We start from the raw sequence: 57,463 nt of genomic DNA, 5'->3' as shown, positions 1-57,463 counted from the left end.
TCATCCTGCCGGCGATCCTGCAGGGCTCGAACCCGCTGGTGGTGGCGGTGGTCGGATCGAGTGCGATCATGCTGATCGCCCTCTACATGTGCCACGGCCTCTCGGCCCGTACCTCGGTCGCGGTGCTCGGGACCCTGATCTCGCTGCTGCTGATCGGGCTGCTCGGCTCGCTCTTCATCGGCTGGGCCTCTCTGAGCGGCAACACGGACGACAACACCGGTCTGATCCACGGGCTGTACCCCGGCATCGACATGTCCGGTCTGCTGCTCGCGGGCGTCATCATCGGTTCGCTCGGTGTCCTCGACGATGTGACGGTGACCCAGACCTCGGCGGTGTGGGAGCTGCACCAGGCCGATCCGAGGATGGGGCCGCGGGCGCTGTACCGGGCCGGGATCCGGATCGGACGCGACCACATCGCGTCCGTGGTGAACACGCTGGTGCTCGCCTACGCGGGCGCGGCCCTCCCCCTGCTGCTGCTCTTCTCCATCGCGCAGAGCAGCGTGGGCACCGTGGCCAACAGCGAACTGGTCGCCGAGGAGATCGTGCGGACGCTGGTGGGCTCGATCGGTCTGGTGGCCTCGGTGCCGGTCACCACCGCGCTGGCCGCGCTGGTGGTCTCCGCCGACCGGCCGGCGTCCGGCTCCGCCGGAGCCCCGGGGTCCCCGGGGTCCGCGGGGTCAGCGGGTCCTCTGGGCTCCCCGGAGAAGCGTTCGTCCAAGGGCGGGCGGCGGCGCCGGGCGAAGTGACCGGCCCGGCGGGGGCGTTCAGCCCGCGTTCTCCTCCGCGAGAATCCGGCCGAGCGCCGCCTCCAGGTTGTCCTCGAAGTCACCCCACGTCCGTTCCTGACCGAGTGGGACCAGCTTGTCCGTTCGGTCGAGGAAGGCGACCAGCGGCGGGGCGCTGACCCGGAACAGGGCCCGGTCGCTGCCGACCTGGAGCCGGATGGCGACGTCCGCAAGATCCTCGGGCGCGGTCGGCGCGATGTGGACGTCGCCGTCCCCGCTCGGCCGGTTGATCCCGTCGATCAGCAGCTCCCGGCCGAACGCCCAGGTCACGGGCGTGTCGCCGGGAAGGTGGAAGGTCATCCGCACCGCGTAGGGATCCCGGCTGTCGTATCGCAGTTCCACCGGGATTCTGAAGGAGAGCTCCTCGGAGACCAGGAAGCTCATCAGGACCTCGGCCTGAACCGACTCTCGCATCGTGTACCCCGCAGTAGATGAAGCAGATGTGTGAGCACAGCCGCTGAAAGCTGTGGTCGAAACGGCCAGGAATGATCCCCCATGGCCCTCTTGACGCAATCGTGCTGTACGCGCTAGCAGATCACAAGGAGTGATTTTTCAGATACTGATAGAGAAAGCGAACGAGCTGAAGAGCCTTCCGATCTCGTTCTGTAGTCGATCGACTGCGGGGAGCAACCGTTCTTCCTGGTGAAGGGGGAGGGAAATAGCCATGGCGGCCGCCGTCGACCCGGCCGTGATGGGGATGGCGGCGCAGACCGTGCCGAGCGCATATTCCTGACGCTCCACCAGCGGTTCCATTCGCCCCATACCGCCCAAACGATCCAAAAGCATCCGCCGGTTACGCACCGTATACGGAGTGATGGATTCGACCGGATGCCGGTCGAGGTGGTCTTGACGGCTCTTCAGATCGAGTTGGCTCAGCAGGCACTGGCCGATCGCATGGGCGTGACCCGTCTCGCGGAAGTCGGCCCACTCGTCCACCGCGGGGGCGGAGGCGGTGTCGGCGACGGCGACGAGCTCGATCTCACCCTCGCGGTAGATGGCGAAGTAGACGGGGACGCCGATCTCGTCGCGCCAGTGCGCGAGCGAGTCTTCGATCTTGGTGCGACGATTCTGCAGAACTCCGCCGCCGGCCAGCCGACCGGCGGCGTCGCCGAACACGAACACGCCCTTCTCCCGGCGCAGATACCCCTCATGCGTCAGGGTGCGCAGCAGGTGGTACGCGGTGGGGAGCGGGAGTCCCGCTTCGCGCGCGAGCTGCTTGGCGGGGGCTCCGTCCTCGTGGGAGCCCACGGCCTCCAGAAGTCTCAGCGCCCGCTGCACCGAGCCGATCAGGGTAGGGACAGCGGATTGCGTAGCCGTGGCCAAAGGTCACCCCCAGGCGAGACGACGGGTGCCGTGCACCCGCCCGCGGGGGCCGCCCCCGCGCGCCCGCCGCGACCCGGGAACCGGTGGGGTCCGGTGGCGGACCCGCCCGGGAGAGGTGAAGACCCGCTGGTCGGAGCAGAGATCTACGCCGGCGTTTCCCCGGAGCGGCAGAGGATTTCCACTGTAAGCGCAGCCTCGGGAGGTGCGCCCGGTTTCAATCAGCGGGTTCCCTCGGCCGGGCTAACGTGGGCCGGCTGCCTGATACCGACGGGTAGCTTGTGCTACCAATCCCCTCTCGAGGTGGAGGAGGACATGAACTTCCGGACCACGTAGACCACTCCGCCGACGAGGGCCACGAAGAGCAGCACCTTGAAGAGCAGACCGATCACGAAGCTCGCGATGCTGGTGATCAGGCCGCCGAAGACGAACAGGGCGATGAGGGGTATGGCCACCCACTTCACCCACCAGGGCATCCCCGCGAGAATCTCTCGTACCGCCATCGCGCCTACCTCGTCTCCCGAAGTGTCCGTTCCGCGCGCTCTGCGCCGAACACCCTCGATGCTAGGGCCCCCACCGTGCCCCATGGGGGCCACGTGGCCCTTGGAATCCCCTGATCCGCCCCCTAGGGAATCGACGCCGCGGCCCCCGGGAAAGTCAGCTCTCCGGAGGAGAGAAGACCACCAGGACCCGCAGATCCTCGGTGATGTGGTGGAACTTGTGGGCCACCCCCGCGGGGACGTAGACCACACTGCCGCGCGCCACCTGGGTGGTCTCCATCCCGACCGTGATGGAGGCGCGGCCGCTGACGACGAAGTACACCTCGTCCTGGCCGTGGGGCTGCTGCGGGTCGAGCGCACCGGCGTCGAGCGCGTACAGACCGACCGACATGTTCCGCTCGCGCAGGAACTGGAGGTACCTGCCGTCGTTGGCGGCGCGCTCCGCCTCCAACTCGTCCAGTCGGAATGCCTTCATCGTTCTGTCCACCCCTGCCTTGTCCCGATCATGTCTGCCACGATCAGACACATGAAGAATTTCGTAGTCAAGACGCTCGCCAACGCGGGCGCGCTGGGAGTGGCCATCTGGCTGCTCCAGGACATCACGCTGACCGGTGAGAGCACCGGCAAGAAGGCCTGGACGCTCATCCTCGTCGCCCTGGTTTTCGGGCTGGTGAACTTCTTGGTCAAGCCGGTCGTGAAGCTGCTGACGCTTCCCCTGTTCATCCTCACCCTCGGCCTGATCACGCTGGTGGTCAACGCCCTGATGCTGCTGCTGACCTCCTGGCTGGCCGACCAGCTCGACCTCAGCTTCCATGTCGAGGGCTTCTGGACCGCCGTCCTCGGCGGCCTGATCATCTCCGTCGTGTCCTGGGCGCTCAACGTCGTGCTGCCCGACGGGGACTGAGTGCCCATGGAGCCGACAGAGTCGACGCGGTCGTGGAACGCCGGACTCGGCGACGGGACGCGCGCGGTACGGGCCGGGCTGCCCGAGCCGGTGAAGTACGAACCGACCCTCCCGGGGCCGGTCTTCGCGGCCCACTTCCACCTGCCGGGCGACCCCACCGGCCCCTACACGTACGGGCGGGACGAGAACCCCACCTGGACGCATCTGGAACGCGCCATCGGCGAACTGGAGGCACCGGGGGAGCGGGACGTCGAGACACTCGTCTTCGCCTCCGGCATGGCGGCCGTCTCCGCCGTCCTCTTCTCCCAGCTCAGGGCCGGCGACGCGGTCGTCATGCCGGACGACGGCTACCAGGCGCTGCCCCTGGTCCACGAGCAGCTGCGGGCGTACGGGATCGAGGTCCGCACCGCGCCGACCGGCGGCGACGGCCAGCTGTCCGTCCTGGACGGAGCGCGGCTGCTGTGGATCGAGACTCCGTCCAACCCCGGGCTCGACGTCTGCGACATCCGTCGCCTGGCGCGCGCGGCGCACGAGGCTGGGGCGCTCGTCGCCGTCGACAACACCCTGGCCACCCCGCTCGGCCAGCGGCCCCTGGAGCTCGGCGCGGACTTCTCCGTCGCCAGCGACACCAAGGGCATGACCGGGCACGGCGACATCCTGCTCGGCCATGTGAGCTGCCGTGATCCACGGCTGGCGGCGGACGTACGGCGCTGGCGCAAGATCGTCGGAGCGATCCCCGGCCCCATGGAGGCCTGGCTCGCCCACCGCTCGCTCGCCACGCTCCAGCTCCGCGTCGACCGGCAGTGTGCCTCGGCCCTCGCTCTCGCGCGGGCTCTCGGCGAGCGCGGTGAGGTGACCGGGCTGCGCTACCCCGGGCTGCCCGACGACCCCTCTCACCAGGTGGCGTCCACGCAGATGCGGCGCTTCGGGCCCGTGGTGTCCTTCGTCCTGCCCGACAAGGCCTGGGCCGAGCGGTTCCTGGAGGGCTTGCGTCTCGTCGACGACGCCACCAGCTTCGGCGGCGTGCGCTCCACGGCCGAGCGGCGCGGACGGTGGGGAGGCGACGCCGTCCCGGAGGGCTTCATCCGCTTCTCGGTCGGGGCGGAGGATCCGGACGACCTGATCACGGACGTCCTGCGGGCGCTCGACCAGGCCGACGGCGACGTCGGCCGGGCGACGGCGGGCTGACGCGGGCACAGCGGCCGGACCACGCCGACGTACGGAACGAGGGCGCTCCGAGCCTCCCCCCTCATGGCTCGGAACGCCCCGGTTCCACGCGCGGAGAACCCGCCTGCACAAGGCTAGTTGACTCTGCGTCAGTGTCCAATCACGGTAGCGACAGAGGCCTATCGACTTATTTATAGTTGGACGGTCCTGAGGCGGCGTCAGCCGGCCGCCCGAGTCGAACGGCCGCACGGCCGGGAGGGGGCGGACATGGACCTCGCCCTGCTGCGCACGTTCGTCACGGTGCACCGGGCCGGTTCCTTCACCCGTGCCGCCGCACTGCTCGGACTCTCACAACCCGCGGTCACCAGCCAGATCCGCACCCTGGAACGGCAACTGGGTCGCCCTCTCTTCCTCAGACAGGCCCGTGGGGTCACCCCCACCACCATCGGCGACGAGCTCGCCCACCGCGCCGCCCCTCATCTGGACGCCCTCGTCGAGATCGCCGAGACCGGTCTGGACGAGGAGAGCGGCGTACGGACCCTCCATCTCGCCGGCCCTCCGGAGTTCACCTCGGCCCGAGCTCTGCCGGCCCTCACCCCGCTGGTCGCCCAGGGTCTGGCGGTCCGGGCGTCCTTCCTCGGCAACTCGGAGGACATCCTCGACGGGCTCGCCGCGGGGCATCACGACCTGGCCATCGCCACCGCCCGCCCGCGCGGCGGGCTCCTCACCTCCACCCCCCTCTGCGACGAGGAGCACGTCCTCGTCGCCGCCCCTCGGTGGGCCGCCCGGCTCGTACCCGAGGTGCTGCTGCGCAGAGGCGCGGTCGTCCTGGAACAGCTCCCCGTCGTGGAGGTGCACGAGTCGCTGCCGTTCGTCTCCCGCTACTGGGCGGCGGTCTTCGAGACCAAGCCGGCCGCGGCGCGACGGTCATAGCTCCGGATCTACGGGCCGTCCTGGAGTCGGCGGCCTCCGGTTCCGGGCTCGCCGTGCTGCCCCGGTATCTGTGCGAGGAGGCCTTGGAGCAGGGCCGTCTCGTCGCGCTGCTGGATCCGCCGGTGCCTCCGCTGCGGACGTACTTCCTGATCGTTCGCGCGGGCACCCTCGCGCTACCGCACATCGCGCGGGCACACGAGTGGCTGTTGCGGGCCTCCGAGGACTGGTGAGTTTCAGGACACCTCTTGTGGGCCATTTTCTTTCCATGACCGAACGTCCCGTGGTCAAGCGCACCGCACGCGCCATCCTGCTCGACGGAAACGACCTCATCCTGATCAAGCGCACCAAGCCGGGGATGGATCCCTACTGGCTGACGCCCGGCGGCGGGGTCGAACCCTCCGACTCCACCGTCGTCCAGGCCCTCCACCGCGAGGTGTACGAGGAGCTCGGCGCCAAGATCACCGATGTGGTCCCTTGCTTCGTGGACACCGTCGAACACATCGTCGATGGCGGCGTCTCCGGAGTGAAGGTCCAGCATTTCTTCGTCTGTCGGCTCGAATCGATGGACCCCGCACTGCGGCACGGCCCCGAGGTCGAGGAGCCGTGCGGCGAGTACGAGATCGTCCGGGTGCCGTTCAGCCGGGTCGGCATCGCCGCCGTCCATCTCGTACCGCTCTCCCTGCGTCACTACCTGGACGGCAACATCGAGGGGGTCCGTGCGATGCACGCCCCCGACCTGGGCTGACACCCGGCCGAACTCCAAAAGCAGCGTTCTGGGCAATCCTCCCCCGGGGCGCGGCTACGGTACGTCGTTTCGCACCAGTTCATAGGCCTCCCGCAGATCGCCGCCGACGTACTCTCGGCGCGCCAGACCGGCCAGGTGGTGATCGGCGTTCACCGCCACCGTCATCGGTACGACGGAGAAGAGTTCCGCGTCGGACATCGAGTCCCCGTAGGCCACGCAGTCGTCGAATCCCACCCCGTACTCCTCGCAGAGGCCGCGCGCGATCCGTACCTTCGCGCGCGCGTCGAGGATCCCCGGCCGGTGGATCGGCCGGGTGAAGGGAACGGCCGGCCAGCGAGACCCATGAGTGGCGTCCGCCCCCCAGTCGAGAAGGCGCTCGACGAAGAAGTCCGGGGAGAGCGAGATGACGGCGCAGCGACCGCCCTGTGCGCGGATGTCCGCCCAGACCTCGCGGATCCCGGCCAGCCAGGGAGCCCCCTCGAAGGCGGCCGTCACATGCTCCGGTGTCAGAGCGGACCAGAGCTCTCGCGCCTGAACGGCGAACTCGTCCGGTGTCATGCCCTGGAGCAGGAACGCCTGCTCCAGGGCCGTGATCTCCTCGCGGAGGCCGAGCTGCCGGGAGATCTCCACGGCAGCGGCCGATCCACGGATCAGGGTGCCGTCGAGATCGAAGAGATGGAGCCTGCGCCTGTCTGTGGCACTCGTCATGGACGCCGAGGCTAGTAGGTGCGGTGTTTCACGTGAAACATCCGCTCTGGGGACCGGCCGGCAGAGGTCGCCGCCTGCGGGTATCGGCCAGTTCCGGTAAAGCGGTGGACGGACGATCACCGTGTCGGACAGCCTGAACGGCATGCCGACCTCGATCGCCCCGCTCGACCAGCTCCCCATCCGCTGTCTCACCTCGGGCGACCTCACCGCCTGCGCCGATCTCTCGGAGGACCGCGGCTGGCCGCGTGAGGAGCACAAGTGGGGCCTCCTGCTCGCCGCAGGAACGGGGTACGGCATCGACGACCCGGCGGGCAAGGGGCTCGTCGCCGCGTGCGTGGTCACCTCCTACGGTCCTGGTCTGGCCGCGATCGGCATGGTGCTGGTGGCCGAGCGGCACGCCCGCCAGGGTGTCGGACGCCGACTGATGGACTATGTGATCTCCCAGGCCGCCGGCACCCCGCTCACCCTGCACGCCACCCCGAACGGCCGGCCGCTCTACGAGCAGCTGGGCTTCGTCCAGACGGGCCGTGCGGAGATGGTCCAGGGCCGATTCACCCTCAGGGAACCGGCCCCGGAGATCCCGACCCGGCCGGCCACCGCCGAGGACCTCCAAGCGATCGTGCGTCTGGACACCGAGGTCTTCGGCCTGGACCGCACTCCGATGATCACCCGCCTCCCCGCCTTCGCGGACCAGCTCCGGGTCGCGGAAGTGAACGGCGAGATCACCGGCTACGCGGCGGCCTGGCCGAACATGCAGACCCATGTCATCGGTCCCCTGATCGCCCGTGACGAGGCCACGGCCCGGTCCCTCGTCGCCTCACTGGCCACGAACACGGACCGCCCCCTCCGTACGGACATCGATGTACGCCACGAGTCACTGCTGAACTGGCTCAAGATGAACGGGCTCGCCCCGATCGCCTTCAACGCGGTCATGGTCCGCTCCCTGCCCGGCCTTCCGGGCGACTGGACCCGCCGCTTCGCGCCCCTCACCGTGGCGGCGGGATGACGCCCGACCCGTCTTGATTGCACACGCGGGCAATTGCGCGCATCGTCTACTCTGGGAGAAGCCGCTCGGGATCGAGGAGAGACCATGACCGCGACCGCGCCCGCACTCACCGCCCTTGCCCAGGGCTGGTGCGCCCTCTCGCTGCTGCACGGCAGGATCGAGTCGCACATCGAGCGCGCCCTGGAGGCCAAGCACGGCCTGAGCGTGCGCGAGTACTCCCTCCTCGACGTACTCAGCCGCCAGCACAGCGGCCCCGGGGGCCACCTGCAGATGAAGCAGGTCGCCGACGCCGTCGTGCTCAGCCAGAGCGCCACCACCCGGCTGGTGACCCGCCTGGAGGACCGGGGCCTGCTCACGCGGTACCTCTGCGCCACCGACCGGCGCGGCATCTACACCGACGTCACCGAAGCCGGCCTGAAGCTGCTCGAAGAGGCACGGCCCACCAACGACGGCGCACTGCGCGAGGCACTCGACGAGGCCGCCAAGAATCCGGAGCTCGCTCCCCTCGTCCGTGTCGTCGAGGGGCTGGACGTCGAAGGGCTGGACGTTCCCGCCTGACGCCACCGGCCGGAGGCGTACGCTGCGCCGCATGAGCGATCTTGAGATACGGCCCGCCACCGCGGGCGATCTGCCGGCCATCGTCACGATGCTCGCCGACGACCCCCTCGGCGCCCAGCGCGAGTCACCCGACGACCTCACTCCGTACACCGTGGCCTTCGAGCGGCTCGCCCACGACCCGAATCAGCGTCTCGTCGTGGCCGTGCGCGCCGGCACGGTCGTGGGCACCCTGCAGCTCACGATCGTTCCCGGCCTCTCCCGCCGTGGATCCACCCGCTCCATCATCGAGGGCGTCCGCATCCACGCACAGGAACGAGGCAGCGGCCTCGGGACCCAGCTCATCGAATGGGCCGTCGAGGAATCCCGCCGCCAGGACTGCCGACTGGTGCAGCTCACCTCCGACGCGACCCGCACGGACGCCCACCGCTTCTACGAACGGCTCGGCTTCGAGGCGTCCCATCTGGGATTCAAGATGAGCCTCTGAGACCCGCCGTCAGGACAGGGCGTCGAGCAGCGCGCCTCGACGCCCTGTTTCACGTGAAACAAGCGCTCAGAGGCCGCGCCAGCTCGCCTCGTGCACACCGCCGGGCACAGCGTCCCCCTGTTCGTACGGCTCGCGCGTGAAGACGAAGGACGCCAGATCCAGGTGGCTCACCGAGCCGTCCGGGCGGCGCACCACGCGGAGCGTCTCCCCCGCGTAATAACCGTTCAGGCCGATCCATCCCCCTTCCGGCAACGGCCGGAAGTCCGCGCGCCGACCGGCGCCGCGCAGAGGTTCCAGGGCCACACTCCGCCCTGGCCCGAGGCGAAGGCCGTATGCGTACGTTCCCCAGTACCAGGGCCCGGTCAGCTCCAGCAGTTCCTTGTCGACCTCGGCCTCGGGCAGCGGCCGCCACGGCTCGGGAAACCTCGGCTCGGCGTCTGCCACGATCCGTACGAGATCGGCGGCCACCACCGCGGTCAACGGCCCGGAGGTCGCGTTGGCGAGGGCGACCGCGGCCACTCCGTCCGCCACGCTCACCCACAGGCAGGCGACGAAGCCCGGCAGCGAGCCGGTATGACCGATCAGCGTCCGGCCGTCCTTGTGCACCAACTGCACGCCGAGGCCGTAACCGCCCTCCCAGTCCCCCGCCGCCGGCGGCGCCGCGGGGGTGCGCATCTCCTCGACGGTCGCCGCGCTCAGGACCCGGTCGTCCCCCTGGGCGAGGAACCCGGCGAAGCGGCAGAGGTCGTCGGCCGTCGACCAGAGCTGCCCGGCCGGTGCCATAAGGCCCAGGTCCTCGGTCGGTTCGGGAAGCATCACGTCGGCCCAGGGGTGCACGGCCCAACCGCCGGCATGCGGTGCGACCGGCTGCGTACTCGTACGGGTCAACCCCAGCGGCTCCAGGATCTCCCCGCGCAGCGCCTCTTCCCAGGAGACCCCACGCACCGCCTCGACCAGGGAACCGAGCAGGGTGTACCCAGGGTTGGAGTAGTGGTGCCGGCGCCCCACCGGCTGGACGAACGGCTCGTCGCCGAGCACATCGGCCAGCTCCGGCCGCACGGTCCCGGGCGTCCGCTCCCACCACGGCGCGGGTGTCTCGGCCCCGAGTCCGGCACTGTGCCCGAGAAGCTGGGCGATGGTCACCTCACCGACTCCCGTACCCGAAAGATGCTTCTCCAGCGGGTCGTTCAGATCGAGCAGCCCCTCGTCCCTGAGCCGCATCACCAGAACAGCGGTGAACACCTTCGTGAGAGAGCCGATCCGGTACTGCGTATCCGCCTCCGACGCGTGCCCGTCGACACAGCCGCGCGATCCGCTCCACACTCTCCGCCCGCCACGGGCCACCGCCCCGACGAAGGAGGGCGCCCGCCCCTCGGACTGGGCGACGGCGACGCGGTGCGCCAAGGCCCGCTCGGTACTGGGAAGCAGCGCTTCGAAAGATGAGGTCATACGCCGATCCAACGCTGCCGCCGCGGCGGAGTCGACCACATTCCCGATCAGGTCTGCGCCATGTCCACGAAACGTGAGTAGTGGCCCTGGAAAGCCACCGTGATCGTCGCCGTCGGGCCGTTACGGTGCTTGCCCACGATGATGTCCGCCTCGCCCGCGCGGGGCGACTCCTTCTCGTACGCGTCCTCGCGGTGCAGCAGGATCACCATGTCCGCGTCCTGCTCGATGGAACCGGACTCACGCAGGTCGGAGACCATCGGCTTCTTGTCGGTGCGCTGCTCGGGGCCACGGTTCAGCTGGGAGAGCGCGATCACCGGCAGCTCGAGCTCCTTGGCCAGCAGCTTCAGGTTTCGCGACATGTCCGAGACTTCCTGCTGCCGGCTCTCGGCCCGCTTGGAACCGCCGGACTGCATCAGCTGCAGATAGTCGATGACGACGAGCTTGAGGCCCGCGCGCTGCTTGAGGCGGCGGCACTTGGCACGGATCTCCATCATCGACAGGTTCGGGGAGTCGTCGATGTACAGCGGGGCCTGCGAGACGTCGGGCATCCGGCGCGCCAGCCGGGTCCAGTCCTCGTCGGTCATGGTGCCGGAACGCATGTGGTGCAGCGCCACCCGGGCCTCCGCCGAGAGCAGTCGCATCGCGATCTCGTTGCGGCCCATTTCGAGGGAGAAGATGACGCTGGGCAGGTTGTGCTTGATGGAGCAGGCCCGGGCGAAGTCGAGCGCCAGCGTCGACTTACCCATGGCGGGGCGGGCCGCGATGATGATCATCTGGCCCGGGTGCAGACCGTTGGTCAGCTGGTCGAGGTCGGTGAAGCCGGTCGGCACACCCGTCATCTCGCCGCTGCGGGAGCCGATCGCCTCGATCTCGTCGAGCGCGCCTTCCATGATGTCGCCGAGCGGCAGGTAGTCCTCGGTGGTGCGCTGCTCGGTGACCGCGTAGATCTCGGCCTGGGCCGAGTTCACGATCTCGTCGACGTCTCCGTCGGCCGCGTATCCCATCTGCGTGATCTTCGTGCCCGCTTCCACGAGACGGCGCAGCACGGCGCGCTCGTGGACGATCTCCGCGTAATAGGAGGCGTTGGCCGCGGTCGGTACCGACTGCACGAGGGTGTGCAGATACGAGGCACCGCCGACGCGGTTGATCTCGCCGCGCTTGGTGAGCTCGGCGCCGACCGTGATCGGGTCGGCCGGCTCGCCCTTGGCGTACAGGTCGAGAATGGCCGCGTAGACCGTCTCATGAGCGGGCTTGTAGAAGTCATGGCCCTTGATGATCTCCACGACGTCCGCGATGGCGTCCTTGGAGAGCAGCATGCCGCCCAGCACCGACTGCTCGGCGTCGAGGTCCTGTGGGGGAACCCGCTCGAAGCCGGACAGGCCGCCGTCCCAGGGGCCGCTGTCGCTCCCGCGGTCGTGCTGGTCGTCACGGCCGCGGCCACGTCCCCGGCCCTCGCTGCGCGGGCGGGCGACCGGCAGCCGGTCGCTCGGTCCGCTGTCGGCCCAGGGATCGTCCAAGGGCTCGGGAATGCTCATCAAGCCACCTCCTCCCGTCCGCTCCGGCGGACCTAGCCGTGCACTCTTTTCTTACGCCACGGCTCGGACAAACAAGAGGCTTTGACTCCGCTTCTGGCGCGTCGGGCGCCGGACCACGGTAGGCCCGCGGGCACCTTCAGCCAATCTGGTTATCCACAGGGCCTGTGGGTGAAGGACCAGATGCTGTGGAGAACCCCGCCGAACCTGTGCACGGACCGGGGGACAGTCATGTGGACAAACTCATAGCCACCCCCCTGCCACCGCTCTGACCTGGCCTTCTTCCATCCACGGGCTGTGGGGGAGAAAAACTTCTGCCGCCGGATCAAGATCAGAACAAACGGCGCACACCCGAAGCTCCGCCCCAAGGATTTGTAAGGACCCCTGCGGCATTGCATCTCTTACCTGTGGAAGATTAGATTGGGGCCCATGACCCAGGCACCCGCGACCCCCAAGGCCGTCCGTCGGCGACACGATCGAGAGATCATCTCGCTCGCCGTCCCGGCCTTCGGCGCGCTCGTCGCCGAGCCGCTCTTCCTCATGGTCGACAGCGCCATTGTCGGCCATCTCGGGACCCCGCAGCTCGCCGGTCTCGCCATCGCCGCGGCCCTCCTGGCCACCGCCGTGAGCGTCTTCGTCTTCCTCGCCTACGCCACCACGGCGGCCGTCGCCCGCCGGGTGGGGGCGGGCGACCTCCAGGCCGCCATCCGGCAGGGCATGGACGGCATCTGGCTCGCCCTCCTGCTCGGCGGAGCCGTCGTCGCCCTCACTCTTCCCGCGGCCCCGTGGCTCGTCGACGTCTTCGGCGCCTCCGACACCGCCGCTCCGTACGCGATCACCTATCTGCGCATCTCCAGCCTCGGCATCCCCGCCATGCTCGTCGTCCTGGCGGCGGCCGGAGTGCTGCGCGGCCTCCAGGACACCCGCACACCGCTGTACGTGGCCATCGCCGGCTTCGCAGCGAACGCGGGCCTCAACGTGGGACTGGTCTACGGCGCCGGGCTGGGCATCGCCGGCTCCGCCTGGGGAACCGTGATCGCCCAGTGCGGCATGGCGGCGGCCTACCTCGTCGTGGTCGTTCGTGGCGCCCGCCGCCACGGCGCCTCCCTGCGTCCGGACGCGGCCGGCATACGCGCCTGCGCGCAGGCGGGCGCCCCGCTGCTGGTCCGTACGCTCTCACTGCGGGCCGTCCTGATGATCGCCACCGCCGTCGCGGCCCGCCTCGGGGACGCCGAGGTCGCCGCCCACCAGATCATCCTGTCCCTGTGGAGCCTCATGGCGTTCGCCCTGGACGCGATCGCCATCGCGGGACAGGCCATCATCGGCCGGTATCTCGGCGCCGACGACGCCGAAGGAGCCCGTCAGGTCTGCCGCCGCATGGTGCAGTGGGGTGCCGTCTCCGGCGTGGTCCTCGGCGCGCTCATCGTTCTGGCCCGCCCGCTGTTCATCCCGCTCTTCACCGGCGACACCACGGTCCAGGACACCCTGCTCCCGGCCCTCCTGGTCGTCGCGGTGTCCCAGCCCATCGCCGGGGTGGTCTTCGTCCTCGACGGCGTCCTGATGGGAGCCGGCGACGGTCCCTACCTGGCCTGGGCGATGCTGCTCACCCTCGCCGTCTTCGCCCCGGTGGCCCTCCTGGTCCCCGCCATGGGAGGGGGCCTGACCGCCCTGTGGTGGGCGATGACGCTGATGATGACGGTCCGGATGCTGACCCTCTGGCTGCGCTCCCGCTCGGGGCGGTGGCTCGTCACAGGAGCCACGCGCTGAACGTTTCACGTGAAACGGCGGAAGGGCCGCACCCCTGAGGGGTGCGGCCCTTCCGTACTGCTGAGCGCAGCGTTACGCGGCGACGACCTCGACACCGAGCTTCGCGGCAACCTCGGGGTGCAGACGCACGGACACCTGGTGCGAGCCCAGGGTCTTGATCGGCGAGCCGAGCTCGACGCGACGCTTGTCGACGTCGGGGCCACCCGCGGACTTGATCGCCGTGGCGATGTCGGCCGGGGTCACGGAGCCGAAGAGGCGGCCGGCGTCGCCGGAGCGAACGGCCAGACGCACCTTCACGCCCTCGAGCTGGGCCTTGATCTCGTTGGCCTGCTCGATGGTCGCGATCTCGTGGATCTTGCGGGCGCGGCGGATCTGCGCCACGTCCTTCTCGCCACCCTTGGTCCAGCGGATCGCGAAACCACGCGGGACCAGGTAGTTGCGAGCGTAACCGTCCTTGACGTCGACGACATCGCCGGCGGCACCGAGGCCAGAGACCTCGTGGGTCAGGATGATCTTCATTTTTCGGTCACCCTTCCCTTATCGCGCGGTGGACGTGTAGGGCAGCAGCGCCATCTCACGGCTGTTCTTCACGGCCGTGGCGACGTCACGCTGGTGCTGCGTGCAGTTGCCGGTCACGCGGCGGGCACGGATCTTGCCACGGTCGGAAATGAACTTCCGCAGCATGTTCGTGTCCTTGTAGTCCACGTACGCGGTCTTGTCCTTGCAGAACGCGCAGACCTTCTTCTTAGGCTTGCGCACAGGCGGCTTCGCCATGGTGTTTCTCCTGTGTGATCAAGAAGTGGGGGTACGAGCTTCCTTCGAGGGGAGTGCCCTAGAAGGGGGGCTCGTCCGAGTAGCCGCCGCCGCTGGAGCTTCCGCCCCAGCCGCCACCGCCTCCGCCACCCTGCTGCGGCTGACCGCCGGCCGGCGCACTGGTCGCCCACGGGTCGTTGGCGGGAGCACCGCCACCACCCTGCTGAGGACCACCGGAGCTTCCGCCCCAGCTGTCGCCGCCCTGCTGGCCGCCGCCATAGCCACCCTGGCCACCGCGACCGGTGGTCTTGGTGACCTTGGCCGTGGCGTTCTTGAGGCTGGGGCCGACTTCGTCGACGTCCAGCTCGTAGACCGTGCGCTTGACGCCCTCGCGGTCCTCGTACGACCGCTGCTTCAGCCGGCCCTGCACGACGACGCGCATGCCTCGCTGAAGCGACTCGGCGACGTTCTCCGCCGCCTGACGCCAGACCGAGCAGGTCAGGAACAGGCTCTCGCCGTCCTTCCACTCATTGGTCTGACGGTCGAAGGTGCGGGGGGTGGACGCGATACGGAACTTCGCGACCGCCGCACCGGACGGGGTGAAGCGCAGCTCGGGGTCGTCGACAAGATTGCCGACGACCGTGATGACGGTCTCGCCTGCCATTGGGTGAACCTCTCGGCGGGATTGCTTCTGGCTGCTTACTGCTACTCGAACCCGATGACCTCTGAGCTAGGTGCTCAGTGGGTCTCGGGACGGAGGACCTTGGTCCGGAGGACCGACTCGTTCAGGTTCATCTGGCGGTCGAGCTCCTTGACGACCGCAGGCTCGGCCTGCAGGTCGATGACCGAGTAGATGCCCTCGGGCTTCTTCTTGATCTCGTAGGCGAGACGACGACGGCCCCAGGTGTCGACCTTCTCCACCTTTCCGTTGCCCTCACGGACGACGGAGAGGAAGTTCTCGATCAGCGGGGAGACAGCGCGCTCCTCGAGATCGGGGTCGAGGATGACCATCACCTCGTAGTGACGCATGTGGAACCCACCTCCTTTGGACTCAGCGGCCACGGTCGTTCCGTGGCAGGAGGGTCGTGATGCGTGAACAACGGTATCCGCCACCACTGACAGTCCCCCTCGGCGAGCGAGGGACACGGTCGGTCCGGGACGGACCTGGGCAGACACCGGTGCAGACCGTACAGAGTACCCGCACACCGGCTTCCGGTTGAAATCCGGTGATGGGGGGACGCAATCTGTACACAACGGATGTCGGCGGCGCTAGGATGCGCCGCCTTCCGGCAGCCACGCCAGGAGGTGCCCCATGGCACAGGCAATGCGACACGACCCCGGACATTCCCTTCTCGCGACCGACGGCAAGCCACACCCGCTCCAGGACACGCTGGTCGGGGTGACGCTCGTACTGGGCGCCCTCGCCTTCATCACCGCGATGTTCCACAACCTGCACCTGCTCAGCTCCTGGGCGGGCCTCGTCGGGATCATCACGGGTGCGTACGGGCAGTTCATCTCCGTCACGACCAGGGAACGCTTCGCTCTGATCGTCGGCCTCGGCGCCGCCGGGGTGGGCTTCTTCCTCGGCATGGCACACGGCGGTCTCTTCGGCGGCGTGATCGGCTAGCCGCGAGCCAAGGGCCACACAGGCCCATCGAGGCGCTCCTCGGTCGCAGTAGGCTTCGGCGCGAGAGCCGGAGCCCCTGAACCGATGGGGACACACCTGCCGAGGAGCGCCCCGCATGAGCCTGACCCTGAGGACCATTAGCCGAGAACAGCATCTGGCGTACATCCAGAGCCTGTCCTCGGCGAGCCACTGCCAGGTCCCGGCGTGGGCTGATGTGAAGACCGAGTGGCGCTCGGAGAACCTGGGTTGGTTCGACAAGTCCGGCGAACTGGTCGGCGCGGGCCTCGTGCTCTACCGCCAACTGCCGAAGATCAAGCGCTACCTGGCCTACCTCCCCGAGGGGCCGGTCATCAACTGGTACGCCCCCAACCTCGACGAATGGCTGCAGCCGATGCTCGCGCATCTCAAGCAGCAGGGCGCCTTCTCCGTGAAGATGGGGCCGCCCGTGGTCATCCGCCGCTGGGATTCCGCCGCCATCAAGTCCGGTATCCAGGACCCGGACGTGAAGCGCCTGAAGGACGTCGAGGCCACGCACATCGAGCCGCGCGCCTTCGAAGTCGCCGACCGGCTGCGGAAGATGGGCTGGCAGCAGGGCGAGGACGGCGGCGCCGGCTTCGGCGACGTCCAGCCCCGCTACGTCTTCCAGGTGCCGCTGGCGAACCGCTCGCTGGACGACGTCCTCAAGGGCTTCAACCAGCTGTGGCGACGCAACATCAAGAAGGCCGAGAAGGCCGGCGTCGAGGTCGTCCAGGGCGGCTACGAAGACCTCGCCGAGTGGCAGCGGCTGTACGAGATCACGGCCGTCCGCGACCACTTCCGGCCGCGCCCGCTCTCGTACTTCCAGCGCATGTGGACCGTCCTCAACAACGAGGACCCCAACCGCATGCGGCTGTACTTCGCCCGCCACAACGGGGTGAACCTCTCCGCGGCCACCATGCTCGTGGTCGGCGGACACGTCTGGTACTCCTACGGAGCCTCCGACAACATCGGCCGCGAGGTCCGGCCCTCGAACGCGATGCAGTGGCGGATGCTGCGCGACGCCTACGCGATGGGCGCGACGGTCTACGACCTGCGGGGCATCTCGGACTCGCTCGACGAGACCGACCACCTCTTCGGACTGATCCAGTTCAAGGTGGGCACGGGCGGCGAGGCCGTGGAGTACGTCGGAGAGTGGGACTTCCCGCTCAACAAGCTCCTGCACAAGGCGCTGGACATCTACATGTCGCGCCGCTGACGGTCCCGCCGACGGTTGCGTAGTCTCGTACGTAATCTCGTTGGTGTCGTACATACCTTTGATACACCGCAGCCACCAGAAAGGTTCCGGGCCGGCCATGGCGCTCTCCCTCTACGTCGACACCGCTCGTTGGCGAGCGCACCAGAAGACCGTGATCGACCAGTTCCCCGGTCTCATCCCGGTCTGCAAGGGCAATGGCTACGGCTTCGGCCATGAGCGCCTGGCGGACGAGGCGGCACGGTTCGGCTCGGACATGCTCGCCGTCGGCACCACGTACGAGGCCGCGAAGATCAAGGACTGGTTCGGCGGCGATCTGCTCGTCCTCACCCCGTTCCGGCGGGGCGAGGAGCCGGTGCCGCTGCCGGACCGGGTGATCCGCTCGGTCTCCTCCGTGGACGGCGTGCACGCCCTGGTGGGCGCCCGTGTGGTCATCGAGTGCATGAGCTCGATGAAGCGCCACGGCATCCTCGAGGAGGACCTGGGCCGGCTGCACGCCGCCATCGAGGACGTACGGCTCGAGGGCTTCGCCCTCCACCTGCCCCTCGACCGCACGGACGGCACGGACGCGGTCGAGGAGGTCATCGGCTGGATGGACCGGCTGCGCGCCGCCAGGCTGCCGCTGCACACCATGTTCGTGAGCCATCTGCGCGCCGAGGAGCAGGCCCGCCTCCAGCAGCAGTTCCCGCAGACCCGGTTCCGCGCCCGCATCGGAACCCGGCTGTGGCTGGGCGACCACGAGGCCACCCAGTACCGGGGCGCCGTCCTGGACGTCACCCGTGTCGCCAAGGGCGACCGCTTCGGCTACCGCCAGCAGAAGGCCGCCTCCGACGGCTGGCTGGTGGTCGTCGCGGGCGGCACGTCGCACGGCGTGGGCCTGGAGGCGCCCAAGGCGATGCACGGCGTGATGCCGCGTGCGAAGGGCGTGGCCCGCGCCGGCCTCGCGACCGTCAACCGGAACCTCTCCCCGTTCGTCTGGGCCGGCAAGCAGCGCTGGTTCGCCGAGCCGCCGCACATGCAGGTGTCGATCCTCTTCGTCCCGGCCGACGCCCAGGAGCCGAAGGTCGGCGACGAACTGGTGGCGCATCTGCGCCACACCACGACCCAGTTCGACCGGCTCGTCGAGCGCTGACCCGCCGGGCCCCTCGGGCCCGGCCAGGACGGTCAAGCCCCCCTAGTCCCGCGGAACGCCCCACTCCACCCGAGGGCCCTCCACAGCCGCTGCCGCGTGCCGGGCGGGATGCGCGGCCCTGCCCATGACGAAGACGTCCTCCGCGCCGTCCAGAACGCCCCCTGAGGGGTCGTCCGAGCCGTCCTGGCGCACCACGTCCCGCTCGGGCGCCAGGATGTCGCGTACGACCACCGCGCACAGGTACAGCGTCCCCAGCACGTGCAGGACGACGACGAAGTGGTAGCCGTCCGTCGGCAGGCCCTGCTTGTCGCCGCTGGTCGTGAAGGCCAGGTACATCCAGATGCCCAGGAAGTACGTGACCTCGCACGCCTGCCAGATCAGGAAGTCGCGCCAGCGGGGCCTGGCCAGCGCGGCGAGCGGGATCAGCCAGAGCACGTACTGCGGCGAATAGACCTTGTTGGTCAGGACGAACGCGGCCACGACAAGGAAGGCGAGCTGGACGAACCGGGGCCGGCGTGGTGCCGTCAGCGTCAGGGCCGCTATTCCGGCGCAGGCCAGCAGCATCAGCAGGATGGCGAAGGTGTTCGCCGTGCCGGGAGGGATCGACACGCCGGTGCGCTGGCTGATCAGCAGCCAGACGGAGCCGAAGTCGATGTTCCGTTCCGTGCTGAAGAGGTAGAACTGCTTCCACCCCTCGGGCGCGAGGAGCATGACCGGAAGGTTCACGGCGAGCCACGCCCCGCCGGCGCCGAGCAGCGCCACCGAGAACTCCCGCCACTTCCATGCCCGCCAGCACAGCAGCAGCAAGGGGCCCAGGAGCAGGAGCGGATAGAACTTGGCCGCGGTCGCGAGGCCGATCAGGATGCCGAAGGCGAGGAACCGGCCGCGTGACCACATCAGCACGGCGGCGGCGGTCAGTGCGACGGCCAGCAGGTCCCAGTTGACCGTGGCGGTGAGGGCGAAGGCCGGCGCCAGCGCGACGAGGAGACCGTCCCAGGGCCGACGGCGGTGGGTACGGGCCACACAGACGGCCATGACGGCGGCGCAGACCATCAGCATGCCCGCGTTGATCATCCAGTAGGTCTGCTCGCGGTGCATCATGTCCGCGCCGTCGGGCGTGAGCCAGGCCGCGAGCTGCATGAACAGGCCGGTCAGGACCGGGTACTCCAGAAACTCTATGTCGCCGCCGAGTCGGTCGAAGTACGGGACCAGGCCTTCGGCGAACCCGCGCCCGATGAAGAGATGCGGGATGTCGGAGTAGCAGGCGTGCGTGTACTGGGAGGTGGTGCCCCGGAACCAGGCCCAGTTGTAACAGGGAAGCTTCTGCACCATGCCGAGCGCAAACATCCCGATGGCCACCAGTGCGATCACCCGCACCGGGGTGAGAGCGCTGCCGCCGGTCAGCGCCCGGCGGCCGAACGGCCCGCCGATCAGTTCGCTGCCCGCCGCGGCGATCTCGTCCTGGTGCGTGGGGCACACCACCGGTGAGACCTGCGGCCGGCCCTGGGGCGGACTCGTCTTCTGGAGGCTCGGCATGGGGGACATCCTGCCGTACGTCCCGGGAAACGGTGAGGGCCGCCGCACCCAGCCACGTACCTCGATGTACGTGTCGGACACGGCGGCCCTCAGAGCCGTACCGGACGGCGTCGCCCGGCAGGCGGATCAGCCTCCGTCGAGCCAGCCGGTGGTTCCCCCGTTGGGTTTGCCACCGCTACTACTACTGCTGTCGTCCGTGCCGGTCGGTGTCGGTGCGGTCGGCGTACCGGTCACACCGCCGTCGGACGTCCCACCGTTGTCGTTGCCGGAGTTGGCCCCGCCGTCCTGCCCGCCGTTCTCCTCGCACGGCCAGTTCCACACGTCACAGGTCTTGCCCGGGTCCGGCGTCTTGCTGGGCGTCGCGGACGGGGTCTGCGACGGGGTGGCGGACGGGGTCTGCGAGGGAGTCGGCGAAGGAGTCGGCGTGGGGCTGGTGAGGCCACCGCCCCAGACCGTCTCTGCGTCGAGCTCCTCCGGCTCCGGGAAGGACTCGACCTTCATGCCCTCGAGCGCGTCGGTCATGTAGTCGTTCCAGATCCGCGAGGGGAACGACGAGCCGTGGATCTTGGGCTGGTTACCCGTGCCGAACATGGACTCGAACTTGCGCTTCGTGTTGTTCGCGTTGTCGTCGAAGCGGTACATGTCGATCGCCGTCGAGAGCTGCGGGGTGTACCCCACGAACCACGCGGAGTTGTTGCCGTCGGTCGTACCGGTCTTGCCGGCCACGTCCCGACCCGGGATGGCGGCCTTCCGGCCGGTGCCCTTCGGGTGCTCGACGACGTCCCGCAGGACGTCGGTGACGTTGCTGGCGATGGCCGAGGAGAAGGCCCGCTCGCCCTTCGCCTTGTGCTCGTAGACGACCCCGGCCTTCGAGTCGACCTTCGTCACGGAGTACGGCTCGTTCCGCTCACCGTTGTTCGCGAACGTCGCGTAGGCACCGGCCATCCGGATCGCGCTCGGGTCGGAGATACCGAGGGAGAACGACGGCACGTTCGCCTTCACCAGGGAGCTCTCGCGCAGACCGGCCTTGACGGCCGTCTCACGGACCTTGTCGATGCCGATGTCCATGCCGAGCTGGACGTAGGGCGAGTTCGCCGAGCGGATCATGGCTTCGCGCAGGCTCATGGGGCCGTAGCTGGCGTCGTCGTCGTTGACCTGCTCCCACTCGTCGCCGTTCTCGTCGTGCCAGATCGTGCCGTCGTAGTTCCTGATCTTCAGCTTGTTCTTGCCGGAGTAGCGGCTCTTGTCGGGGTCGACGATCCTGCGGTCGGAGGGATCCCGGGGATTCCGTACGCCGTACTCCATCGCCGCGGCCAGCACGAACGGCTTGAAGGTCGATCCGACCTGCGCACCGGTCTGGTCGGCGTTGTTGGTGAAGTGCTTGGTGGCGTCGGTGCCGCCGTAGATGGCGACGATGGCGCCCGTCTTGGGATCGACCGAGGCACCACCGAACTGGACGTGGGTGTCCGTCTTCGGCCGCTTCTTGGGGTCGATGTACTCGTCGTAGATCTTCTTGACCGAGTTCTCGAGCGCGGTGACCTTCTTCTTGTCGAAGGTCGTGTAGATGCGGTAACCGCCCTGGGCGAGGTCCTCCTCGCTGACGTTCGAGTTGTTGATGAAGTTGGCCTTGGCCGTGCTCACCAGATAGCCGATCTGGCCGGTCAGCTGGGCGTTCTTCTTCGGCGGCTGCACCTTGGGGAACGTCGGGTACTTCGCCCGCTCCTCGGGCTGGAGGTGGCCGTCCTTGACCATCTCGTCGAGGATCCACTTCCACCGCAGGGTGGCGCGCTCCCTGTTCGCCTCGGCCGTCGCCTTCGGGTCGATCTCGGGGGAGCCGGCCGGGTCGTAGTACGTCGCGCCCTTGAGCAGCGAGGCGAGGAAGGCGGACTCGCTGACGTTGAGCTTGTCGGAGTCCTTGCCGAAGTACGTCCGAGCCGCGGCCTGAATGCCGTAGGCACCGCGACCGTAGTACGCGGTGTTCAGGTAGCCCGCCATGATGACGGGCTTGTCCAGCTCACTGCCGACCCGTATCGAGATGAAGAGCTCCTTCACCTTTCGGGTCAGCGTCTGCGACTGGTCGGCGAGCCGGTTGTTCTTCACGTACTGCTGGGTGATCGTCGAGCCACCCTGGGTCTCCCCGCCCTTGGCCATGTTCCACACGGCCCGGCCGATGCCCATGGGGTCGATGCCGGAGTCCTCCCAGAAGGTCTTGTTCTCCGCCGACACCACAGCGTTCTGCATGTGCTTGGGGATCTTGTCGAGGCCGACGATCTGGCGGTTGACCTCACCACCGGTCGCCGCCATCTGCGTGCCGTCGGCCCAGTAGTAGACGTTGTTCTGCGCCTTGGCGGCCAGGTCCTCGTTCGGGACCTCCACCCACGCGTACGCGAGCGTCGCCGCACCCATCAGGCTGCCGAAGAACGCCAGGCACAGCCCGGTGACAAGCTTCCAGGAGGGCATCCAGCGACGCCAGCCGTACTTGTCGTACCGCGGGTAGTCGATCAGCCTCTTCCTGCCCGGCGGGCGACCACCACCACGGCCGCGCCCCGGGCCGCCCTGTCCGCCGCCCCCGCCACCACGGCGGCCACCGCCGTGACCACCGTGACCGCCCGCGCCGCCGTCGGGGGCGCGCCTGCGGCCGCCTCCCCGCTGCGCGGCACGGCGGGCCTCCGCCCGACCGCCGTAGGGCCGCTCCTCTCCGTATCCGGAGGAAGGGGACCCCGTACTGACATCCCGGGCCTCGGCCGACCTGCGGCCCATGGGCTGCTGGGCGGCGCGCCTGGCCGCCGCGCGGCCGCCACTGGGCGGCTGCGACTGCGGCATCTTGCGACGGTGCTCGCTCATCGAACGACTACTCCTCGGGCAGGCGCGTGCGCCTGGAAGCGGCAGTTGAGTTCCGGTCCCCCCGAAATGCGCACGGACGGGCCCCATGGGAGGCCCTTCCGTACCGCAGCCGGTCACCCGCAGCACTGACGCCCTGCGGCGTCGCTCGGTTCCCGGTGGTCTGCATGCCGCACAGACTACGCACGGCCAAAACCCACCTAGGGACGAAGTTCACCCCAAATCAGGCAAGTCGATCGCTGTGAATTGACGATGTGACGCCGGTCACTGCGGTCCCACTTGTCGCAGGAGGACGACCGTTCTATCGTCGAGATGTATCGAGTCGATACATCAGTACGGCATAAGGGACCCGAGGGTGGAGGAGGCGACGGATGAGCAGGCGCTCCGGAATCCTTGAGTTCGCCGTCCTCGGCCTGCTCCGCGAAGCCCCGATGCACGGGTACGAGCTGCGGAAGCGGCTCAACACCTCGCTGGGGATCTTCCGGGCCTTCAGCTACGGGACCCTCTACCCCTGCCTCAAGACGCTGGTCGCAAACGGCTGGTTGATCGAAGAGCCGGGCAGCGCCCCTGAGGACGCTCTCGCCGCTTCACTCGCAGGGCGCCGCGCCAAGATCGTCTACCGGTTGACGGCGGAAGGTAAGGAGCACTTCGAAGAGCTCCTCTCCCACACCGGCCCGGACACCTGGGAGGACGAACACTTCGCGGCCCGCTTCGCCTTCTTCGGTCAGACCGAGCGCGAGGTGCGGATGCGGGTACTGGAAGGCCGCCGCAGCCGGCTGGAGGAACGTCTGGAGAAGATGCGCGCCTCTCTGGTCCGTACGCGCGAGCGCCTCGACGACTACACGCTTGAGCTGCAGCGCCACGGAATGGAGTCCGTGGAGCGCGAAGTGCGCTGGCTGAACGAGCTCATCGAGAGCGAGCGGGCGGGGCGGGATCAACGATCCGGCCCCGACGCCCCCGAGGGCGCCGCTCAGCAGGACAACGATTCTGGAGAAACGGGCGGCCTGCCCCGGCACGGGGGCAGTACCCGGCCGGATCCGTCCGACGACACCGCCAAGTGAATCCCCGCACCTCGGGGATTCCACGATCAAACAGGGAGCAACCGGAAATGGGTTCGGTTCGCGTAGCCATCGTCGGCGTGGGCAACTGCGCCGCCTCGCTGGTGCAGGGCGTCGAGTACTACAAGGACGCCGACCCGGCGTCCAAGGTGCCCGGCCTGATGCACGTCCAGTTCGGCGACTACCACGTCGGTGACGTCGAGTTCGTCGCCGCCTTCGACGTCGATGCGAAGAAGGTCGGCCTCGACCTCTCGGACGCGATCGGCGCCAGCGAGAACAACACCATCAAGATCTGCGACGTCCCGAACAAGGGCGTCACGGTGCAGCGTGGCCACACCCTCGACGGGCTCGGCAAGTACTACCGCATGACCATCGAGGAGTCCGCCGAGGCTCCGGTCGACGTCGTCCAGGTCCTCAAGGACCAGCAGGTCGACGTGCTCGTCTGCTACCTGCCCGTGGGATCCGAGGATGCCGCGAAGTTCTACGCGCAGTGCGCCATCGACGCCAAGGTCGCGTTCGTCAACGCTCTCCCGGTCTTCATCGCAGGCACCAAGGAGTGGGCGGACAAGTTCACCGAGGCCGGTGTCCCGATCGTCGGTGACGACATCAAGTCCCAGGTCGGCGCCACCATCACGCACCGCGTGATGGCGAAGCTGTTCGAGGACCGCGGTGTCCGCCTCGAGCGCACCATGCAGCTGAACGTCGGCGGCAACATGGACTTCAAGAACATGCTCGAGCGCGACCGCCTCGAGTCGAAGAAGATCTCGAAGACCCAGGCCGTCACCTCGCAGATCCCCGACCGCGACATGGGCGAGAAGAACGTCCACATCGGTCCGTCGGACTACGTGGCCTGGCTCGACGACCGCAAGTGGGCCTACGTCCGCCTCGAGGGTCGCGCCTTCGGTGACGTTCCGCTGAACCTTGAGTACAAGCTCGAGGTGTGGGACTCCCCGAACTCCGCCGGTGTCATCATCGACGCCCTGCGCGCCGCGAAGATCGCCAAGGACCGGGGCATCGGTGGCCCGATCCTCTCCGCGTCCTCGTACTTCATGAAGTCCCCGCCGGTGCAGTACTTCGACGACGAGGCCTACGCCAACGTCGAGAAGTTCATCAAGGGTGAGGTCGAGCGCTAAGGCGCCTGATCCGGCTCGTCGATGGAGGGTCCCCGGTCTGACGCCCGGGGGCCCTCTTCGTATGTGAGTCTTGCTGCCATGCCCGTCGTACGTGATCTGCGCGTACTCCTGCGCCTGACGAACTTCCGCCGCCTGCTCGCCGTCCGCCTGCTCTCGCAGTGCGCGGATGGGGCCTATCAGGTCGCACTGGCCACGTACGTCGTCTTCTCCCCCGAGAAGGAGACCTCTCCTGCGGCCATCGCGTCCGCCATGGCGGTGCTGCTGCTCCCGTACTCCCTCGTCGGCCCCTTCGCCGGCGTTCTCCTTGACCGCTGGCAGCGGCGCCAGGTCTTCCTCTACGGAAACCTGCTGCGGGCTCTCCTCGCCTGCGGCACGGCCGCACTGATGCTGGCCTCTGTTCCGGACTGGCTGTTCTACGTGTCGGCCCTCTCCGTCACGGCCGTCAACCGCTTCGTCCTCGCCGGCCTCTCCGCCTCCCTGCCCCGGGTCGTCGACACCGAGCGGCTGGTCGTGGCCAACTCCCTCTCGCCGACCGCGGGCACCCTGGCCGCGACCCTGGGCGGCGGACTCGCCTTCGGGGTACGGCTGCTCTCCGCCGACTCCGACGCCGCGGTGGTCGTGCTGGGGGCGCTCCTCTACCTCTGCTCCGCCCTCGCCTCTTTGCGCATGTCCCGGGAGCTCCTCGGCCCGGATCCCGGCATGGTCCAGCCGCGGCTGGGCGCCGCGCTGGCCTCGACGGCTCGCGGCCTCAGGGAGGGGCTGGGCCATCTGGCCGAGCGGCGGCCCGCCGCCCGGGCGCTGGCCGCGATGACCCTGATGCGCTTCTGCTACGGAGCCCTGACGGTCACCGTGCTGATGCTCTGCCGCTACGCATGGAGCTCCACGGAGTCGGAAGGACTGGCGCTACTGGGCCTCGCTGTCGGAATCTCGGGCGCCGGCTTCTTCGCGGCCGCCGTGATCTCGCCCTGGACGATCGGCACATTCGGCCCTCTCCGCTGGATGGCCTTGTGCGCGGGAGCGGCCGCGGTTCTGGAGCTCACGCTGACGCTGTCGTTCAGGGAGGCTCCCATCCTGGTCGCCGCGTTCCTGCTCGGGCTCATCACCCAGGGCTCGAAGATCGCGACGGACACGGTGGTCCAGACGTCGGTGGACGACGCCTACCGGGGCCGGATCTTCTCGCTCTACGACGTGCTCTTCAACGTCGCTTTCGTCGGCGCGGCCGGGGTGGCGGCGTTGATGCTGCCCCCGGACGGTCGCTCCGTCCCGCTCGTCGTGATGGTCGCCGTGCTGTACGCCTCGGTGTCGCTCGCGCTGACCCGTTCACGCGACGAGGGGTGATGTTTCACGTGAAACATCACCCCTCTCCCGCTCCGGCCAGTCGATGTTTCACGTGGAACATCGACCTGTCCGGCTCACTGCTGAGCCGCCCACCACTCCTTGAGCGCCGCGACGGCGGCTTCCCGCTCCATCGGCCCGTTCTCCAGGCGCAGCTCGAGCAGGAACTTGTACGCCTGCCCGACGGCCGGACCGGGCCGGATGCCGAGGACCTCCTGGATCTCGTTGCCGTCCAGGTCGGGGCGGATCGCGTCCAGCTCTTCCTGCTCCTGGAGCTGCGCGATCCGCTCCTCCAGCCCGTCATAGGCACGGGAGAGGGCACCAGCCTTCCGCTTGTTCCGCGTGGTGCAGTCCGAGCGGGTCAGCTTGTGCAGGCGCGAGAGCAGAGGGCCGGCGTCGCGGACATAGCGCCGCACCGCGGAGTCGGTCCATTCGCCGGTCCCGTACCCGTGGAAGCGGAGGTGCAACTCCACCAGGCGCGAGACGTCCTTGATCATCTCGTTGGAGTACTTGAGCGCCGTCATGCGCTTCTTGGTCATCTTGGCGCCGACCACCTCGTGGTGGTGGAAGGAGACCCGGCCGTCCTTCTCGAAACGGCGGGTCCGCGGCTTGCCGATGTCGTGCAGGAGGGCGGCGAGCCGCAGCACGAGATCCGGCCCGTCCTCCTCCAGGTCGATCGCCTGGTCCAGCACCGTCAGGGAGTGCTCGTAGACATCCTTGTGCCGGTGATGTTCGTCGCTCTCCAGCCGCAGCCCCGGCAGCTCGGGGAGGACGTGCTCGGCCAGGCCCGTGTCCACGAGCAGACCGAGGCCCTTTCGGGGGTGGGCCGAGAGCACGAGCTTGTTGAGCTCGTCACGGATCCGTTCGGCGGAGACGATCTCCAGACGGCCGGCCATCTCCGTCATGGCAGTGACGACCTCGGGAGCGACCTCGAAGTCGAGCTGCGCGGCGAAGCGCGCCGCGCGCATCATGCGCAGCGGATCGTCGGAGAAAGACTCCTCCGGGGTGCCGGGGGTGCGCAGAACACGGGCGGCGAGATCGTCGAGACCGCCGTGCGGGTCGACGAACTCCTTCTCCGGGAGCGCCACGGCCATGGCGTTGACGGTGAAGTCGCGCCGGACGAGGTCTTGCTCGATGGAGTCGCCGTAGGAGACCTCCGGCTTGCGCGAGGTCCGGTCGTACGCCTCGGACCGGTACGTCGTCACCTCGATCTGGTAGCCGCTCTTCTGGCAGCCGACCGTGCCGAAGGCGATTCCGACCTCCCAGACGGCGTCGGCCCAGGGGCGGACGATCTTCAGTACGTCCTCGGGCCGGGCGTCGGTCGTGAAGTCGAGGTCGTTGCCGAGCCGGCCGAGCAGCGCGTCCCGTACCGAGCCGCCCACCAGCGCGAGGCTGAACCCTGCCTCCTGGAAACGGACGGCGAGGTCGTCGGCGACAGGGGACACGCGCAGCAGTTCGCTGACCGCGCGGCGTTGCACCTGGCTCAGTGCAGTCGGGGTGTCTTCGTTGGCGTTCGGCACAACAGAAAAGGGTACGTGCCCCGGCCCCCGGCGACGTCCTCGATTTCCGGCGGGTGACCGGTCCGCTCCCATCAGCTGGAGCAGTCCCCGGCACTTGGCCACGGCGTGCCTCGTTACCATGCGTGGACACAGCAACCGGGAACCACCGACACCACTGATACGACGAGGACGGCGAACGCGTGGCCGAGGCGGCAGACATCCAGGGGACCGTTCCCTCACCTGCCCGCCGATGGCTGCGGCGCACGGCGGCTCTGCTCGCCGGAGCACCGCTGCTCGCCGGACTCCTGCAGCTGCCGGTGGCCTCCACGGCTTCCGCCGCGGAGGAGCCCGCCGGATCACGAACCGTCGATGTGTCTCTCGACACGCTCTCGCCGAGCGCCCCGGTGGAGGGCGACACGCTCACCGTCTCCGGGACCCTGACCAACAAGAGCAGCCAGACCGTCACCGACGCCCGGGTGGACCTCAGGGTCGGCCCCCGCATGACCAGCCGGAGTCAGATCGAGCAGGTCTCGGGCCGGACCGGTTTCCGTCAGGGAAGCGATCCGGCGCCCCTCGGCGGCACCTACACGGTCAAGATCCCCCGACTGGCCGCCGGCCTCAGCACGGAGTTCATCCTCTCCCTGCCCGTCGCCAAGCTCGGGCTCGACGACGCGGGCGTCTACCAGCTGGGCGTCTCTCTTTCGGGCCGGACCACCGCACAGCCCGGCGACCGGGTCCTGGGCATCGAGCGGACCTTCCTGCCCTACCAGCCCGAGGCCACGGAGAAGAAGACCCAGCTCACCTACCTCTGGCCGCTGATCTCCTCCGCCCGGGTCTCCGCGCAGACCGGCACGGACGACCAACGGACGCCCGTCTTCGAGAACGACGACCTGGCCGCGGAGATCGCACCCGGCGGACGGCTCGACCACATGGTCACGCTCGGCAAGGAGCTCCCCGTCACCTGGGTGATCGATCCGGACCTGCTGGCCACGGTCGAGGCCATGACCAGGAGCTACCAGGTCAAGAGCGGCACGACCACCGTGCCGGGCACGAACCAGGCTGTCGCCAAGCGCTGGCTGGATTCGCTGGAGAAGGCGGTGGTCGACCGCAAGATCGTCGCCCTCCCGTTCGCCGACCCCGACATCGCCTCGCTCGCACACCGCGGCAAGGACGTCCCCGGATCGCTGAGCCATCTCCAGCCCGCCACGGAGCTGGCCGCGACGACCGTGGAGACCATCCTCCACGTGAAGCCGTCCACCGACTTCTCCTGGCCCGTCGAGGGAGCCGTCGACCCCTCGATCATGGATGTCGCGACCTCGGCCGGCGCCCACAAGGTGATCGCCCGCAGCGACAGCTTCCGTGACGCCCTTCCGTACACGCCCACGGCCGCGCGTCCCATCGGCGGTGGCACCACCGCCGTCGTCAGCGACGCCTACCTGTCGACGGCGTTCGAGGGAGACCTGGTCCGCACCGGGAGCGCGACCCTCGCGGTCCAGGAATTCCTCGCCCAGTCGCTCGCGGTCACCCTGGAACAGCCCGATCAGCAGCGCAGCGTCGTCGTCGCGCCCCAGCGGATGCCCACGACGGCCCAGGCGCAGACCATGGCGAGCGCCCTGCGGGGTCTGTCGGCGCAACGGTGGACCGAGCCCCTCGACCTGATCGCGGCGGCGGCGGTGAAGCCGGACCCGGACGCGTCCACCTCGGTGCCCGGCGCCGCCCGCTATCCGCAGGCGCTGCGCCGGCAGGAGCTGCCGGTCCAGGCCTTCCGGGACATGAAGGACACCCGCGAGGAACTCGACGACTTCAAGGTCATCCTGACCCAGGCCGACCGCGTGGTGACTCCCTTCGGTACCGCGATCAGCCGTGAGATGTCCACATCGTGGCGTGGCCAGGCCCCCTCCGCCTCGCTGTACCGGATCGAGGTGCTCGACTATCTGCGGGCCCTGACCGAAGAGGTCCGGCTGATCGAGAAGTCGGATCTCATGCTCTCCGGTCGCAGCGCGACCATCCCGGTCACCGTGCAGAACAAGCTGCTGCAGGGCGTGGACCACCTGGTGCTGCGGCTGACCTCGGGCAACAAGACACGCCTGAACCTCAACGGCGGTGACCCGATCGCCGAGCTGCCGGTCAGGATCAGTGCCGGGCACAGCCAGTCCGTGAAGTTCACCGCCTCGGCCAACGCCAACGGGCCGGTGCCGATGACGGCCCAGCTCTTCACCGAGGACGGCACACCGTACGGGCAGCCGATGACCTTCACCGTGAAGGTCTCGGAGATCACTCCGACCGTGATGCTCGTCCTCGCCGGTGGTGTCCTGCTGCTCGTCCTCGCGGGCGCGCGGATGTACACCCAGCGCAAGCGGGCGGCCGCCCGAAACGCCGAGGCCGAGGCCGCGGAGGACGACGGGGCAGAGGGCCCCGAGGACTCCGAGCGCGGCGAGGCCGAGGACACACAGGACGACGATCCCGAGCAGCCGAGTGACCCGACGCCGGACACCGGTCCCGAAAGCGGCGCCCCGTCGGGCCCGGGTGAGAAAGTGGACCGTTGAGCGATGTCGTGGCCGGTCGGCCGGGGACGATGAGGTGGGGTAACCATGAACGCGCCGTACGACGGTGACCGCGGCCAGGGCGTGGGCGGCGGCGAGCCGTCCGGTGGAACGCCCGCGGCGCCCCCGGGATCCGGCCAGGCGCCGGCTCCCCCGCCGCAGCAGCCCGCCTCGGACCCGTACGCCCAGAACCAGTACGCCCAGGACCCCTATGTCCAGGACGCCTACACGCACGATCCCTACCGGGCCCGGGACCTGTCCGCGCAGGACCCCGTGAGCGAGGCGCTCTACGACCGCGCCGCGCACCCCCCGCCCCCTCCGGGCACCTACCAGGAGCCGCAGCCGCTCTACCAACAGCCCCCGGCGCCTCAGCACGCCCCGGACCCGCGGGTCTGGGCGCAGACCCCGCCCCCGGAGCCGGACGGGCCCTCCCGCCACCTCCCCTACGGCGACGACGCCCGCACGGTCCAGTTCACCGGCGTGGACGACCTGGTGACCCGGGCCGGCGACGAGCAGCCCGAGCCGGACGCCTTCGCTCACCTCTACCGGGACCAGCAGACCCCCGGCCAGGTGCCCTCGCCCGCTCCGGAGCCCGATCCGATGCCCGCCCCCGCCCCGAAGAAGTCAGGCCGTGCCTCCGGGCTGCTGAAGTCCAGCGCGGTGATGGCGGCCGGCACCCTGGTCTCGCGTCTCACCGGCTTCGTCCGCAGCCTCTTCATCACCGGCGCGCTCGGCGCCGCACTGCTCGGCGACACGTTCACCGTCGCGTACACGCTGCCGACGATGATCTACATCCTCACGGTCGGCGGTGGACTCAACTCGGTCTTCGTGCCGCAGCTGGTCCGCTCGATGAAGAACGACGAGGACGGCGGCGAGGCGTACGCCAACCGTCTGCTGACTCTGGTCATGGTGGCGCTCGGTCTGATCGTGGTGGCCGCCGTCTTCGCGGCCCCGCTCCTGATCCGGCTGATGTCGAACACCATCGCCGACGACGCCGCGGCCAACAGCGTCGCCGTGACCTTCGCACGCTTCTGCCTGCCCACGATCTTCTTCATGGGCGTGCATGTGGTGATGGGTCAGATCCTCAACGCCCGGGGCAGGTTCGGCGCGATGATGTGGACGCCCGTTCTCAACAACATCGTCATGATCGTCACGTTCGGCCTGTTCATCTGGGTCTACGGCACCTCCGCCGAGTCCCACATGGGTGTGCAGACCATTCCGGACGAGGGCATCCGCCTGCTCGGCGTCGGCACCCTGCTCGGCCTGGTCGTCCAGGCCCTGGCGATGATTCCCTACCTCCGCGAGGCGGGCTTCCGCTTCCGCCCACGCTTCGACTGGAAGGGCCACGGGCTCGGCAAGACGGTCAAACTCGCCAAGTGGACCGTGCTGTTCGTCCTGGCCAACCAGGCGGGCGTGCTGGTCGTCACCCAGCTCGCCACCGCGGCCGGTGAGGAGTCCGGCAAGGACGGTGCCGGCTTCCTGGCGTACTCCAACGCCCAGCTGATCTGGGGCATGCCGCAGGCGATCATCACCGTCTCGGTCATGGCGGCGCTGCTGCCCCGCCTCTCCCGCGCGGCCCACGACGACGACCCCAGCACCGTCCGGGACGACATCTCGCAGGGGCTGCGGAACTCGGCCGTCGCGATCGTCCCTGTCGCCTTCGCGTTCCTGGCCCTCGGCGTCCCGATGTGCACCCTGCTCTACGCCTCCAGCGGCATCGAGGCCGCCCAGGGCATGGGCTTCATCCTGATGGCCTTCGGCCTCGGCCTGATTCCGTACTCGGTCCAGTACGTCGTCCTCCGCGGCTTCTACGCCTACGAGGACACCCGGACGCCCTTCTACAACACGGTCATCGTCGCCGCGGTCAACGCGGCCGCCTCGGCCGCCTGTTACTTCCTGCTTCCCGCCCAGTGGGCCGTCGTCGGCATGGCCGGATCGTACGGACTGGCGTACGCGGTCGGTGTCGGCGTCGCCTGGCGTCGCCTGCGCAACCGGCTGGGTGGCGACCTGGACGGCGCCCATGTCATGCGGACCTACGCCCGCCTCTGCCTGGCGTCGCTGCCCGCCGCGATCGTCGCCGGTGCGGTGGGATTCGGGCTCCTGAAGGCGCTCGGCGAAGGTGCTCTCGGCTCGCTCGTAGCCCTGCTCGTGGGCGGCGTCGTGCTCCTCGGAGTCTTCTTCGTGGCCGCCAAGCGGATGCGGATCGAAGAGCTGAACTCCATGGTGGGTATGGTCCGTGGACGCCTGGGACGGTAAGAAGCCGGTCCCGCACAACCATCGTCGGCAACCGCGTGTCGTGCATAGCGGCCGACTGTGGGCACAATTGGCTTGGCTGTGGGATGCGGTGCAACGGATGGGGAGGCAGGAACGACGGTGGCGGAACGTAGCACGGCTGCCGTCGACGTGGCCGACAACAGCGGTGACGACCCGCTGACCGCCAAGGCGGACAAGGCCGCGACCGACGGGGTGGCGGAAGCGCAGGACACGGCGGAGAAGTCCGCCGACGACGCAGACAACAAGGCCGGCGACCGGCAGAACGGCGAACAGCCCTCCATCGAGACTCCCGAACTGCACAGCGGGCACAAACTGGCCAGGCGCTACCGGCTCGAGGAGTGCGTCACTCGTCTGGACGGTTTCAGCAGCTGGCGTGCCGTCGACGAGAAACTGCGTCGCGCCGTCGGCGTTCACCTCCTGCCGGCCGACCACCCCCGGGCCCGTTCGGTCCTCGCCGCTGCCCGCTCCGCGGCGCTGCTCGGCGACCCCCGTTTCGTCCAGGTCCTCGACGCCGTCGAGGAGAACGACCTCGTGTACGTGGTGCACGAGTGGCTTCCCGACTCCGTCGAGTTGACCGCGCTGCTCGCTGCGGGACCGCTGGAGCCGCACGACGCCTACCAGCTGGTCAGCCAGGTCTCCCAGGCCATGGCCGCCGCCCACCGTGAAGGCCTCGCCCACCTGCGCCTCACACCGAGCGCCGTACTGCGCAGCTCCACCGGCCAGTACCGGATCCGCGGCCTCGCCGTGAACGCCGCGCTGCGGGGCATCAGCGCGGAGCGCCCGCAGCGCACCGACACCGAGGCGATCGGCGCCCTGCTGTACGCGGCGCTGACGCAGCGCTGGCCCTACGACAGCGACGCCTACGGGCTCTCCGGACTCCCCAAGGGCGTCGGGCTGCTCCCTCCCGACCAGGTGAGGGCCGGAGTCCACCGCGGCCTGTCCGAGATCGCCATGCGCGCCCTGGCCAACGACGGGGCGACCGCCTCGCGCCAGGAACCGCCGTGCACGACCCCGGACGAGCTCGCCAAGGCCGTGGCGGCGATGCCCCGCATCCGCCCGCCGGAGCCGGAGTTCCCCACCCCGCCCGAGTACCAGCGCACCACCTACCAGCAGGGCACGTACGGCCGGCCCCAGCAGCGTCCCGGGGTCACCGTCCTCCAACCGCTGGCGCCGCCCCCGGCCCCACTGGAGAGCCGTACCGGCAGGATCCTGAAGTGGGCCGTCTCGGCACTGCTCATCGCGGCACTCGGACTGGGGAGCTGGCAGGTCGCGGACCGGTTGCTCGACCAGAACAAGGGGACCGAGACTCCCAAGAACACCCAGCCGCAGGATGTCGAGGACAAGAAGGGACAGGCTACGGGCAAGCCGGTCACGATCGTCGAGGCGCACGACTTCGACCCGCTCGGCGACGGTTCCGAAACCCCCTCGGAGATAGGGAAGGCCTACGACGGCGACCCGTCCACGTCGTGGCAGACGTCCAACTACTACGGCTACCCGAACTTCGGCAGGCTGAAGGAGGGCGTGGGAATCGTCCTGGATCTCGGCACGGTCCAGCAGGTCGGCAAGGTGGAGGTCACGTTCGAGGGCACCACCTCGGTGCAACTGCGGGCAGCGGGGGAGAGCGTCTCGTCCCAGCCCTCGTCGCCCGGCGACTTCACCACCCTGGCCGCGCAATCGGGAACGCACGTGACCCTCGCCCCGGCCACGCCGGTGAAGACGCGCTACGTTCTCGTCTGGCTGACCGAGCTGCCCAGCAGCGCGGGCGGCTACCGCGGCAAGATCTCGGACATCAAGATCACCAGCTGACGGCACCTCGGGAGGGGGCTCACCGTTGGACGAATCCATAGGCGACGGCACCAGCGACCAGGAACTGCTGACGCGGCACGTCGCCGGTGATCCCCAGGCCTTCGGTGAGCTCGTACGGCGCCACCGCGATCGGCTGTGGGCGGTGGCTCTGCGGACCCTGGGGGACCGCGAGGAGGCCGCCGACGCCGTCCAGGACGCCCTCGTCTCGGCCTTCCGGGCCGCCCACACCTTCCGTGGCCAGTCGGCCGTCACGACCTGGCTCCACCGCATCACGGTCAACGCCTGTCTCGACCGGGCCCGCAAGACCGCCTCCCGCAAGACCGCCCCCGTCGACGACACCGCACGCTTCGAGCAGCTCCTCGAGCCGGCGGAGTCCGCCGAGGCCCCCGCCGAGCGGCAGGACCTCCACCGTGAGCTGCTGGCCGCCCTCGCCACCCTTCCCAAGGAACAGCGCGCGGCGCTCGTCCTCGTCGACATGCAGGGCTACCCCGTCGCCGAGGCGGCCCGCATCCTGGACGTACCCACCGGAACCGTGAAGAGCCGCTGCGCGCGCGGCCGGGCCCGACTGCTGCCGCTGCTCACTCATCTGCGCGCCGACACGGTGGGTAACGAAGGCCTCGGCGGGGGAAGGAACCGGACGCCGGGGACATCCGTCCCACCGGTGTCGGGGTCATCGAATACCGGTCCGAACGGCCCGGCTGCTGTGAAGGGCGGAGGTGGGCGCGCGTGAGTTCCACGACCGGCATGGCCGACACGACACAGCACCCGGACGTCACGGAGATCTCCGACCTCACCGAGGGGCTGCTCCCGCCGTCCCGCACCGCGGCCGTACGCAAGCACATCGAGGGCTGCTCCCTGTGCGCCGAGGTAAGGACCTCCCTGGAGGAGATCCGCGGGCTGCTGGGGACCCTCCCCGGCCCGCCGCGGATGCCCGCCGAGATCGTCGGCCGGATCGACGCCGCCCTGGCCGCCGAAGCGCTGCTCGACGCCACCACGCCGGACGTCAGCACCGATGTTTCACGTGAAACAGCGAGCACCCGGTCCGAGCCGCCTCTGTCGTCTTCCCCGTCGCCTGCCGTCGACCGCCCCTCCGGACGCCCCCGGGCCGCCACGGGCCCCGGCCGACCCGGCAGGGCGCGACGCCGCCGCATCGCGGCGCTCGGCGCGGCCTTCGGAGCCGCGGCCCTGGGCATGAGCCTCTTCTTCGTCCAGGGTGGCCTTCAGACCCTCAGTGGCGAATCCGGCAACACCAAGAGCGACACGGCCGCCAGCTCCGCCTCGCCGGGACACTTCAGCGGCACGCCGGTCGAAGCCCGGGTCCAGGAACTCCTGCACCGGGAGGACAGCGTCAGGGCCCCCAAGGCCACGACCCCTGAGTCGATGTCTGCCGAGGGCGGGGACACCCCCATGCGCGGGACGGCCGAGTCGGCGCCGAGCTGCGTCACGGCGGGCACCGGCCGCACCGAGACGGTGCTCGCCTTCCAGAAGGGGGAGTACCAGGGGACAGCGGCCTACCTCCTCGTGCTGCCCCATGCCACCGACGGCTCTCGGGTGCAGGCCTATGTGATGGACGCCTCCTGTGCGGAGACGGGCGGGAAGGGCAAGGCCGAGGTCCTGCTCACGGAGTCCTACCCTCGCTCCTGACGTGGCCGCCGTGGTGCGCGGCGGACTCGGGAATGCTCGCCCCTTAGGATCCGTTGGGTGGGGTGAGAGTCACCGACCGATCGCCCCGTAGGCAGTAGGCAGTCTGCAGAGACGAGGAAGAAACCCGTGAGCGACGTCCGTAACGTGATCATCATCGGCTCGGGGCCCGCGGGTTACACCGCTGCGCTCTACACAGCACGTGCGTCGCTGAAGCCGCTGGTCTTCGAGGGAGCCGTCACCGCTGGTGGCGCCCTGATGAACACCACCGACGTGGAGAACTTCCCCGGCTTCCGTGACGGCATCATGGGCCCGGACCTGATGGACAACATGCGCGCCCAGGCGGAGCGCTTCGGCGCCGAGCTGGTCCCGGACGACGTCGTCGCCGTGGACCTGACGGGCGACATCAAGACCGTCACGGACACCGCCGGCACCGTGCACCGTGCGAAGGCCGTCATCGTCACGACCGGCTCCCAGCACCGCAAGCTCGGCCTGCCCAACGAGGACGCGCTCTCCGGCCGCGGTGTCTCCTGGTGCGCCACCTGCGACGGGTTCTTCTTCAAGGACCAGGACATCGCCGTCGTCGGCGGCGGCGACACCGCGATGGAGGAGGCCACGTTCCTCTCCCGCTTCGCCAAGTCCGTCACCATCGTCCACCGCCGTGACACCCTGCGCGCCTCCAAGGCGATGCAGGAGCGTGCCTTCGCCGACCCGAAGATCAAGTTCGCCTGGGACAGCGAGGTCGCCGAGATCCACGGCGACCAGAAGCTCTCCGGTCTGACGCTGCGGAACACCAAGACGGGCGAGACCAGCGAACTGCCGGTGACCGGTCTCTTCATCGCCGTGGGCCACGACCCGCGCACGGAGCTCTTCAAGGGCCAGCTGGAGCTGGACGAGGAGGGTTACCTCAAGGTCGACGCCCCGTCGACGCGGACGAACATCCCCGGCGTCTTCGGAGCCGGTGACGTCGTCGACCACACCTACCGCCAGGCGATCACCGCTGCCGGAACGGGCTGCTCCTCCGCACTCGACGCGGAGCGCTTCCTGGCCGCCCTCGCCGACAGCGACAAGCTCGCCGAGCCGGAGAAGACCCCCGCGGTCTGACCCATCGGCTGTCCCCACCCCACACCCCGCGAAGTTAAGGAGGCCGCTGTGGCCCTGAAGACCGTGACCGACGCTTCTTTCGAAGAGGACGTTCTCAAGAGCGGCAAGCCCGTCCTGGTGGACTTCTGGGCCGAGTGGTGCGGCCCGTGCCGCCAGATCGCCCCGTCGCTGGAGGCCATCGCCGCCGAGCACGACGAGATCGAGATCGTGAAGCTCAACATCGACCAGAACCCGGCCACGGCCGCGAAGTACGGCGTCATGTCGATCCCGACGCTGAACGTCTACCAGAACGGCGAGGTCGTGAAGACCATCGTCGGCGCGAAGCCGAAGGCCGCGATCCTCCGCGACCTCGAGGGCTTCGTCGACGCCACCAAGGCCTGACGCCTCTGTTTCACGTGAAACACGAACGGCCCGTCCCCTTCGAGGGGCGGGCCGTTGTCGTACCGTACGTGCGAAACGCGCGTGGGCGGGCTACAGAGGCCGCAGCGCCGGTTCCTTCTGGACGGCTCCGAGAAGCCGGTCCAGGGCGAGTTCGACGTCTTCCTTCCAGGAGAGCGTCGTCCTGAGCTCCAACCTCAGCCGGGGATGCGCGGGATGCGGCCGTACGGTCTTGAAGCCCACCGCCAGAAGGTGGTCCGCCGGCAGCACACACGCCGGTTCCTTCCAGCGGGCATCACCGAAGGCTTCGATCGCCTTGAAGCCCCGCCGCAGCAGATCCTTGGCCACCGTCTGCACCATCGTCCGCCCGAGCCCCTGCCCCTGATAGCCCGGCATGATCCAGGCCGTCATGAGCTGCACCGCGTCGGCGGAGACGGGACTCGTGGGAAAGGCCATAGACCGCGGGACATACGCGGGGGGCGCGTACAGGACGAAGCCGACGGGAACCTCGTCCACGTAGACGACCCGCCCGCAGGAACCCCACTCCAACAACACGGCGGAGATCCAGGCTTCCTTCTCCAGCTCTGGTCGGCCCGCTTTCACGGCGGCCTCTCCGCTGACGGGGTCGAGCTCCCAGAAGACGCAGGAGCGACACCGCTTGGGAAGGTCCGGAAGGTTGTCCAGAGTGAGCGGCACGAGCCGACGCCCCACGGCTGTTCCTCGCTTCCCTTGACCGTCGCAGCATGGATACGCCTTCCTGGAATCGTATCCAGGGGACGATCAGGGCGATACCGCACACAGGCAAAGGGCGGACCGTGTTCCGGTCTTCACCGGTGCACGGCCCGCCCTCAGCGATACGGAGGAGCTCAGTCCTCGTCGGTTTGCTCGCTCTGCTCCGCGTTGCTCTGGTCCAGGACACGCCCCTCGCCGGGAGCCAGGGTCGAGAGAATCCGGTCCAGATCCTCTATCGAGGCGAACTCGACGACGATCTTGCCCTTCTTCTGGCCCAGGTCGACCTTCACCCGCGTCTCGAAACGGTCCGAGAGCCGTGACGCCAGGTCCGTCAGCGCCGGCGACACCCGCCCGCCGGCCCGCGGCCCCTTGGGCTTGGCCGTGGTCGTGGGCTCCGAGCCCATCAACGTCACGATCTCCTCGACCGCACGGACCGACAGCCCCTCGGCCACGATCCGGTACGCCAGTTTGTCCTGCGTCTCCGGGTCGTCCACGGAGAGCAGGGCGCGGGCGTGGCCGGCCGAGAGGACTCCGGCAGCCACCCGACGCTGAACCGGCGGGGAGAGACGCAGCAGGCGCAGCGTGTTGGAGACCTGGGGGCGCGAGCGCCCGATTCGGTCAGCCAGCTGGTCATGTGTGCAGTTGAAGTCCTTGAGCAGCTGGTCGTAGGCGGCGGCTTCTTCCAGCGGGTTCAGCTGCGCTCGGTGGAGGTTCTCCAGCAGGGCGTCCAGCAGAAGCTTGTCGTCGTCCGTGGCACGAACGATGGCGGGGATGCGCTCCAGACCGGCCTCACGGCAGGCCCTCCACCGGCGCTCGCCCATGATGAGCTCGTAGCGCTCGGTGCCCAGCTGCCTGACGACGACGGGCTGCAGCAGACCGACCTCCTTGATGGAGGTGATCAGCTCCGCCAGGGCGTCCTCGTCGAAGACCTCACGCGGCTGCCGCGGATTGGGCGTGATGAAGTCAAGCGGCAGCTCGGCGAAGTGGGCCCCGGCAGGGGACTCCTGCTCCATGGCCGACTCTGTCTCGCGCACCGGCTCCATCGGCATCGCCGCGTCCGGAGACTGCGGGCTCTGGGGGAGGGTCGCCACCTTGGCGGCGGCCACCCCTCGCTCCGCCGAGAGCCCCGGTACGGCGCCGGGGGAGGCGGAACCCGCCCCCACACCGACAGCCGGCGCCTGCCGCTCCTGGGGAGCAGCGGGGATCAGCGCACCGAGCCCACGCCCCAAACCCCTACGTCGCTCACTCACTGGATCCCCTCCGACATGTTCTGCTGGCTGTTCTGGTGGCCCACTCGGGCATGCTGCGGGTCGTAGTGGATGCCGACGCCGCGCAGCGCGATCTCACGAGCCGCTTCGAGATACGACAGCGAGCCACTGGAGCCCGGGTCGTAGGTGAGCACGGTCTGCCCGTAGCTCGGCGCCTCCGAGATGCGTACGGATCGCGGGATGCTCGTCCGCAGCACCTCCTTGCCGAAGTGGCTGCGCACTTCGTCGGCCACCTGAGAGGCGAGCCTGGTCCGACCGTCGTACATGGTGAGCAGGATCGTCGAGACGTGAAGCGTGGGGTTGAGGTGCCCACGCACCAGGTCGACGTTCCGCAGGAGCTGACCCAGTCCCTCCAGCGCGTAGTACTCGCACTGGATCGGGATCAGCACCTCGGCCCCTGCCACCATGGCATTGACCGTCAGCAGACCGAGCGACGGCGGGCAGTCGATCAGGATGTAATCCAGCGGCTGCTCGTACGCCTGGATCGCGCGCTGCAGTCGGCTCTCCCGCGCCACCAGCGACACCAGCTCGATCTCCGCACCGGCGAGATCGATGGTCGCGGGGGCGCAGAAGAGGCCTTCGACGTCCTGCACAGGCTGCACCACGTCGGAGAGCGGCTTGCTCTCCACCAGGACGTCATAGATCGAGGGGACTTCGGCGTGATGGTCGATCCCCAGCGCGGTTGAGGCGTTTCCCTGGGGGTCGAGGTCGATGACCAGGACCCTGGCGCCGTGGAGCGCCAGAGAAGCGGCAAGGTTGACCGTCGTGGTCGTCTTGCCCACTCCGCCCTTCTGGTTGGCGACCACCATGATGCGCGTCTGGGCAGGCCGAGGAAGACCCTCGCCGGCACGCCCCAGTGCCTCTACTGCCAGCTGGGCAGCACGACCAATGGGGGTGTCGTCCATCGGGGGCGGTGTTTCACGTGAAACATCCTCCCCCACCGATTCGGTTCGGGGACCGGGGACCGGATCGGTCATCGGTCCCGCGATGTTGGCGTCGGACCGCAAGGATTCACTCTCCTCGGCTTCAGGCTCGCGATGAAGAGAGCCTGCCATGCTTTCGGGGTCGTGAACCAGCGAGGCCCCTGGTTCTGTGGACGAATCCACCTCTGTGGACAACCCCCTCACCCTTGCGGGGGGCTTCACGGGGGGCTTGCGGTCCCGGGGCGTGGCAGCCGCACGGCCGCGGCTGATGATCCCCTGCAGCAGTGAGCGATGTTTCACGTGAAACACGATGCACTCGCCGCCGACCCAGGACCGCTCGACACTCCGAAATACGTACGTATGGCAGCGTGTACGGATCAATTGCGCACCGATGGCAGTTCGGCACAACTCAGGGCAACTCAGCGGCGACGGCGGGTCCTGCTGGGGCGGGCCGCCTTGGCTCGCTTCGCGGCGAACCTCACACCGCCCGGACTCTCCCCGACCTCCACCCGTACGACGGTCGACAAGGGGTCCACGATGCCTTCACCAACGTGCAGCACCGTGGTTTCCACCACACCGAGCTTGGCGAGCGCCGCGCGAGCGCCGTCGATCTCCTCCTCGGCCGTGTCGCCCTTGAGGGCCAGCATCTCTCCGTACGGACGCAGGAGCGGAACACCCCAGCCGGCCAGCCGGTCCAGCGGGGCCACGGCGCGGGCGGTCACCACATGGACGGGCTGGAGCGTGCCGAGCACCTCCTCGGCACGACCGCGGACCACGGTCACATGGTCGAGCCCGAGCAGCTCCACGACCTCCTGGAGGAAGTTCGTCCGGCGGAGCAGCGGTTCCAGGAGCGTGATCTTCAGGTCCGGTCGCACCAGGGCCAGCGGGATACCGGGCAGGCCGGCGCCCGAGCCCACATCGCACACGGTGACACCCTCGGGAACCACCTCGGAGAGCACCGCGCAGTTCAGCAGGTGCCGCTCCCACAGCCGGGGCACCTCGCGAGGGCCGATCAGGCCACGCTTGACACCCGCGTCCGCGAGGAGCTCCGCATACCGGACAGCCTCCGGGAAGAACTCACCGAATACCGTCCGAGCCTGTTCGGGCGCAGGGGGGAGCTCCGCTGCCTCCGTCACGGGAACCGTCCTTCCGCACCGCACGCATAGGTGCGAGCGCACTGTGGTGGCTGAGTATCAGGCTGACAAGATCGGCCCCGCCTGCGAGCAGACGGGGCCGACACTGCGAAAGGGCTCAGGCAGGGAGAACGACGACGAAGCGCTGCGGCTCCTCGCCCTCGGACTCGCTGCGCAGACCGGCGGCGGCGACCGCGTCGTGCACGACCTTGCGCTCGAACGGCGTCATCGGGTCCAGCTTGACCGGCTCACCGGTCGCCTTCACCTCGGCCGCGGCCTTGGCACCGATCTCGGCGAGCTCCGTACGCTTCTTGGCGCGGAACCCGGCGATGTCGAGCATCAGCCGGCTGCGGTCACCGGTCTCCCGGTTCACGGCCAGGCGGGTCAGCTCCTGGAGCGCCTCCAGGACCTCGCCGTCACGGCCCACGAGCTTCTGCAGGTCACGGCTGCTCGAGTCGCTGACGATCGAGACCGCGGCGCGGTCCGCCTCGACGTCCATGTCGATGTCGCCGTCGAGGTCGGCGATGTCGAGCAGACCCTCGAGGTAGTCGGCCGCGATCTCACCCTCCTGCTCGAGGCGGGTCAGGGTGTCGCCACCCTCGGCGGCGGCGGAGGTGGTGCCTTCCGTCACGGATCGACTCCTTCTACTTCTTGGACGACGGGTGCTTGGGGCGCTGCTGGCCCTTGCGCTGACCGGACTTGGCCTGACGGGAGGCTCCGGAGTTGGCCCGGCTCGGCCGCGCGGGCTTCTCGCCCTGCGCCGAGTCCTTGGCCGTGTCCTGAACCGCGTCCTGCGGCTTCTTCTCCAGCGAGGTGGTGGCCTCGCCGGAATCGGTGGAGTCGGCGACGTCGTCGGAGCTCTTCGCCGTGGACTGCTGGGCCGCGGCGGCCTGGCGCTTGGCCTTGGTCTGGCGCTTGGGCTGCTGGCGCCTGGCGGCGCCGCCCTCGGCCTCGGCGGTGACGGTGTCGCTCTTGATCACGGTGCCGTCGGGCTGGGCCGCGAAGCCGGCCTTGGCCAGACCCGCGAAGAAGCGGCGCTCGTTCTCGTTGCGGTCGCTGCCCTTGGCCACGATGGCCTTGACGACGTTCTTGCGACGGCGGCCGCGGACCTCACCGTGGGCCCCGACGTTCTTCAGCAGGCGCTGGAGGTAGGCGTCCTGGGCCTTGCTGCCCGGGGTCGGGTTCTGGTTGATCACGTACATCTGCTGCCCCATGGTCCACACGTTCGTGGTCAGCCAGTAGACGAGAACACCGACGGGGAAGTTGATGCCCATGACCGCGAAGATCACCGGGAAGATGTACATGAGCATCTTCTGCTGCTGCATGTAGGGCGTCTTCACCGAGAGGTCGACGTTCTTCATCATCAGCTGGCGCTGGGTGAAGAACTGCGAGGCCGACATCAGGATGATCATGATCGCGGTGACGATGCGGACCGAGGTCAGCGAGGCGTCGAGAGCCGCGACGTCCTGAGCGCTGTCCGTGAAGGTCGCGGCCAGCGGGGCGCCGAAGATGTGCGCCTGTCGCGCGCTGTCGAGCAGCGACTGGTTGATCACACCGACCGTGTCGCCCTCGGCGATGTTGGAGAGCACGTGGTACAGCGCGAAGAAGAACGGCGACTGCGCCAGGATGGGAAGGCACGAGGAGAGCGGGTTGGTACCCGTCTCCTTGTACAGCTTCATCATCTCTTCGGACTGGCGCTGCTTGTCGCTCTTGTAGCGCTCCTGGATCGCCTTCATCTTCGGCTGGAGCGCCTGCATGTTCCGGGTCGACTTGATCTGCTTGACGAACAGCGGGATCAGACAGATCCGGATCAGCACCACGAGGGACACGATCGACAGGCCCCAGGCCCAGCCCGTGTCAGGACCGAAGATCGCCCCGTACACCTTGTGGAACTGGACGATCACCCATGAGACAGGTGTGGTGATGAAGCTGAAAAAACTGGCAATCGTGTCCACTAATCAGGCTCCTTGAGCATTGGGCGAGGTCTCTGCGGCCGGGCTCGTCTCGGCGGTGGACCCGCCCTTGTCGTCACGCAGCGCGTTCCGCAGCATTTCGTGCCAGCGAGGACGCTTGCGCGCAGGCACGTGGTCCACGCCGCCGGGCGACCACGGATTGCACCGCAGGATGCGCCAGGCGGTCAGGGCGGTGCCCTTGATCGCGCCATGCCGGTCGATGGCCGTGAATCCGTAGTGGGAACACGACGGGTAGTACCGGCAGACGGGCCCGAGGAGCGGGCTGATCGTCCACTGGTACAGCTTGATGAGAGCCAGCAGCGGGTACTTCATCGCGTGCCCCCTCCCAGGAGCCGCTGAAGCGCGGCGTCCAGGTCTCGGGCCAGCTGTGCGTAATCGGCGTCACCGGCTCCGGGCAACGCCCGTACGACCACCAGGCTACCGGGGGGCAGCTCGGAGAGCCGTTCGCGGACGAGATGGCGCAGACGTCGCTTGACCTGGTTGCGGACGACCGAACCGCCCACGGCCTTGCTCACGACGAAACCCGCACGCGTCGGGGAAGCGCTCTCCCCAGGCGCGTGCGGGTCCGTTGCACCGCTGCTCAGATGGACGACGAGGAGCGGGCGACCGGCCCGGCGACCTCGGCGTACCGCGGTTGCGAAGTCCTCGCGCCGCCTCAGCCGATTCTCGGTAGGCAGCACGTCATGACCTGTTTAAGCGGATCAGGCGGACAGGCTCGCGCGACCCTTGGCACGACGGTTCGCCAGGATGGCGCGACCGGCACGCGTGCGCATCCGCAGGCGGAAGCCGTGGGTCTTGGCGCGACGACGGTTGTTCGGCTGGAAGGTGCGCTTGCTCACTCGGGGGCTCCAGAAATGATTCGTTGGTGGCGGGACATCGCCTGGCTGTCACCGTGCGCCCACGAGTAGCTCGCAATACGCCCGAGTGCACCGCTTCACGATCACAGACCGTGATCTTTGCCCATCGGAGGCAGGCGGCAGCAGCCATCGACAACTCGACCTGGTTACGGTACGCGCGGCTACGCCATCCGGTCAAACCGGCCGATCACCGGGCCCCCATTGTGCACAGGCTGTGGACAACAACTTGAACGAGGTCAGCCGCCACGACTACCGTGGCTGGACTCCCGAACCTTTTCCCGTTCTGTCCTTACCTGTCCTCACGGACTTCGACCTACCGTCCCGAGAACCACACATTCGTGGGACCTGCGAGGAAGCGTGCCCTGTGGCTGACGTACCTGCCGATCTTGCCGCAGTGTGGCCACGCGTGCTGGAGCAGCTCCTCGGAGAAGGCCAGCAGGGCATCGAGCCCAAGGACAAGCAGTGGATCGAGCGCTGCCAGCCTCTCGCACTGGTGGCCGACACCGCGCTCCTCGCCGTTCCCAACGAGTGGGGCAAGCGGGTCCTCGAAGGACGCCTGGCGCCGCTGATCAGCGAGACGCTGAGCCGCGAGTGCGGCCGACCGATCCGGATCGCGATCACCGTCGACGACTCCGCCGGCGAGCCGACCCCGCCGGCCCCGCCCGTCCAGCAGCAGCGCTACGACGAGCGCCCGCCGACGGAGTCGTACGAGAAGTACGACGGGTACGGCCACCGGCCGATGCCCGACGACGGGCTGCCCACCGCGCGCCCCGCCTATCCGGACTACCAGCAGCAGCGCCCGGACCCGGGCTCCTGGCCGCGCACCCAGGAGGACCTCTCCTGGCAGCAGCCGCGACTCGGCGGCTACCAGGAGCGCGACCCGTACGCGGGTCCGCGGCAGCAGTCCCGGTACGACGAGCGGCCGTCGGCCTACGACCAGCCGCAGCGGCCGGAGCGCGGCGAGCTGCCCGATCCGCAGGGCCACGGAGCGGGCCAGGGCCAGCGTCCGGGCGGGCCCGTGCCGGGCCCCGTCGGCGGCGGCCCCGGGGTGGGCCGACCGGGCTCCTCCTCCGGCCAGGGTGCGTCGTCCGGTGCCCCGGGCGAGCAGCACGCGCGCCTCAACCCCAAGTACCTCTTCGACACCTTCGTCATCGGCTCCTCGAACCGGTTCGCGCACGCGGCCGCCGTCGCGGTGGCCGAGGCGCCCGCGAAGGCGTACAACCCGCTCTTCATCTACGGCGAGTCGGGCCTCGGCAAGACGCACCTGCTGCACGCCATCGGGCACTACGCGCGCAGCCTCTACCCGGGCACCCGGGTGCGGTACGTGAGCTCGGAGGAGTTCACCAACGAGTTCATCAACTCGATCCGCGACGGCAAGGGCGACACCTTCCGCAAGCGCTACCGCGATGTGGACATCCTGCTGGTCGACGACATCCAGTTCCTGGCGAGCAAGGAGTCGACGCAGGAGGAGTTCTTCCACACCTTCAACACGCTCCACAACGCGAACAAGCAGATCGTGCTCTCCTCGGACCGGCCGCCCAAGCAGCTGATGACCCTGGAGGACCGGCTGCGCAACCGCTTCGAGTGGGGCCTGACCACCGACGTGCAGCCGCCGGAGCTGGAGACGCGGATCGCGATCCTCCGCAAGAAGGCGGTCCAGGAGCAGCTCAACGCCCCGCCGGAGGTGCTGGAGTTCATCGCCTCCCGCATCTCGCGGAACATCCGTGAGCTGGAGGGCGCGCTGATCCGCGTCACGGCCTTCGCGAGCCTCAACCGGCAGCCGGTGGACCTGGGGCTCACGGAGATCGTGCTGAAGGACCTGATCCCCGGCGGCGAGGACTCGGCACCGGAGATCACCGCCCCGGCGATCATGGCCGCGACGGCGGACTACTTCGGGCTGACGGTGGAGGACCTCTGCGGTTCCTCGCGCAGCCGGGTCCTGGTGACGGCCCGGCAGATCGCCATGTATCTGTGCCGGGAGCTCACGGACCTGTCGCTGCCGAAGATCGGCGCGCAGTTCGGCGGCCGCGACCATACGACGGTGATGCACGCGGACCGCAAGATCCGCGCGCTCATGGCCGAGCGGCGCTCCATCTACAACCAGGTCACCGAGCTCACCAACCGCATCAAGAACGGCTGAGAGAGCCGCTCCGCACCCTCCGAAGGGCGCTCCGGGACACCTTCCGGGGCGCCCTTCGGCGTGCCCGGCCGCGCTGCCGGCCCGTGTCCACACGCCTGTGCGCCGTCGGGCTGTTCGAATCCGAGGCGTGGGTGGCGGGTTCTCCACAGATTGGGGGATGATCTCCCGTCCACAGGGTGGGGACTGCGGAGTTATCCGGATCGCTTCCACAGGCGACCCGGTGGACTGCGTATCTCGCCAGGTCAGAGGGGTGTGGATTTGTTGGCAACCTTGATCCACAGCCTGTGGACGAATTTTTCGTCCACAGGGGCCCGCGAAGGTTGTCCACTGGCAACCCACAGGCGGGTCGTGGTTGCCCACAGCTTCTCCACACCGCTGTCCACTGTTCGGCAACGAAACACCCCGGCTCACTGCGTCGAGTGAAAGCGGTCACACCAAGGGAGACGATTGGGCTGTGGGGAACGTGGGTAAAGCTGGGGACAGCACTGGGGAGAACTCCCCGTGGCCTGTGTACCGGGTGTGCAGAACTTTCGGGCGTCCACAGAACACCCCGGTTGTCCACCGGTTCCACCCACAGGCGCGGTGGACAAAAAACCGGCTCTGACCTGCGAATACGGTGTTATCCACCGTTTCCACAGGCCCTACTACTACTGCCACCTAGAGTTAGCCCGGAATCCGCTTCGAAGTGGGACCTGTGCACAACTCGGCGCCGGAGCCTCGGCGGCCTCTTGTCGCGACTTGACCCCGAGCCGCACCGAGTGTCGGTGGCGTACGTCAGACTGGTTCTCGCAGTCGACGAAGAGCCAGCAACAGCAGGAGGCGGTTCCGGTGAAGATCCGGGTGGAGCGCGATGTACTCGCGGAGGCGGTGGCCTGGGTGGCCCGCAGCCTTCCGGCCCGTCCGCCGGCGCCCGTACTCGCGGGCCTTCTGCTGAAGGCCGAGGACGGCGCGCTGAGCTTCTCGAGCTTCGACTACGAGGTCTCGGCCCGGGTCTCCGTCGAGGCGGAGGTCGAGGAGGACGGCACGGTCCTGGTCTCCGGCCGCCTGCTCGCCGACATCTGCCGCGCGCTCCCCAACCGGCCGGTGGAGATTTCCACAGACGGTGTACGGGCGACCGTGGTCTGCGGCACCTCCCGCTTCACCCTCCACACGCTGCCTGTGGAGGAGTACCCGGCGCTGCCGGAGATGCCGACCGCGACCGGCACCGTGCCCGGCGAGGTCTTCGCCTCCGCCGCCGCTCAGGTCGCCATCGCCGCGGGCCGCGACGACACGCTGCCCGTCCTCACCGGTGTGCGCATCGAGATCGAGGGCGACACGGTCACCTTGGCCTCCACCGACCGCTACCGCTTCGCGGTCCGCGAGTTCCTGTGGAAGCCGGAGTCCCCGGACGCCTCCGCCGTCGCCCTGGTGCCCGCGAAGACCCTCCTTGACACCGCCAAGGCGCTGACCAGCGGTGACACCGTCACCCTGGCGCTCTCGGGCTCCGGCAAGGGCGAGGGCCTGATCGGTTTCGAGGGCGCGGGCCGCCGCACCACCACCCGGCTGCTCGAAGGCGACCTGCCGAAGTACCGCACCCTCTTCCCCACCGAGTTCAACTCGGTGGCGGTGATCGAGACCGCGCCCTTCGTCGAGGCCGTCAAGCGTGTGGCCCTGGTGGCCGAGCGCAACACCCCGGTCCGGCTCAGCTTCGAGCAGGGCGTGCTGATCCTGGAGGCCGGCTCCAGCGACGACGCACAGGCTGTGGAGCGTGTGGACGCGCAGCTGGAGGGCGACGACATCTCGATCGCCTTCAACCCGACCTTCCTGCTCGACGGCCTGAGCGCGATCGACTCCCCGGTCGCCCAGCTCTCCTTCACCACCTCCACCAAGCCGGCGCTGCTGAGCGGCAAGCCGGCCGTGGACGCGGAGGCGGACGAGGCCTACAAGTACCTGATCATGCCGGTGCGTCTCAGCGGCTGACAGGGGCGTCGACTGAGCGGCTGACCCCACAGGTGTGCACCGGGGTCCGGGCGTAGGCTCGGACGCGGGTACGAACCGCACACGACGCTTAAGGAATCTCTGATGGAGCTCGGTCTCGTCGGTCTCGGCAAGATGGGCGGCAACATGCGTGAGCGCATCCGCCGCGCAGGCCACACCGTCATCGGATACGACCGCAACCCGGACCTCGCCGATGTCCACAGCCTGGAAGAGCTTGTGGGCAAGCTCAAGGGTCCGCGCGTCGTGTGGGTCATGGTCCCGGCCGGTGCCGCGACCCAGTCCACCATCGACGAGCTGGCCGAACTGCTCTCCCCCGGCGACATCGTCGTGGACGGCGGGAACTCCCGCTGGACCGACGACGAGAAGCACGCCGAGGAGCTCGCCGCCAAGGGCATCGGGTTCGTCGACTGCGGCGTCTCCGGCGGTGTGTGGGGTCTGGAGAACGGCTACGCGCTGATGTACGGCGGCGACGCCGAGAACGTGGCGAAGGTCCAGCCGATCTTCGACGCGCTCAAGCCCGAGGGCGAGTTCGGCTCCGTCCACGCGGGCAAGGTCGGCGCCGGCCACTTCGCGAAGATGGTCCACAACGGCATCGAGTACGCGATGATGCAGGCGTACGCCGAGGGCTGGGAGCTCCTGGAGAAGGTCGACTCCGTCACCGACGTGCGCGAGGTCTTCCGCTCCTGGCAGGAGGGCACGGTCATCCGTTCCTGGCTGCTCGACCTGGCGGTCAACGCCCTGGACGAGGACGAGCACCTGGAGCGGCTCCGCGGCTTCGCGCAGGACTCCGGCGAGGGCCGGTGGACCGTGGAGGCCGCGATCGACAACGCCGTGCCGCTGCCCGCGATCACCGCTTCGCTGTTCGCGCGGTTCGCGTCCCGTCAGGACGACTCCCCGCAGATGAAGATGATCGCCGCACTGCGCAACCAGTTCGGCGGCCACGCGGTCGAGTCCAAGAAGTAATCCACAGGCTGTGCACCCACCGTGCACAGCAGCCGCGGGAAGGTCGGCGCACACCATGCATGTCACGCATCTGTCGCTGGCCGACTTTCGCTCCTACGCCCGGGTCGAGGTCCCGCTCGACCCGGGCGTCACGGCTTTCGTGGGCGCGAACGGCCAGGGCAAGACCAACCTCGTCGAGGCCGTCGGCTATCTCGCCACCCTCGGCAGCCACCGCGTCGCCTCGGACGCGCCCCTCGTACGGATGGGGGCGGACCGGGCGGTCATCCGCGCCGCCGTCACCCAGGGCGAGCGCTCCCAGCTGATCGAGCTGGAGCTCAACCCGGGTCGCGCGAACCGGGCCCGTATCAACAGATCCTCGCAGGTCAGACCGCGTGACGTGCTGGGCATCGTACGGACCGTGCTGTTCGCGCCGGAGGATCTCGCCCTGGTCAAGGGCGATCCCGGGGAGCGCCGGCGCTTCCTCGACGAACTGATCACGGCGCGCGCGCCGCGGATGGCGGGCGTGCGCGCGGACTACGAGCGCGTGCTGAAGCAGCGCAACACCCTCCTGAAGACCGCGGCGATGGCCCGGCGGCACGGGGGTCGTGGCATGGACCTGTCGACCCTCGACGTGTGGGACCAGCATCTGGCCCGGGTGGGCGCCGAGCTGCTCGCCCAGCGGCTGGATCTGATCGGGGTGCTGCAGCCGCTGGCCGACAAGGCCTACGAGCAGCTCGCGCCGGGCGGCGGACCGATTCTGCTGGAGTACCGGCCGTCCGCGCCGGGCCCCGGCCACACGCGCGAGGAGCTGTACGAACAGCTGATCGCCGCGCTCGCGGAGGTGCGCAAGCAGGAGATCGAACGGGGGGTCACGCTGGTCGGACCGCACCGCGACGAGCTGCTGCTCAAGCTCGGCGACCTGCCGGCGAAGGGATACGCGAGCCACGGGGAGTCCTGGTCGTACGCGCTGGCGCTGCGGCTGGCCTCGTACGACCTGCTGCGCGCGGAGGGGAACGAGCCGGTGCTCGTCCTCGACGACGTCTTCGCCGAGCTGGACGCGCGGCGCCGCGAGCGGCTGGCGGAGCTGGTGGCCCCGGGCGAGCAGGTGCTGGTCACCGCCGCGGTGGACGACGACGTGCCGGCAGTGCTCGCCGGGACGCGGTACGCGGTGGCCGACGGGAACGTGGAGCGGTTGTGAACGAGAACGAGCAGGGACAGCTCGGGGCGCCGGAGACCGAGGGTCCCAAGGTGCCCGAGGCCTCCGGGGTGGACCTCGCGCGGGTCGCGCTGCGCGCCGCCAAGGAGCAGGCGAAGGCACGGGGCGCGGCGGCCCAGCAGAAGAAGCAGGCCCGGCGGGGCGGCGGGCTGCGCTCCGGCTCCGGAGCGGACGGCCGCGACCCCTTGGCGCTCGGCGCCGCGATCAACCGGCTCATCACCGAACGCGGCTGGGAGACACCGGCGGCGGTGGGCGGGGTCATGGGGCGCTGGCCGCAGATCGTGGGCGAGGACCTGGCGAAGCACTGCGTACCGCTGAAGTACGAGGAGGACCCGGACGCCCGGGTGCTCACCGTGCAGTGCGACTCGACGGCGTGGGCGACGCAGCTGCGTCTGCTCGCACCGAGGCTGGTGGCGCGTCTGAACGAGGACCTGGGCCAGGGGACCGTGCGGATGATCAAGGTCTTGGGGCCGTCGTCGGGCGTGCGGCGGGGGTACGGGCCGCTGCGGGCGCCGGGGTCCGTGGGGCCCGGGGACACGTACGGCTAGGGCGCCGGGCGGGGTGGTTCGGTACAAGCGCGCGGGCTCGCGTGTGAAGGCGGGTACGGGTGCGGAGCGCGCCCGCGGAGGCGCCGTTCCGCTCTGCCCACCCGTTCCGCCCCGGCGGAACGATTGCCCACAGCGGGGCGTCACCGCCCGAAGCGCTGGGTGGCCGTCAGAGCGTTCTGGAGACCCTGGGCGTATATGGGGAGTCGGTGAGGACCCGCTCAGGGCGGCACATGCGGACTCAGGTACCGGCAAACCCCCATGAGTGTCAGCGCTACCGGTAGACTGGAAGACAATCCCGCCACCCTGCGGAACATGTCGAACGACGCAGCCGCTCCCGCATGCCCGGAGCCCGGCTGTGCTGTGCCAGAAAGGGCGCTTCGTGGCCGATTCCGGCAACCCCAACGAGAACACCCAGTCCGCCAACGCTGCGTCGTACGACGCCAGCGCGATCACCGTGCTCGAGGGTCTGGACGCGGTCCGCAAGCGACCCGGCATGTACATCGGCTCGACCGGTGAGCGTGGTCTGCACCACATGGTGCAGGAGGTCGTCGACAACTCGGTCGACGAAGCCCTGGCCGGTCACGCGGACACCATCGACGTGACGATCCTGGCCGACGGCGGCGTCCGCGTCGTCGACAACGGCCGTGGCATCCCCGTCGGCATCGTCCCGTCCGAGGGCAAGCCGGCCGTCGAGGTCGTGCTGACGGTCCTCCACGCGGGCGGCAAGTTCGGCGGCGGCGGCTACGCGGTCTCCGGCGGTCTCCACGGCGTCGGCGTCTCCGTCGTCAACGCCCTCTCCACCAAGGTCTCGGTGGAGGTCAAGACCGACGGCCACCGCTGGACGCAGGACTACAAGATGGGCGTCCCCACCGCGCCCCTCGCGAAGCACGAGGCGACCGACGAGACCGGCACCTCGGTCACGTTCTGGGCCGACGCGGACATCTTCGAGACGACCGAGTACTCCTTCGAGACGCTCTCGCGCCGCTTCCAGGAGATGGCCTTCCTCAACAAGGGCCTGACGATCACGCTCACCGACGAGCGCGAGTCCGCGAAGGCCACGGTCGGCGCCGACGACCCCGACGCCGAGGCGGCGGATGAGCAGCCGGCGAGGACGGTGAAGTACCACTACGAAGGCGGCATCGTCGACTTCGTCAAGTACCTCAACTCCCGCAAGGGTGAGCTGATCCACCCCACCGTCATCGACGTCGAGGCCGAGGACAAGGAGCGGATGCTCTCGGTCGAGATCGCGATGCAGTGGAACTCGCAGTACACCGAGGGTGTCTACTCCTTCGCCAACACGATCCACACCCACGAGGGCGGTACGCACGAAGAGGGCTTCCGCGCCGCGCTCACCGGCCTCGTGAACCGGTACGCGCGCGACAAGAAGCTGCTGCGCGAGAAGGACGACAACCTCACCGGTGAGGACATCCGCGAGGGTCTGACGGCGATCATCTCCGTCAAGCTCGGCGAGCCGCAGTTCGAGGGCCAGACCAAGACCAAGCTGGGCAACACGGAGGCCAAGACCTTCGTGCAGAAGGTCGTGCACGAGCACCTCAACGACTGGTTCGACCGGAACCCGAACGAGGCCACGGACATCATCCGTAAGTCGATCCAGGCGGCCACCGCGCGCGTGGCGGCCCGCAAGGCCCGCGACCTGACGCGCCGCAAGGGCCTGCTGGAGAGCGCCTCGCTGCCGGGCAAGCTGTCCGACTGCCAGTCGAACGACCCCTCCAAGTGCGAGATCTTCATCGTCGAGGGCGACTCCGCCGGCGGCTCGGCCAAGTCCGGCCGTAACCCGATGTACCAGGCCATCCTGCCGATCCGAGGCAAGATCCTGAACGTCGAGAAGGCCCGGATCGACAAGATCCTGCAGAACACCGAGGTCCAGGCGCTGATCTCGGCCTTCGGCACCGGAGTCCACGAGGACTTCGACATCGAGAAGCTCCGCTATCACAAGATCATCCTGATGGCGGACGCCGACGTCGACGGCCAGCACATCAACACCCTGCTGCTGACCTTCCTCTTCCGCTTCATGCGTCCGCTGGTCGAGGCCGGTCACGTCTACCTCTCCCGGCCCCCGCTGTACAAGATCAAGTGGGGCCGGGACGACTTCGAATACGCGTACTCGGACCGGGAGCGCGACGCGCTCGTCGAGCTGGGCAAGCAGAACGGCAAGCGGATCCGCGAGGACTCGATCCAGCGCTTCAAGGGTCTGGGTGAGATGAACGCGGAGGAGCTGCGCATCACCACCATGGACCAGGACCACCGCGTGCTCGGCCAGGTCACCCTCGACGACGCGGCCCAGGCCGACGATCTGTTCTCGGTGCTGATGGGTGAGGACGTCGAGGCACGGCGTTCGTTCATCCAGCGCAACGCCAAGGACGTTCGCTTCCTCGACATCTGAGTCGGCCTCAGCTGACCGTACGAAAGGACTGAAGACCAGCAATGGCCGACGAGAACACCCCTGTGATGCCCGAAGAGGAGCCGATGGTTCCGGGCGTGGGCATGCGCGTGGAGCCCGTGGGGCTCGAGACCGAGATGCAGCGCTCGTACCTCGACTACGCGATGTCCGTCATCGTGTCGCGTGCGCTGCCGGACGTACGGGACGGTCTCAAGCCCGTCCACCGTCGCGTGCTGTACGCGATGTACGACGGCGGCTACCGCCCCGAGAAGGGCTTCTACAAGTGCGCCCGCGTCGTCGGTGACGTCATGGGCACGTACCACCCGCACGGCGACTCCTCGATCTACGACGCCCTGGTCCGGCTGGCCCAGCCGTGGTCGATGCGGCTGCCGCTGGTGGACTCCAACGGCAACTTCGGCTCGCCGGGCAACGACCCGGCGGCCGCCATGCGGTACACCGAGTGCAAGCTCATGCCGCTGTCGATGGAGATGCTCCGGGACATCGACGAGGAGACCGTCGACTTCCAGGACAACTACGACGGCCGTAACCAGGAGCCGACGGTCCTGCCGGCGCGCTTCCCGAACCTGCTGGTCAACGGCTCGGCGGGAATCGCGGTCGGTATGGCGACCAACATCCCGCCGCACAACCTGCGCGAGGTCGCGGCCGGCGCCCAGTGGGCGCTGGAGCACCCGGAGGCCACGCACGAGGAGCTGCTTGACGCGCTCATCGAGCGGATCAAGGGCCCGGACTTCCCGTCCGGTGCGCTGGTCGTGGGCCGCAAGGGCATCGAGGAGGCGTACCGCACCGGCCGTGGCTCGATCACGATGCGCGCGGTCGTCGAGGTCGAGGAGATCCAGAACCGCCAGTGCCTGGTGGTCACGGAGCTGCCCTACCAGGTCAACCCGGACAACCTCGCGCAGAAGATCGCCGACCTGGTCAAGGACGGCAAGATCGGCGGCATCGCCGACGTCCGCGACGAGACCTCGTCCCGTACCGGCCAGCGGCTCGTCATCGTGCTCAAGCGCGACGCCGTCGCCAAGGTCGTCCTGAACAACCTGTACAAGCACACCGACCTGCAGACGAACTTCGGCGCGAACATGCTGGCGCTCGTCGACGGTGTGCCGCGCACGCTCTCGCTCGACGCGTTCATCCGCCACTGGGTGACGCACCAGATCGAGGTCATCGTCCGTCGTACGCGCTTCCGGCTGCGCAAGGCGGAGGAGCGCGCGCACATCCTGCGCGGTCTCCTCAAGGCGCTGGACGCGATCGACGAGGTCATCGCCCTCATCCGGCGCAGCCAGACCGTGGACGTCGCGCGCGAGGGCCTGATGGGCCTGCTGCAGATCGACGAGATCCAGGCCAACGCCATCCTCGAGATGCAGCTGCGCCGGCTCGCCGCCCTGGAGCGCCAGAAGATCGTCGCCGAGCACGACGAGCTGCAGGCGAAGATCAACGAGTACAACGCGATCCTCGCCTCCGAGCAGCGTCAGCGCGCCATCGTCAGCGAGGAGCTGGCGCTGATCGTCGAGAAGTTCGGCGACGACCGCCGCTCCAAGCTGGTGCCCTTCGACGGTGACATGTCCATCGAGGACCTGATCGCCGAGGAGGACATCGTCGTCACCATCACGCGTGGCGGCTATGTGAAGCGTACGAAGACCGAGGACTACCGCTCGCAGAAGCGCGGCGGCAAGGGCGTGCGGGGCACGAAGCTGAAGCAGGACGACATCGTCGACCACTTCTTCGTCTCCACCACCCACCACTGGCTCCTCTTCTTCACCAACAAGGGGCGGGTCTACCGGGCCAAGGCGTACGAGCTTCCGGACGCCGGCCGGGACGCGCGCGGTCAGCACGTGGCCAACCTCCTCGCCTTCCAGCCGGACGAGCAGATCGCCGAGATCCTCGCGATCCGCGACTACGACGCCGCGCCCTACCTGGTGCTCGCCACCAAGGGCGGTCTGGTGAAGAAGACCGCGCTGAAGGACTACGACTCGCCGCGTTCCGGTGGTGTCATCGCGATCAACCTCCGGGAGACGGAGGACGGCGGCGACGACGAGCTGATCGGCGCGGAGCTGGTGTCGGCGGAGGACGATCTGCTGCTCATCAGCAAGAAGGCGCAGTCGATCCGCTTCACCGCGACGGACGACGCGCTGCGTCCGATGGGACGAGCGACATCAGGCGTCAAGGGGATGAGTTTCCGCGAAGGCGACGAGCTGCTCTCGATGAATGTCGTCCGGCCGGGTACGTTCGTCTTCACCGCCACCGACGGTGGGTACGCGAAGCGGACCAACGTCGACGAGTACCGCGTCCAGGGTCGCGGTGGCCTCGGTATCAAGGCCGCCAAGATCGTGGAGGACCGCGGCTCGCTCGTGGGCGCGCTGGTGGTCGAGGAGACGGACGAAATCCTCGCCATCACGCTCTCCGGCGGTGTGATTCGTACGCGAGTCAACGAAGTCAGGGAGACCGGCCGTGACACCATGGGCGTCCAGCTGATCAACCTGGGCAAGCGCGATGCCGTCGTCGGCATCGCACGGAACGCCGAGGCGGGCAGCGAGGCCGAAGAGGTCGACGCGGTCGAGATCGAGGCCGAGAACGGCGAAGTCGTCGAGGCCGCGACCGCGGTCGAGGCAGCCGAGGGCACCGAGCCCTCGGCCGGGGAGCACGAGGAGTAGAGCGTGAGTGGAGCCACGGGCGCCGGATCGGCGGCTGCCGGAGCTTCTGCTGGTGCTGGAGCGAACGGCGCCCGTGGCCCCGCCACGGACTCCCAGGGGGTTGCGGTGACGGACACTCGGGGGCCCAAGCCCTCGTCCTACGAGACGTACAACGGGCCGCTGCCCGGCGAGCGCGCGGGTGCGCAGCAGCCGGGCGGGCCGTACCACCCTCCGCAGGCGTACGGCGCTCAGGCGCCGGGCGCGGGTGCGGGCGGCGGCACGGCCGGCGGCCCGGGCGGAGCGGTCGGCCAGAACGCCGGCGCGGTGCGCCTGCCGCGTACGGGGGCGCGCACCACGCCCCGTACGCGCAAGGCACGGCTGCGGGTGGCGAAGGCCGACCCGTGGTCGGTGATGAAGGTGAGCTTCCTGCTCTCCATCGCGCTGGGCATCTGCACGGTGGTGGCCGCGTCGGTGCTGTGGATGGTCATGGACGCCATGGGCGTCTTCTCGACCGTCGGCGGCACGATCAGCGAGGCGACGGGCTCGAACGAGTCCAACGGTTTCGACCTGCAGTCGTTCCTGTCGCTGCCGCGCGTGCTCATGTTCACCTCGATCATCGCGGTCATCGACGTGGTCCTGATGACCGCCCTGGCAACCCTGGGCGCGTTCATCTACAACCTGTCGGCCGGTTTCGTGGGCGGTGTGGAGCTCACGCTGGCGGAGGACGAGTAGCGCCGCCGTCGGGTGACCGGGAACCGATTTTGGGACTGGCCCCGACGTGCGCTAATCTTCAGGAGTCAGCGCGCGGGACACACTCCGCAGAGCGCGGCGGGGCTATAGCTCAGTTGGTTAGAGCGCATCCCTGATAAGGATGAGGCCACAGGTTCAAATCCTGTTAGCCCCACCAGCGAAAAGACCCCCAGTCGATAGCGGCTGGGGGTCTTTGACATCTACGG

General features: G+C 68.9%; 52 protein-coding genes, 1 tRNA gene and 1 pseudogene (1 of these 54 cut by a window edge). 31 read left to right on the top strand and 23 right to left on the bottom strand.

Annotated elements, in window-relative coordinates; genetic code table 11:
• Positions 1-746, top strand: partial view of a YibE/F family protein gene (locus tag ACF06X_RS28880; RefSeq protein ID WP_392290245.1) — the 3' portion only. 655 nt of this gene lie to the left of the window's left edge; the window shows 746 of its 1,401 coding nt (coding positions 656-1,401); the start codon falls outside the window, past its left edge; its stop codon occupies positions 744-746.
• A gap of 18 nt (positions 747-764) precedes the next feature.
• On the opposite strand, the gene ACF06X_RS28875 is transcribed toward ACF06X_RS28880, so the two are convergent.
• From ACF06X_RS28875 to ACF06X_RS28860, 4 genes are all read right to left on the bottom strand, one after another.
• On the bottom strand, positions 765-1,199 hold the full coding sequence (locus ACF06X_RS28875) for an SsgA family sporulation/cell division regulator (RefSeq protein WP_392290244.1): 435 nt from the start codon (positions 1,197-1,199) through the stop codon (positions 765-767).
• Positions 1,200-1,337: 138 nt separating this feature from the next.
• Entirely contained in the window at positions 1,338-2,108 is a 771-nt protein-coding gene (locus tag ACF06X_RS28870; RefSeq protein WP_392290243.1) for an IclR family transcriptional regulator, read from the bottom strand.
• Positions 2,109-2,389: 281 nt separating this feature from the next.
• A complete protein-coding gene (locus tag ACF06X_RS28865; RefSeq protein WP_392290242.1) occupies positions 2,390-2,608 on the bottom strand; it encodes a DUF5326 family protein in 219 nt (72 codons plus the stop codon).
• 154 nt (positions 2,609-2,762) lie between these two features.
• Positions 2,763-3,080 (bottom strand): cupin domain-containing protein, encoded by a 318-nt coding sequence (locus ACF06X_RS28860; protein WP_392290241.1) that lies wholly within the window; start codon positions 3,078-3,080, stop codon positions 2,763-2,765.
• Between the two features lie 51 nt (positions 3,081-3,131).
• Here ACF06X_RS28860 and ACF06X_RS28855 point away from each other — a divergent pair, with 51 nt between their 5' ends.
• The 4 genes and pseudogenes from ACF06X_RS28855 to ACF06X_RS28840 all read left to right on the top strand — a co-directional run bounded on the left by ACF06X_RS28855 (position 3,132) and on the right by ACF06X_RS28840 (position 6,354).
• Entirely contained in the window at positions 3,132-3,509 is a 378-nt protein-coding gene (locus ACF06X_RS28855; RefSeq protein WP_392290240.1) for a phage holin family protein, read from the top strand.
• A gap of 6 nt (positions 3,510-3,515) precedes the next feature.
• Positions 3,516-4,697 carry a cystathionine gamma-lyase gene (locus ACF06X_RS28850; RefSeq protein ID WP_392290239.1) on the top strand — a complete coding sequence of 394 codons (1,182 nt, stop codon included), beginning with the start codon at positions 3,516-3,518 and terminating at the stop codon, positions 4,695-4,697.
• Between the two features lie 246 nt (positions 4,698-4,943).
• Positions 4,944-5,839 (top strand): annotated as a pseudogene (locus tag ACF06X_RS28845) (LysR family transcriptional regulator).
• 35 nt (positions 5,840-5,874) lie between these two features.
• Positions 5,875-6,354, top strand: a complete 480-nt coding sequence (locus ACF06X_RS28840; RefSeq protein WP_392290238.1) for an NUDIX domain-containing protein — start codon at positions 5,875-5,877, stop codon at positions 6,352-6,354.
• A gap of 54 nt (positions 6,355-6,408) precedes the next feature.
• On the opposite strand, the gene ACF06X_RS28835 is transcribed toward ACF06X_RS28840, so the two are convergent.
• The gene (locus ACF06X_RS28835; protein ID WP_392290237.1) at positions 6,409-7,062 is read right to left on the bottom strand and encodes an HAD family hydrolase; all 654 of its coding nucleotides are present in this window, start codon (positions 7,060-7,062) and stop codon (positions 6,409-6,411) included.
• Positions 7,063-7,204: 142 nt separating this feature from the next.
• On the opposite strand from ACF06X_RS28835, the gene ACF06X_RS28830 reads away from it, so the two are divergent.
• The 3 genes from ACF06X_RS28830 (at position 7,205) to ACF06X_RS28820 (ending at position 9,110) form a co-directional block, all read left to right on the top strand.
• A complete protein-coding gene (locus tag ACF06X_RS28830) occupies positions 7,205-8,068 on the top strand; it encodes a GNAT family N-acetyltransferase (RefSeq protein WP_392290236.1) in 864 nt (287 codons plus the stop codon).
• An 84-nt stretch (positions 8,069-8,152) separates the two neighbouring features.
• Complete coding sequence (locus ACF06X_RS28825) at positions 8,153-8,626, top strand: MarR family winged helix-turn-helix transcriptional regulator (RefSeq protein WP_392290235.1); 474 nt, start codon at positions 8,153-8,155, stop codon at positions 8,624-8,626.
• 31 nt (positions 8,627-8,657) lie between these two features.
• A complete protein-coding gene (locus ACF06X_RS28820) occupies positions 8,658-9,110 on the top strand; it encodes a GNAT family N-acetyltransferase (RefSeq protein ID WP_392290234.1) in 453 nt (150 codons plus the stop codon).
• 66 nt (positions 9,111-9,176) lie between these two features.
• On the opposite strand, the gene ACF06X_RS28815 is transcribed toward ACF06X_RS28820, so the two are convergent.
• Both ACF06X_RS28815 and dnaB read right to left on the bottom strand, forming a co-directional pair.
• Positions 9,177-10,559 (bottom strand): serine hydrolase domain-containing protein, encoded by a 1,383-nt coding sequence (locus ACF06X_RS28815; RefSeq protein ID WP_392290233.1) that lies wholly within the window; start codon positions 10,557-10,559, stop codon positions 9,177-9,179.
• 47 nt (positions 10,560-10,606) lie between these two features.
• A complete protein-coding gene (gene dnaB, locus ACF06X_RS28810) occupies positions 10,607-12,094 on the bottom strand; it encodes a replicative DNA helicase (RefSeq protein ID WP_392290232.1) in 1,488 nt (495 codons plus the stop codon).
• Between the two features lie 426 nt (positions 12,095-12,520).
• On the opposite strand from dnaB, the gene ACF06X_RS28805 reads away from it, so the two are divergent.
• Positions 12,521-13,858: an MATE family efflux transporter gene (locus ACF06X_RS28805; protein WP_392290231.1), complete on the top strand. Its 1,338-nt coding sequence runs from the start codon at positions 12,521-12,523 to the stop codon at positions 13,856-13,858.
• 72 nt (positions 13,859-13,930) lie between these two features.
• On the opposite strand, the gene rplI is transcribed toward ACF06X_RS28805, so the two are convergent.
• From rplI to rpsF, 4 genes are all read right to left on the bottom strand, one after another.
• Positions 13,931-14,377 (bottom strand): 50S ribosomal protein L9, encoded by a 447-nt coding sequence (gene rplI, locus ACF06X_RS28800; RefSeq protein ID WP_315894947.1) that lies wholly within the window; start codon positions 14,375-14,377, stop codon positions 13,931-13,933.
• Between the two features lie 18 nt (positions 14,378-14,395).
• Positions 14,396-14,632, bottom strand: a complete 237-nt coding sequence (gene rpsR, locus ACF06X_RS28795) for a 30S ribosomal protein S18 (RefSeq protein WP_005315025.1) — start codon at positions 14,630-14,632, stop codon at positions 14,396-14,398.
• A 58-nt stretch (positions 14,633-14,690) separates the two neighbouring features.
• Positions 14,691-15,275, bottom strand: a complete 585-nt coding sequence (locus ACF06X_RS28790) for a single-stranded DNA-binding protein (RefSeq protein WP_392290230.1) — start codon at positions 15,273-15,275, stop codon at positions 14,691-14,693.
• A gap of 74 nt (positions 15,276-15,349) precedes the next feature.
• Positions 15,350-15,640: a 30S ribosomal protein S6 gene (rpsF, locus tag ACF06X_RS28785; RefSeq protein WP_004950685.1), complete on the bottom strand. Its 291-nt coding sequence runs from the start codon at positions 15,638-15,640 to the stop codon at positions 15,350-15,352.
• Between the two features lie 283 nt (positions 15,641-15,923).
• On the opposite strand from rpsF, the gene ACF06X_RS28780 reads away from it, so the two are divergent.
• The 3 genes from ACF06X_RS28780 (at position 15,924) to ACF06X_RS28770 (ending at position 18,601) form a co-directional block, all read left to right on the top strand.
• Positions 15,924-16,238 (top strand): hypothetical protein, encoded by a 315-nt coding sequence (locus tag ACF06X_RS28780; RefSeq protein ID WP_392290229.1) that lies wholly within the window; start codon positions 15,924-15,926, stop codon positions 16,236-16,238.
• 115 nt (positions 16,239-16,353) lie between these two features.
• Positions 16,354-17,472 (top strand): peptidoglycan bridge formation glycyltransferase FemA/FemB family protein, encoded by a 1,119-nt coding sequence (locus ACF06X_RS28775; protein WP_158988576.1) that lies wholly within the window; start codon positions 16,354-16,356, stop codon positions 17,470-17,472.
• 97 nt (positions 17,473-17,569) lie between these two features.
• Positions 17,570-18,601: an alanine racemase gene (locus ACF06X_RS28770; protein WP_392290228.1), complete on the top strand. Its 1,032-nt coding sequence runs from the start codon at positions 17,570-17,572 to the stop codon at positions 18,599-18,601.
• Positions 18,602-18,643: 42 nt separating this feature from the next.
• Here the strand turns inward: ACF06X_RS28770 and ACF06X_RS28765 are convergent, their stop codons facing one another.
• Both ACF06X_RS28765 and ACF06X_RS28760 read right to left on the bottom strand, forming a co-directional pair.
• Positions 18,644-20,137 carry a glycosyltransferase family 87 protein gene (locus ACF06X_RS28765; protein WP_392290227.1) on the bottom strand — a complete coding sequence of 498 codons (1,494 nt, stop codon included), beginning with the start codon at positions 20,135-20,137 and terminating at the stop codon, positions 18,644-18,646.
• Positions 20,138-20,263: 126 nt separating this feature from the next.
• Positions 20,264-22,981, bottom strand: coding sequence for a transglycosylase domain-containing protein (locus ACF06X_RS28760; RefSeq protein WP_392290226.1), 2,718 nt, complete (start codon positions 22,979-22,981; stop codon positions 20,264-20,266).
• Positions 22,982-23,349: 368 nt separating this feature from the next.
• Between ACF06X_RS28760 and ACF06X_RS28755 the strand changes: the two genes are divergently transcribed.
• From ACF06X_RS28755 to ACF06X_RS28745, 3 genes are all read left to right on the top strand, one after another.
• Positions 23,350-24,039, top strand: a complete 690-nt coding sequence (locus ACF06X_RS28755) for a helix-turn-helix transcriptional regulator (RefSeq protein WP_391139975.1) — start codon at positions 23,350-23,352, stop codon at positions 24,037-24,039.
• A gap of 47 nt (positions 24,040-24,086) precedes the next feature.
• Entirely contained in the window at positions 24,087-25,169 is a 1,083-nt protein-coding gene (locus tag ACF06X_RS28750) for an inositol-3-phosphate synthase (RefSeq protein ID WP_392290225.1), read from the top strand.
• A gap of 78 nt (positions 25,170-25,247) precedes the next feature.
• Positions 25,248-26,507 (top strand): MFS transporter, encoded by a 1,260-nt coding sequence (locus ACF06X_RS28745; protein WP_392290224.1) that lies wholly within the window; start codon positions 25,248-25,250, stop codon positions 26,505-26,507.
• A 74-nt stretch (positions 26,508-26,581) separates the two neighbouring features.
• On the opposite strand, the gene ACF06X_RS28740 is transcribed toward ACF06X_RS28745, so the two are convergent.
• On the bottom strand, positions 26,582-28,024 hold the full coding sequence (locus tag ACF06X_RS28740; RefSeq protein WP_392290223.1) for a CCA tRNA nucleotidyltransferase: 1,443 nt from the start codon (positions 28,022-28,024) through the stop codon (positions 26,582-26,584).
• Between the two features lie 179 nt (positions 28,025-28,203).
• Here ACF06X_RS28740 and ACF06X_RS28735 point away from each other — a divergent pair, with 179 nt between their 5' ends.
• The 7 genes from ACF06X_RS28735 (at position 28,204) to trxA (ending at position 37,752) form a co-directional block, all read left to right on the top strand.
• Positions 28,204-30,549: a DUF6049 family protein gene (locus ACF06X_RS28735; protein ID WP_392290222.1), complete on the top strand. Its 2,346-nt coding sequence runs from the start codon at positions 28,204-28,206 to the stop codon at positions 30,547-30,549.
• Positions 30,550-30,594: 45 nt separating this feature from the next.
• Positions 30,595-32,802, top strand: coding sequence for a murein biosynthesis integral membrane protein MurJ (murJ, locus tag ACF06X_RS28730; protein ID WP_392290221.1), 2,208 nt, complete (start codon positions 30,595-30,597; stop codon positions 32,800-32,802).
• A gap of 117 nt (positions 32,803-32,919) precedes the next feature.
• Positions 32,920-34,626, top strand: a complete 1,707-nt coding sequence (locus ACF06X_RS28725) for a protein kinase family protein (protein WP_392290220.1) — start codon at positions 32,920-32,922, stop codon at positions 34,624-34,626.
• Positions 34,627-34,651: 25 nt separating this feature from the next.
• Positions 34,652-35,356 carry an RNA polymerase sigma factor SigM gene (gene sigM, locus ACF06X_RS28720; RefSeq protein WP_392290219.1) on the top strand — a complete coding sequence of 235 codons (705 nt, stop codon included), beginning with the start codon at positions 34,652-34,654 and terminating at the stop codon, positions 35,354-35,356.
• Entirely contained in the window at positions 35,353-36,270 is a 918-nt protein-coding gene (locus ACF06X_RS28715; protein ID WP_392290218.1) for a hypothetical protein, read from the top strand. Before sigM ends, ACF06X_RS28715 begins: the two co-directional genes overlap by 4 nt.
• Before the next feature lie 126 nt (positions 36,271-36,396).
• Positions 36,397-37,371, top strand: a complete 975-nt coding sequence (gene trxB, locus ACF06X_RS28710; protein ID WP_392290217.1) for a thioredoxin-disulfide reductase — start codon at positions 36,397-36,399, stop codon at positions 37,369-37,371.
• A gap of 48 nt (positions 37,372-37,419) precedes the next feature.
• A complete protein-coding gene (gene trxA, locus ACF06X_RS28705; RefSeq protein ID WP_392290216.1) occupies positions 37,420-37,752 on the top strand; it encodes a thioredoxin in 333 nt (110 codons plus the stop codon).
• A gap of 90 nt (positions 37,753-37,842) precedes the next feature.
• On the opposite strand, the gene ACF06X_RS28700 is transcribed toward trxA, so the two are convergent.
• From ACF06X_RS28700 to rpmH, 9 genes are all read right to left on the bottom strand, one after another.
• Entirely contained in the window at positions 37,843-38,460 is a 618-nt protein-coding gene (locus ACF06X_RS28700; protein WP_392290215.1) for a GNAT family N-acetyltransferase, read from the bottom strand.
• A 155-nt stretch (positions 38,461-38,615) separates the two neighbouring features.
• Positions 38,616-39,731 (bottom strand): ParB/RepB/Spo0J family partition protein, encoded by a 1,116-nt coding sequence (locus tag ACF06X_RS28695; protein WP_392290214.1) that lies wholly within the window; start codon positions 39,729-39,731, stop codon positions 38,616-38,618.
• Positions 39,728-40,804 carry a ParA family protein gene (locus ACF06X_RS28690; RefSeq protein ID WP_392290213.1) on the bottom strand — a complete coding sequence of 359 codons (1,077 nt, stop codon included), beginning with the start codon at positions 40,802-40,804 and terminating at the stop codon, positions 39,728-39,730. The genes ACF06X_RS28695 and ACF06X_RS28690 overlap by 4 nt, the downstream gene beginning before the upstream one ends.
• A 287-nt stretch (positions 40,805-41,091) precedes the next feature.
• A complete protein-coding gene (gene rsmG, locus ACF06X_RS28685) occupies positions 41,092-41,808 on the bottom strand; it encodes a 16S rRNA (guanine(527)-N(7))-methyltransferase RsmG (protein WP_392290212.1) in 717 nt (238 codons plus the stop codon).
• 115 nt (positions 41,809-41,923) lie between these two features.
• Entirely contained in the window at positions 41,924-42,436 is a 513-nt protein-coding gene (locus tag ACF06X_RS28680; protein ID WP_392290211.1) for a protein jag, read from the bottom strand.
• 13 nt (positions 42,437-42,449) lie between these two features.
• Positions 42,450-43,760 (bottom strand): membrane protein insertase YidC, encoded by a 1,311-nt coding sequence (yidC, locus tag ACF06X_RS28675; protein WP_392290210.1) that lies wholly within the window; start codon positions 43,758-43,760, stop codon positions 42,450-42,452.
• Positions 43,761-43,763: 3 nt separating this feature from the next.
• Positions 43,764-44,090 (bottom strand): membrane protein insertion efficiency factor YidD, encoded by a 327-nt coding sequence (gene yidD / locus ACF06X_RS28670; RefSeq protein WP_158988557.1) that lies wholly within the window; start codon positions 44,088-44,090, stop codon positions 43,764-43,766.
• Complete coding sequence (rnpA, locus tag ACF06X_RS28665) at positions 44,087-44,458, bottom strand: ribonuclease P protein component (protein WP_392290209.1); 372 nt, start codon at positions 44,456-44,458, stop codon at positions 44,087-44,089. Before rnpA ends, yidD begins: the two co-directional genes overlap by 4 nt.
• A 21-nt stretch (positions 44,459-44,479) precedes the next feature.
• Positions 44,480-44,617: a 50S ribosomal protein L34 gene (gene rpmH, locus ACF06X_RS28660; protein ID WP_015659252.1), complete on the bottom strand. Its 138-nt coding sequence runs from the start codon at positions 44,615-44,617 to the stop codon at positions 44,480-44,482.
• Between the two features lie 382 nt (positions 44,618-44,999).
• On the opposite strand from rpmH, the gene dnaA reads away from it, so the two are divergent.
• From dnaA to ACF06X_RS28615, 9 genes are all read left to right on the top strand, one after another.
• Entirely contained in the window at positions 45,000-46,775 is a 1,776-nt protein-coding gene (gene dnaA / locus ACF06X_RS28655; protein WP_392290208.1) for a chromosomal replication initiator protein DnaA, read from the top strand.
• Positions 46,776-47,603: 828 nt separating this feature from the next.
• On the top strand, positions 47,604-48,734 hold the full coding sequence (dnaN, locus tag ACF06X_RS28650) for a DNA polymerase III subunit beta (protein WP_392290207.1): 1,131 nt from the start codon (positions 47,604-47,606) through the stop codon (positions 48,732-48,734).
• A gap of 102 nt (positions 48,735-48,836) precedes the next feature.
• Positions 48,837-49,715: a phosphogluconate dehydrogenase (NAD(+)-dependent, decarboxylating) gene (gnd, locus tag ACF06X_RS28645; protein WP_189599541.1), complete on the top strand. Its 879-nt coding sequence runs from the start codon at positions 48,837-48,839 to the stop codon at positions 49,713-49,715.
• A 55-nt stretch (positions 49,716-49,770) separates the two neighbouring features.
• Positions 49,771-50,892: a DNA replication/repair protein RecF gene (gene recF / locus ACF06X_RS28640; protein ID WP_392290206.1), complete on the top strand. Its 1,122-nt coding sequence runs from the start codon at positions 49,771-49,773 to the stop codon at positions 50,890-50,892.
• On the top strand, positions 50,889-51,458 hold the full coding sequence (locus ACF06X_RS28635) for a DUF721 domain-containing protein (RefSeq protein ID WP_392290205.1): 570 nt from the start codon (positions 50,889-50,891) through the stop codon (positions 51,456-51,458). Before recF ends, ACF06X_RS28635 begins: the two co-directional genes overlap by 4 nt.
• 355 nt (positions 51,459-51,813) lie before the next feature.
• Positions 51,814-53,862, top strand: coding sequence for a DNA topoisomerase (ATP-hydrolyzing) subunit B (gyrB, locus tag ACF06X_RS28630; protein WP_392290204.1), 2,049 nt, complete (start codon positions 51,814-51,816; stop codon positions 53,860-53,862).
• Positions 53,863-53,903: 41 nt separating this feature from the next.
• Complete coding sequence (gyrA, locus tag ACF06X_RS28625) at positions 53,904-56,528, top strand: DNA gyrase subunit A (protein WP_392290203.1); 2,625 nt, start codon at positions 53,904-53,906, stop codon at positions 56,526-56,528.
• A gap of 105 nt (positions 56,529-56,633) precedes the next feature.
• Complete coding sequence (locus ACF06X_RS28620; protein ID WP_392290202.1) at positions 56,634-57,239, top strand: DUF3566 domain-containing protein; 606 nt, start codon at positions 56,634-56,636, stop codon at positions 57,237-57,239.
• A 98-nt stretch (positions 57,240-57,337) separates the two neighbouring features.
• Positions 57,338-57,414 (top strand) — tRNA-Ile (locus ACF06X_RS28615).
• The last annotated feature ends 49 nt before the right edge of the window (positions 57,415-57,463 follow it).

It is taken from the genome of Streptomyces sp. NPDC015346, assembly GCF_043078785.1.
Lineage (GTDB): Bacteria > Actinomycetota > Actinomycetes > Streptomycetales > Streptomycetaceae > Streptomyces.
This window is presented reverse-complemented; position numbering and strand designations above follow the sequence as displayed.

Coding starts and splice junctions, on each gene's coding strand:
- rpsF (WP_004950685.1), bottom strand. CDS start 15,640: ATGCGTCACTACGAGGTGATGGTCATCCTCGACCCCGATCTCGAGGAG.
- ACF06X_RS28860 (WP_392290241.1), bottom strand. CDS start 3,080: ATGAAGGCATTCCGACTGGACGAGTTGGAGGCGGAGCGCGCCGCCAAC.
- rplI (WP_315894947.1), bottom strand. CDS start 14,377: ATGAAGATCATCCTGACCCACGAGGTCTCTGGCCTCGGTGCCGCCGGC.
- ACF06X_RS28850 (WP_392290239.1), top strand. CDS start 3,516: ATGGAGCCGACAGAGTCGACGCGGTCGTGGAACGCCGGACTCGGCGAC.
- dnaB (WP_392290232.1), bottom strand. CDS start 12,094: ATGAGCATTCCCGAGCCCTTGGACGATCCCTGGGCCGACAGCGGACCG.
- ACF06X_RS28825 (WP_392290235.1), top strand. CDS start 8,153: ATGACCGCGACCGCGCCCGCACTCACCGCCCTTGCCCAGGGCTGGTGC.
- rpsR (WP_005315025.1), bottom strand. CDS start 14,632: ATGGCGAAGCCGCCTGTGCGCAAGCCTAAGAAGAAGGTCTGCGCGTTC.
- ACF06X_RS28790 (WP_392290230.1), bottom strand. CDS start 15,275: ATGGCAGGCGAGACCGTCATCACGGTCGTCGGCAATCTTGTCGACGAC.
- recF (WP_392290206.1), top strand. CDS start 49,771: ATGCATGTCACGCATCTGTCGCTGGCCGACTTTCGCTCCTACGCCCGG.
- ACF06X_RS28840 (WP_392290238.1), top strand. CDS start 5,875: ATGACCGAACGTCCCGTGGTCAAGCGCACCGCACGCGCCATCCTGCTC.
- ACF06X_RS28755 (WP_391139975.1), top strand. CDS start 23,350: ATGAGCAGGCGCTCCGGAATCCTTGAGTTCGCCGTCCTCGGCCTGCTC.
- gyrA (WP_392290203.1), top strand. CDS start 53,904: ATGGCCGACGAGAACACCCCTGTGATGCCCGAAGAGGAGCCGATGGTT.
- ACF06X_RS28815 (WP_392290233.1), bottom strand. CDS start 10,559: ATGACCTCATCTTTCGAAGCGCTGCTTCCCAGTACCGAGCGGGCCTTG.
- ACF06X_RS28775 (WP_158988576.1), top strand. CDS start 16,354: ATGAGCCTGACCCTGAGGACCATTAGCCGAGAACAGCATCTGGCGTAC.
- ACF06X_RS28745 (WP_392290224.1), top strand. CDS start 25,248: ATGCCCGTCGTACGTGATCTGCGCGTACTCCTGCGCCTGACGAACTTC.
- ACF06X_RS28835 (WP_392290237.1), bottom strand. CDS start 7,062: ATGACGAGTGCCACAGACAGGCGCAGGCTCCATCTCTTCGATCTCGAC.
- ACF06X_RS28820 (WP_392290234.1), top strand. CDS start 8,658: ATGAGCGATCTTGAGATACGGCCCGCCACCGCGGGCGATCTGCCGGCC.
- ACF06X_RS28865 (WP_392290242.1), bottom strand. CDS start 2,608: ATGGCGGTACGAGAGATTCTCGCGGGGATGCCCTGGTGGGTGAAGTGG.
- ACF06X_RS28760 (WP_392290226.1), bottom strand. CDS start 22,981: ATGAGCGAGCACCGTCGCAAGATGCCGCAGTCGCAGCCGCCCAGTGGC.
- ACF06X_RS28875 (WP_392290244.1), bottom strand. CDS start 1,199: ATGCGAGAGTCGGTTCAGGCCGAGGTCCTGATGAGCTTCCTGGTCTCC.
- ACF06X_RS28765 (WP_392290227.1), bottom strand. CDS start 20,137: ATGCCGAGCCTCCAGAAGACGAGTCCGCCCCAGGGCCGGCCGCAGGTC.
- murJ (WP_392290221.1), top strand. CDS start 30,595: ATGAACGCGCCGTACGACGGTGACCGCGGCCAGGGCGTGGGCGGCGGC.
- ACF06X_RS28855 (WP_392290240.1), top strand. CDS start 3,132: ATGAAGAATTTCGTAGTCAAGACGCTCGCCAACGCGGGCGCGCTGGGA.
- yidD (WP_158988557.1), bottom strand. CDS start 44,090: ATGAAGTACCCGCTGCTGGCTCTCATCAAGCTGTACCAGTGGACGATC.
- ACF06X_RS28690 (WP_392290213.1), bottom strand. CDS start 40,804: ATGGCAGGCTCTCTTCATCGCGAGCCTGAAGCCGAGGAGAGTGAATCC.
- ACF06X_RS28750 (WP_392290225.1), top strand. CDS start 24,087: ATGGGTTCGGTTCGCGTAGCCATCGTCGGCGTGGGCAACTGCGCCGCC.
- ACF06X_RS28770 (WP_392290228.1), top strand. CDS start 17,570: ATGGCGCTCTCCCTCTACGTCGACACCGCTCGTTGGCGAGCGCACCAG.
- gnd (WP_189599541.1), top strand. CDS start 48,837: ATGGAGCTCGGTCTCGTCGGTCTCGGCAAGATGGGCGGCAACATGCGT.
- ACF06X_RS28780 (WP_392290229.1), top strand. CDS start 15,924: ATGGCACAGGCAATGCGACACGACCCCGGACATTCCCTTCTCGCGACC.
- ACF06X_RS28805 (WP_392290231.1), top strand. CDS start 12,521: ATGACCCAGGCACCCGCGACCCCCAAGGCCGTCCGTCGGCGACACGAT.
- ACF06X_RS28830 (WP_392290236.1), top strand. CDS start 7,205: ATGCCGACCTCGATCGCCCCGCTCGACCAGCTCCCCATCCGCTGTCTC.